The sequence below is a fragment of the Pelagibius sp. genome (assembly GCF_965249265.1).
GTDB lineage: Bacteria > Pseudomonadota > Alphaproteobacteria > Kiloniellales > Kiloniellaceae > Pelagibius.
Map to the genome: position 1 here is coordinate 1,123,991 of NZ_OZ252224.1, position 55,046 is coordinate 1,179,036.

A 55,046-nucleotide genomic window follows, 5' to 3' on the forward strand; every position below is an offset into this window, starting at 1 on the left:
GGCTTCATCGGCAAGGCGGTGGCGCCGAAGGCCAGCGGCATTCCTTATGTGAAGGAGCGCTAGGGTGGCGGACAAAGCGGACCCGCAAGCGCTTGTCGAAGCGGCCATCGCGGCCATGGACAAGGCTTATGCGCCCTACTCGAATTTCCCTGTTGGGGCTGCGTTGCGTGGTTCGGGCGGCGGGCTCTATGTTGGCTGCAACGTTGAAAATGCCGCCTATCCCCAGGGCTGGTGTGCCGAGACCTCGGCCATCGCGGCCATGGTGATGGATGGTGAGCAACGCATTGCCGAGATTGCGGTGGCCGGGCGGGGCGAAGCCCTGGTCACGCCTTGCGGCGGTTGCCGTCAACGGTTGCGGGAGTTTGCCCGCGACGATCTCGTGGTACACATCTGTGGACCTGAGGGGCTGCGCAAGACCGTCACTTTGGGCGAACTGTTGCCCTGGTCGTTCGGCCCGGAGAACCTCACCTAGAGCGGATTCCAGGGCTGCGTTTGTTTGGAAAAGGGGCTGTCCATGTTTGAGGAAGCGGTCGCCACCGCCGCAAGCATCCGCGCGCGCGCGCAAGCCGTGCCGCAGGTTGCGCTGGTGCTGGGCTCCGGGCTCGGGGCCGTGGCCAAGGCCCTGGACGACCCCCAGGTCATTCCCTATGCCGATCTGCCCGGATTCCCGCGCCCTTCGGTCGCCGGCCACGGCGGGAATCTGGTTTTGGGCGAAATCGCCGGGTTGCCGCTGGCCGTGCTCCAGGGGCGGGCGCACTACTATGAGCATGGCCGGGCCGATGGGATGAACCTGGCGCTGGCAACGTTGAAGGAACTGGGCTGCCAGCAGCTCATCCTCACGAATGCGGCAGGCTCCCTGCGCCAAGAGGCCGGGCCCGGCAGCCTGATGTTGATCGCCGACCACATTAACTTCGCCGGTGTTTCGCCGCTCTTCGGCCTTGACGGCAATGCGCGCTTTGTCGATCTGGTCGATGCCTACGATCCCGACGAGCGAAGGCGTATCAAAGCCGTCGCCGAACGGCTGGGCGTTCCTCTATCCGAAGGTGTATACGTTTGGTTCTGCGGGCCTCACTTCGAGACTCCGGCGGAGATAAAGGCGGCGCAGATCCTGGGCGGTGATGCCGTCGGGATGTCGACGGTACCGGAGGCCATCGTGGCGCGCATGCTCGGTCTGAAGGTCACGGCGATCTCGATGATCACCAACCTGGCGGCGGGGCTGTCGGATCAGGTGATTTCTCATGATCAGACCATGCAGGCGGCAAGCGGTGCTGCTGCCGACATGACCCGTCTTTTGACGGCCTACCTTGAGGAGCTTGGCAATGGCTGAAGACCATTCAGACATGAAGGCCGTGGCGGCGAGGGCCCTGGGCCTGCTCGATCTGACCAGCCTGAACGACGACGATGATGAGGCGGCGGTGGATGCCCTTTGTGAAAGGGCGCGCGGCCCGCATGGACCGGTGGCCGCGGTCTGCGTCTGGCCGCGCTTTGTTGCCCAGGCCGCCAAGCGCCTGCATGGCAGCGGTATCAAGGTGGCGGCGGTGGCCAACTTCCCGGCCGGCGGCGATGACCTGGCCCTGGCGCTCAGCGACACCAGGGAAATCATCGCCGCGGGCGGCGACGAGGTGGACCTGGTGATGCCCTACCGGCGCTGGCTCAAGGGGGACCGCGACTTTGCCAAAGAGATGATTGCATCCTGCAAGCGCGCCTGCGGTGACAAAGCCCGGCTGAAGGTCATCCTGGAGACCGGCAGCCTCGGGGACTCTGCGAAGATTTATGACGCAAGCTGCGATGCCATCGCCGCCGGAGCCGACATGATCAAGACCTCGACCGGCAAGACCGCTGTCTCAGCCACCTTGGAAGCGGCGGAGGCCATGCTCTGCGCAATCAAGGATACCGGCCGCGACGTCGGCTTCAAGGCGGCGGGCGGCATCCGCGATACGGCGGCGGCGGGCGACTATCTCGCCCTGGCCGACCGCATCATGGGCGCCGACTGGGCCGATCCCTGGCGTTTCCGCTTCGGTGCCTCGGGGGTTCTGAACGATCTCCTGGCGGTGCTCGGCGACGGCAGCCGGCCGGCGGCGACGGAAAGCTACTGATGGACTTTCTGCCGCAGGAGATCATTCGCCGCAAACGCGATGGGGAAGAACTCTCCAATGCGGAGATCAGTCATTTCGTAACCGGTATCGCCGACAAGAGCATCAGCGAGGGGCAGGTGGCGGCCTTCGCCATGGCGGCCTTCCTGCGCGGCATGACACGGGAAGAGGCGGTGGCGCTGACCCGGTCGATGACCAACTCCGGCCAGCGCCTGAACTGGGACGATCTGGACCTGCCCGGCCCTTGCCTGGACAAGCACTCCACCGGTGGGGTCGGTGATAAGGTCAGTCTCATCCTCGGGCCGCTGCTGGCCGCCTGCGGCGCCTTCGTGCCGATGATCTCGGGCCGCGGTCTGGGCCATACCGGCGGTACTCTGGACAAGCTGGATTCCATTCCCGGCTATAATACCGCTCCGGATATCGGCGGTTTCCGCCATGCGGTGAAGTCGGCCGGCTGCGCCATCATCGGCCAGACCGCCGATCTGGCACCGGCGGACCGGCGGCTCTATGCGGTACGCGACGTAACGGCGACGGTGGAATCCCTGCCTTTGATCACGGCGTCGATCCTGTCCAAGAAGCTGGCGGCCGGGCTGCAGGGCCTGGTTATGGACGTGAAGACCGGCAGCGGCGCTTTTGCGGCATCGCAGGAAGAGGCGCGCGAACTGGCGGAAAGCCTCGTCTCGGTTGCCTGCGGCGCCGGCTTGCCGACCACCGCGCTGATTACCGACATGAACCAACCTTTGGGCGCCGCCGCCGGGAACGCCCTGGAAGTTGCCGAGTCGGTAGCGATGCTCACCAGCGGCAAGGGCGATGGCCGGCTCCGTTCCCTGGTGCTGGCGCTGGCGGTGGAGATGCTGCTGCTGGGCGGTCTGGCGGCGGATCGCTCGGTGGCGGAAGCCAAGGCCGAGGCGGCGCTTGCCTCCGGCCGGGCGGCCGAGTGTTTCGGCGCCATGGTGGCCGCCCTGGGCGGGCCGGCGGACTTTCTTGAGAAAGCCGATACCTACCTGCCCAAGGCGCCGGTGCAGCAGACGGTGACCGCCGATGCGTCCGGACGGCTCGTTGGTTGCGAGACCCGGGATGTCGGCCTGGCGGTGATTGGCCTGGGCGGCGGGCGCAAGCGGGTTGAGCAGGAAATCGATTATGCGGTCGGTTTCAGCGACATAGCGCCGCTGGGCACGGCTCTGGAACCCGGCGATCCGCTGGCCGTGGTCCATGCCGCCAGCGCCGAGGATGCGAAGATTGCCGCCAGACACTTGCGGCGGGCCTTCATCTTCGGTCAGACTAAGATCGATATGGAAACTGACGCCGCCGCCGCGCCGATCGTTCTGCAGCGCATCGCCGCGGAAGACGTCTAAAGGGCCGGATTTGTAAGGGGCGGAACTTGACACTGTTCGACACAGCCGCGGCACCGGACCGCTTTGCGGGTCAAGAAGAGGCCCGGCGCTTCGCGGCGCCGCCCGACGGCCGGCTCACTGCCGATATGACCCGGGCCTTCGCAAAAGACGGCTTTCTGGTTCTCGAAGACTGTGTTTCACACGCCGACTGCGATGCGCTGGTCGCGCGGGCCGAGGCTCTGGTCGAGGATTTCGATCCCAAGGACGTTGCTTCGATCTTTTCGACCCGCGGGCAGGTTCACGGCAGGGACCAGTATTTTCAGGATTCCGGCGACAAGATCCGTTTCTTCTTCGAGGAAGAGGCTTTCGACGGCGAGGGCAAACTGCGCCAAGCCAAAGGCCTCTCGATCAACAAGATCGGACACGCCCAGCACGACCTGGATCCGGTCTTCTTCGATTTCTCGCACCGCCCGGCGCTGGGTGCGGTGGCGGCAGGTCTGGGCCTGAAAGACCCGCTGTTGCTGCAGTCCATGTATATCTTCAAGCAGCCGCGCATCGGTGGCGAGGTCGGCTGGCATCAGGACTCCACTTTTTTGAGGACCGACCCGCTCAGCGTTGTCGGCTTCTGGTTCGCGCTGGAAGACGCCACCCTGGAGAACGGCTGCCTCTGGGCTCTGCCGGGCGCTCATCTTGGCCCGCTGAGACAGAGCTGGCGGCGCGACGGCGCGGCCCTGGTGATGGATCAGTTGGACGACACACCCTGGCCGGAGGAACTGGCGGTGCCGCTGGAGGTACGCAAGGGCAGTCTGGTACTGCTGCACGGCAAGCTGCCCCACGGCAGCCTGCCCAACCGTTCCCCGCACTCGCGCCATGCCTATACCCTGCATGTGATCGACGGGGCTTGCGAATATCCGGCTGACAACTGGCTGCAGCGCATGGCTGCCCTTCCGCTGCGCGGATTCAATGCCGCCCGCATTCAGGAACCGGTTTAGGAATCACGGCGCCCTGCGTCGCACAGCATTTGCCGCCTGACACTCTTGGTTTGGAGATGATGATGTCTCGATTTCGCATTGCCGGACTTTGCACAACGATGTTTCTGCTGGCCCTTCTTGCCGCGCCGGCGGCCTGGGCGGAAGCGGTCAAGCTGACCCTGCTGCATGTGAACGACCTCGACCGCATCGAGGAGTCGAAGGGCAAGGGCGGTGTCGCCCGGGTTATGGCTATGGTGAAGCAGGAACGCGCCGCCGCTGACAACGTGGTCTTCATCCACGGTGGCGATGGTATTTCCCCCTCGCTGCTGTCGAGCTTCGATAAAGGCGCCCACATGATCGATCTCTATAACGAGGGCGAGTTGGACCTGATGGTGCTGGGCAACCACGAGTTCGACTTCGGCCCCGCGGTCGCGCGGGAGCGTGTCGCCGAGGCGCGCTTCACGGTTCTGGGCAGTAACACCCGCGACAGTGACGGAGAACCGCTGGATGGAACCAGCGCGACCTGGATGACCGAGGCTGGCCCCTACAAGGTCGGCTTCTTCGGCCTGACGACGCCCGAGACCGCCGATATCTCCAGTCCCGGCACGGTGACCTTCGAGCCGCTGCTGCAATCGGCCCGGGCGCTCTCGGAAGAGCTGCGCGAGGCAGGCGCCGACTTGGTCGTTGCGGTCGCCCACACCGGCGTCGAAGAGGATCTGATGCTGATGCGGGCCGACAGCGGCATCGACGTCCTGCTTTCCGGCCATGATCACCTTCTGGTTACCTACTACGACGGCCAGCGGGTCTTCGTCGAAGCCGGCGCCCAGGGCGAAAACCTGATGGTGGTTGAGATCACCATGGAAACCGTAGAGAGCCGCGGCAGCCAGCGCTTCGTCTGGGAGCCCGCCTTTCGTATTGTCGACAGCCGCAGCGTCGAGCCGGATGCCGCCATGGCCGCCAAGGTGCAGGTCTATCTCGACCAATTGAGCCGGGAACTCGACGTGCCCATCGGCAAGCTGCTGACCGGCATGGACAGCCGCCGTGCCTCGGTGCGCGGTGGGGAGACCGCGATCGGCAACCTTATTGCCGATGCCATGCGCCAGGGGGTGGAGGCCGATGTGGCGCTCACCAATGGCGGCGGTATCCGCGGCGATAAGACCTATGACGCCGGCATCACCCTGACCCGCCGCGATATTCAGACCGAGCTGCCTTTCGGCAACAAGACGGTGAAGCTGTCGCTGACCGGCGATCAACTGCGCCAGGCCCTGGAGCACGGTTTCAGCAAGGTGGAAGAGGGGGCCGGACGCTTTCCCAGCATCTCCGGCATGACCGTGACCTGGAGCCGTTCGGCCCCGGCCGGTCAACGGGTCCGCTCCGTCACCGTCGGCGGCAAACTGCTGGACCCGGAGGCGACCTACACCCTGGCGACAAACGACTTCGTGGCCCGCGGCGGTGATGGCTATGCGGTCTTCAAGGAGACGGTGCAGATGATCGACGCCACGTCGGCGCGCTTCATGGCTGCCATGGTGATGGAATTCGTCGCCGCGGCCGGCGAGGTGGCCCCGAAAACCGACGGCCGGGTCACCGCCGTGGATTGACTATGACGATACGGCCTCAGTTCAGGTGCCTCTTCTGTTTTCAACTACTCGTTTGACTTGTCTGCATAAAGGCCTGCATCCTCAGAAAATCAATCATCGATTGCACGCATCTCTCTGGATCTTTTGAGAATTGGAGATGGGGTGTGCAGATTGCTACGAGACTGAGTGATGCGCGACAAGTTCTCCGGATTCTATCGGCCGACCCAACAAGAGTTTGACGAGCTTTGGAGCGAAGCACTTTTTGTTCTGGATGCAAATGTACTTTTGAATCTCTATCGGTATCCTCGGCGGGCTCGTGATGAACTCGTTGAGGTATTAAAGCAGATCTCTGATCGCTTATGGGTGCCTCACCAAGCGGCATTAGAGTTTCAAAGAAATCGACCGAGCGTGCTAGCTGACCAGAAAGGTCGGTTTGGTGAAGTTCGAAAGGCGATCGATGATGCTCTCTCGACGCTGGAGAACAATCTTGGAAAACTCCAACTTGGCAAAAGGCACGCCGTTATCGATACAGACCCGATGGTGCAGCAGGTTAGGTCTTGCGTCGAGGGGTTTAGGTCTGAGTTGGACGAACTTGAAGCCCAGCAAAATGAAGCCCATGAAGACGATGCACTTAGAACGCAAATTGATGGCTTGTTGGGGCAATGCGTTGGCGACCCACCTGCCAATCAAGATGTGATTGACGTCATATCTCGGGAAGGAAAGGGCCGTTATGATCGTATGATCCCGCCTGGGTACATGGATGGTCAAAAAGGTGATGGTTCAGAAGACTTCTATTCCTACGGCGGCATCGTATACCCAGCGCAATATGGTGATCTCATTTTATGGAAGGAACTGCTTGTAAAAGCTAAGGAGAGAGGCATCGGATCAGTTGTCTTTGTGACTGATGATGAAAAGGAAGACTGGTGGTGGATCATCAAGTCCCAAGGGAAAAAGAAACTTGGTCCACGGCCGGAATTGGTGGATGAAATTCGTCGTGTTGCTGATCTCAAATACTTCTATATGTATAATTCTGAACAGTTTCTGAAATATTCAAAAGATTATTTAAAGTCTGCGGTCAGCGAAGAGTCAATTGTGCAAGTTAGAGAGGTTGCGAAGGCATCTTCACTTGGAAAAAAGGGTGTAACTGAGTCACAGCTTTTGAACGAAAAGAACGTGCTCGGCGTGATAACAAGATGGATTTCTAGCACTTTTCCAAATGTCACAATGATCCAGCAGACTCGAGGTTATCCAGACCTGATAGTTGAAAGGTCCTCAGTTCCGACGATTCTTGGAGTTGAGATCAAGGTTGTTCGGGACCATCGATCGATCAAGATTATGATTTACAATGAGGTGGATCGGATCGCTCAGTTCCTAGAGGGCCCGACACCTAGAGACTTTCTATGGGTTTTTGTGCTCGGTCCAGACGTGCCCTTTACCCGGATGTCAGAACTGATTGTCTACGCGGGAAATTTCCTACCTGAACGGGCGACTATTGTTGTCGGTCGGATTGTGCGCACTGATGAAGGCGATAATGAGTTTGTTGAGTACCGTAGAGCTCCGGACACGCGGCTGTACCAATGATCGATACCCTTGCCTTCGATGCCGACGATACGCTGTGGCACAACGAACATCTGTTTCAGGATACCCAGGAAAAGCTCGCGGCGATCGTCGGCCGCTACCGGCCCGGCGAAGACCTGGCGGAGGCCCTCTATGACGTGGAGATGCGCAACCTTGCGCTCTTCGGCTACGGCATCAAGGGCTTCACGCTTTCCATGGTGGAGGCCGCCGTCGACCTGACGGGGTCCCGCATCACCGCGGCGGAGATCCACGAAATCGTCGGTCTCGGCAAGGCGATGATGACGGCGCCGGTGGAGATGCTGGACGGGGTCGAGGAGGTGCTGAGCCATGTCGCCGGCCGCTACCGCACCATCCTCATCACCAAGGGCGATATGGTCGATCAGACCAGCAAGATCGAACGCTCCGGCCTCGCCGGGCATTTCGATCAGGTCGAAATCGTGTCGCGGAAGGATACCGCAACTTATCGCCGGGTCTTCGAGCGCCACGCCATTGAGCCGTCGCGGGCGCTGATGATCGGCAATTCGATGCCGTCGGACATCCTGCCGGTGCTGGAACTGGGCGGCCATGCGGCCCACGTGCCCTATGCCATCCTCTGGGCCCATGAGGCCCACGATGCAGACCCGGTGAGTGAGCGATTCTACCGCCTGGAAAGTCTGAAAGACCTGAAGCCGCTACTGGGCCGCCTCCATAACGGGCATTCATAATCATTTCAGCTATTTTTATTAAGTTTTGACCCTCGCTGCCGGGACATGCTCTCTTTCGTCCCGCAACTACTTGTTCGGGAACGGATTTATGCTCGCTGTCATCGGCGCCATGGATGAGGAAGTCGCCCTGCTGAGGGCGGAAATGAAGGTTGTGGGCGCGGAAACCCACGCCGGCATCCTCGTCACCAAGGGCGAATTCAAGGGCACCGAGATCGTCTTGGCCCAATGTGGTATCGGCAAGGTGAACGCGGCGATCTGCACCCAGATGCTGATCAACCTCTACAATCCGGATGCCTTGGTGTTCAGCGGTGTGGCCGGCGGCCTGCTGCCAAATATGCAGGTCGGTGACCTGATCATTGCCAGCCACCTTATCCAGTTCGACATCGATCTCACGGCTTTCGGCCGCCGACACGGCGAGCTGCCGGATTCAAACCGCATGATCCAGTCGGCCCCTGACCTGATCGAGAAGACCGCCGATGCCTTCGACGATGCCTTTCCCGGTGGCGACGGCCCCAGTCTGATGATCGGCACCGTCGTTTCCGGCGACCGTTTTGTCGAGGATTCGAAAACCCTGCGCTGGCTGCAGCGTGAATTCGGTGCCTTGGCGACGGAGATGGAGGGCGCGGCAGTCGGCTACACCTGCCAGCTCAACGAGGTGCCCTTCGTGGTCACCCGCGGCCTTTCCGATACCGCCAACGAGTCGGCGCCGGACGATTTCAAATCCAATCTACACACCGTCTGCCAGCATTCCTTCCGCCTCATGGAACGCCTGATCCCGGCCTTGGCGTAAGGCTTCAGGCGTTGACGAGCGGCGCACTCGAGAGCCAGTAGCTGTCGCCCGCGAACCAGACCTCCTTAGCCTCGGTTGGCGCCTTACCAGGATGCAGGGCACGAACGGGGATCTCTTTTCCGTTCAAGGCCGTCAAGGCTTCCTGTAATCGGATTTCCTCGTCGGGCCGCCGGGCGCCTTCGCAATGAAAGAATCCACAGGGGCCCAGCGAAGCTGCTTCAAAGCCCTTGGCCGTTTTCTCGATCTTCAGAAGGAATCCCCAGCCGTCGGCGGTGGTCAGGGGCACCATCATCTTGCCGCCGGGCGATAGCCGCTCGATCCAGGCGCTTGGCGGATGCGTCGCACCGGCAAAGGCGATGATCGCATCGGCGGCCGGCTTGGGATCGCAGTCAACGCCGTTGCCCTGGGTTACGGCGGCTTGTGGCCAGTTGACCAGGGTTTCCTGCGCGCGCTTACAGAGTGCCGTGTCCAGCTCAACCGCGTCCACCCGGCCTCTGACGCCGACAACCTCGGCCAGGATCGCGGTGTAGTATCCGGTCCCGGCGCCGATCTGCAGGACCGACTGTCCAGCGCTGAGATCGAGCTGATCGAAGATGTAGGCCCAGAGTGACGGCTGTCCGTTGTTGAGGTCCCGTTCTTCGTCAATGACGACGAGCAGATCGTGGTAGAGCGCCGAGGGATCGGCTGAGGGCGTCGTGTAAGGCATACCCAAGCGGCGGCGCGGATGAACCCGCCAGGGCCCGCTGCCGCAGAACAGCTCGCGCCGCACCTGCGCAAAGGCCTCGACCACCAATTCGTTGCGAAGGATCGGCGCAGCGACACGCAGGTCCTCGGCGAACCAACGCCGCGCGGCATCCAAAGAGCGAGCCATTGATCTGTCCCTAAGCGATTGTCCAAGCTCCAGAGCTCAAATCTAGCATCCCACCGGCAGGTTTGAGTATGCCAACCGCGGTAGCGTTCTTGAGGCAACGCCTTTGGTGAAGCCTGCTGTTCGGCTAAGCTGCCATCATTGATCAAAGGAGATGGGATTATGCGGCATAAAGGCGGCTGCCATTGCGGGGCGCTGGAGATCGAGTTCGAAAGCGATGTGGAGCCGGCGGCGATGGAGGTACGGGCCTGTGCCTGTACGTTCTGCCGCAAGCATCAGTCCCGGGCGGTTTCGGACCCTGATGGTGCGGTCCGCCTGACGGTCCGCGACGATACGGTGGTCCAGCGCTACCGCTTCGGGCTGTCAACGGCGGACTACTATCTCTGCGGGCGCTGCGGCGTCTATGTCTCGGCGGTGATCGAGGAGGCGGGGCGGCACTACGCCATCGTGATCATCAACGCTTTGGAAGAAGCCGAGCGGTTTTCCCGGACGCCCATGCCGGTGACCTACGACGCGGAAGACGAGGCGGCGCGGCGTGCCCGCCGCCGCGCCAAATGGACACCGACCGAAATCATTCTAGCCTAGCGCGCGCGGCGCATTTCCGGGTGCAGGCTGCGATCCAGGATATGGGCGCTGCGGCCGATGACATCGGCGCTGCGGCCGACGATCAGGGGGTCCGGTTCGCGCGCCACGGCCAGGTCCTTCAGTGGGTAGTTCAGCGTCGAGAGAAAATGCCGCAGGCAGTTCAGTCTTGCGCGCTTCTTGTCGTCTGATTTGATCACCGTCCAGGGCGCGTCGGCCGTGTCGGTGTAAAAGAACATCGCTTCCTTGGCCTCGGTATAGTCATCCCACTTGTCCAGGGAAGCCTTGTCGATGGGCGACAGTTTCCACTGCTTCAGCGGCTCGTGTTCGCGCGACTTGAAGCGGCGGCGCTGCTCTTCCTGCGTGACCGAGAACCAGTATTTGTAGAGGCGGATCCCGCTGCGTACCAGCATGCGCTCCATATCCGGGCACTGGCGCATGAACTCCAGGTAATCGTTGGCAGAGCAGAAATCCATCACCCGCTCGACGCCGGCCCGGTTGTACCAGGAGCGGTCGAAGAGCACGATCTCCCCGGCGCTGGGCAGGTGGGCGATGTAGCGCTGGAAGTACCACTGCGTTCTTTCGCGCTCGCTTGGTTTCTCAAGCGCGATGACCCTGGCACCGCGCGGGTTGAGATGTTCGGTAAACCGCTTGATGGTTCCGCCCTTGCCGGCGGCATCGCGTCCCTCGAAGATCATCACGATCCGCTCGCCGGTCTGCTTGACCCACTCCTGCACCTTCAGCAGTTCGATCTGCAGTTGCTCCTTCTCGGCTTCGTAGTCCTTGCGGCTGATCTTCTCCGCATAGGGATACTCGCCCGATTCAAAGGCCTGGCGGATTGTTTCCGGGTCGCAAGACATCTGCGCGGGCGCGCCGCCGCTGCTGTCACCTGCCGCGCCGTTACTGCTGGTGGGCACTGCCTCCTCTACCGTCTCCCGCAGCGCCTCCTGCGGCTTTGGCGCGGCTGCCGTGCCGATATTCCTTGTTTTCGGCGATGATCCGGTTTGGTTTTCAACCATAGTGCGACCCCCCTGACAATTCGGCTTTCCAGCCGAATTGCGGCTTGTTTTGTGTCTATGACGTTTTGATCAGATCGCAGTTTCTCACAACCGCCGCCGCTGTGGTTTGATGGAGATCAATTTCGGGCATCGGCGCGGCCTTCAAAGGCCCGGCGCCGTCTCGCTGTCGGCCTGTTCCCTACAAAGGCGTGGGCACCGAGCGGCTCCCTGCCGGCAGGCTTTATCTGGGCGATCGCGCTTGACGCTCCTGTTCATCCAGGTTATGGAACGGTCGTTCAGAAATGGAGGCAAGCGTGGCGCGGCCGCGGGAGTTTGAAGAAGAGGCGGTGGTCGAGGCGGCCCTGACGGTGTTCTGGCGCCAGGGCTATCAGGCGACCAGTATTCAGGACCTCGTGGAAGCCACGGGTGTCAACCGCGGCTCCCTCTACGACACCTTCGGCGACAAGCACGGGCTTTTCCTGGAAGCGGTTGATTACTACCGCCGCCGCTATACCGCACGCCGCCTGGCACGGTTGGAGGCGCCCGGGCCCCTGCGCCAGAAGCTTGCGGGTTTCTTCGAAGAGGTTATCGAGTTTTCGGTGGGTGAGGGCCGGCTGCTCGGCTGCCTGATGACGAACTGCGCCATCGAGTTGGCCCCCCATGACCGGGATGCCGCCGTCGCCGTGGCGGCGAGCATGGGGGCGATGGAAAAGGCCTTTTACCGGCTGCTGACCGCGGCGCAGCAGGACGGCGAGCTTTCGGCGGAGAAATCTCCGCGCGATTTGGCACGCTTCCTGACCGCGACCTCGAACGGTCTGCGTGTCATGGCGAAGGTTTCGCCGCAACGCCCGGCCCTGAAGAGTGTCGTGCGGGTCGCCCTGCAGGCTCTGGACTAAGCGCCTGAGTTTTTTTGATCAATATTTGAATGCACGTTCCAGAAAATCTTGAGTTCACAATCAACCTGAGGAGTTCCCCCGATGCTGAAGCCGCGTGAAGCCGCTCCGCAAATGTCATTCCCCACCATCGACGGCGGTACCTGGACCCTGTCGGAACGCAGCCCGAAGAACCTCACCCTGGTGGTTGCCTATCGCGGGCTTCACTGCCCGGTCTGCCGCGGCTACCTGAAAGAGCTGAACGATCTGGCGGGTGAATTCGCCGAGCGCGGTGTCGAGGTCGTTGCCGTCAGCACCGACGGTGAGGAGCGCGCCCGCACGGCCAAGGCCGAGTGGGAGCTTCCGAATCTCACCCTCGGCTATGGGATCAGCATCGAAGACGCCCGCAAAATGGGCCTCTACATCTCCACCAGCCGCGGCAAGACCTCGATCGGCATCGAGGAGCCGGAGAAGTTCAACGAGCCGGGCCTTTACCTGGTGAAGCCGGACGGCACGCTCTATTCGGCCTTTATCCAGACCACGCCCTTCGCCCGCCCGAAGCTGGATGAAATCCTGAAGGCGGTGGACTTCGTCAACGCCAACAACTACCCGGCCCGCGGCGAGGCCTGAAACAAACCCCCTCACCCTCCCGCTGACGCGGGCCGCTCCCTCTCCCCTCGTGGGAGAGGGTCGGGGTGAGGGGGCAGCCGCCAACTACCGAGCGGCGTAATAGTCGATCAGGGCGCGAGCTTCCGCCAAGAGGGCGGTTCCGTCCTTGCCCTTTTTGGCCATCTCGGCGATCCAGGCCTCGGCTACGGGGGCGGTGGCGGCCTGCCAGCGCGCAAGTTCCTCTCCCTCGATCCGGAAGAAGCTGTCGCCCAGCTTGGCGGCGGCTTCCCGCCCCGGTGCCTCTGCTTCGTCCCAGAGGCGGCCGATCTGTTTGGCCAGGGGAATGCCGGAATTGTTGTCGATCACCTGGCGCAGGTCGGCGGGCAGGGATTCGTACTTGGCCTTGTTCATGGCGAAGAGGAAGACGGCGGTATAGAGGCCGCGGTCGCCGCCGATCTCGGTATGGCTCTGGGTCAGCTCGTGGACCTTCAGCGGCCGCGTCACCTCGTAAGGCAGGATGGCGCCTTCGACCACACCCTTGGAAAGAGCCTCCGGCACCGCGGGAACCGGCATGCCGACCGGCGTCGCCCCCAGGTTTTTCAGGGCGATGTTGGTCATGCGTGTCGGCGCCCGCACCTTCAGGCCCTTCAGGTCATCCAGGTTGCGCACTTCCTTGCCGCGCATGTGAAAACTGCCCGGGGCGTGCACATGGAACATCAGCGGGTGGATGTCCTTGAATTCCTCGCGCGCGTGCTTCTCGTAAAAGGCATGAGCCGCCTGGCTGGTCGCCTCTGCCGAGGCGGCGACAAAGGGCAGTTCGAAGACCTCAACCGTCGGGAAACGTCCGGCGGTGTAGCCCGGCAGGGTCCAGACGATATCCGCCACCCCGTCGCGGACCTGATCGAAGAGCTGCGGCGGTTTTCCGCCGAGCTGCATGGCCGGATAGATCTCGATCTTAATGCGGCCCGTGGACTCCGCCTCGACCTTTTCCGCCCAGGGCACGATGAAATCCTTATGGGTGGTGGACGGCGGCGGCAGAAAGTGATGGATCCGCAGGGTGAATTCCTGGGCTGCAGCGGGTCCGGCGGCAGCCATGCCGGCCCAAAGGACCAGCGGCAGCGCCAGACGGCGCAGAAGACGGTTCATGTTCCGCATCGAGAGACCTCCCTGATTGCCTCCTCAGCCCGACTGGGCGGTGCGCATTCCGGCGCAAGGCGTTGTCCTTATCGGGGTGATACTATGGCCACATCCCGGGAAAGACATACAATGGGCCGTCCGCGGATCAAAAGATATTCGCTTCGCCGGCCTGCAGGCGGTCGGCAGGCAGATCAGCTAAGACAGGCCAGAGTTGAGGGAGCCGGGATGAAACTGCACAACTACTTTCGAAGCTCGACCTCCTACCGCGTCCGCATCGCCCTGGCCCTCAAGGGGCTCACCTATGACTATCTGCCGATCCATCTGCGCAAGGGCGAGCAGCGCAGCGCGGCCTATCTCTCCCTGAACCCGCAGGGCGCCGTGCCGAGCCTGGAGACGGAAGAGGGTGCGTTGATCCCCCAGTCCATGGCGATCCTCGAATATCTGGACGAGACCTATCCCGAGCCGCCGCTGCTGCCCGACACACCGCTCGCGCGCGCCCGGGTGCGCAGTCTTGCCTATGCGATCGCCTGTGACATTCACCCCCTGAACAATCTCAGGGTCCTGAACTATCTGGTCGGGCCCCTCGGCCACGATCAGGCGGTGCAGGGAGAGTGGTTTCGCCACTGGGGCGCAGTGGAGTTTGCAGCGCTGGAAAAGCGGCTTGCCGGGGAATCGGAGACCGGCCGCTTCTGTCACGGCGACAGCCCCGGGCTGGCGGACATCTGCCTCGTGCCCCAGGTGGTCAACGGGCGGCGGTTCGACTGCGACATGGCGCCCTATCCGACCATCCGGCGTATCCATGAAGCCTGTATGGCTATCCCTTCATTCGCGGAAGCGGCACCTGAACATCAACCGGACGCTGAGAGTCCGTGAAAATCGGTGCGAGTGAGAAGCGTTTGCGCATAAATTCCTAGTTGCTCTACGGGAGGCTGCTGTAAAGTCTCGCCTACCATTGGGCAATACGGATTCTTGGAGAGATCAGCCGATGAAGGGCGACAAAGGTGTTATCCAGCACCTCAACAAAATTCTGAAGAACGAACTGACAGCCATCAACCAGTACTTCCTGCATTCGCGCATGCTGAAGGACTGGGGGCTGACCCGTTTGGCGGAGCATGAGTACGAAGAATCCATCGACGAGATGAAGCATGCCGACAAGCTGATCGAGAGAATCCTTTTTCTGGAGGGCCTGCCGAACCTTCAGGACCTGGGCAAGCTTATGATCGGCGAGAACGTCAAAGAGATCCTGGAGTGCGACCTCAAGCTGGAGATGGTGGCCATTCCGGATCTGCGCGACGCCATCGCCCACTGCGAATCAGCGAACGACTATGTCTCCAGGGAGCTTTTCGTCGACATTCTCGAATCCGAGGAAGAGCACGTCGATTGGTTGGAAACCAATTTGGGCCTGATCGACAAGATGGGGCTGGAAAACTTCGTTCAGCATCACAGCGGCCACAGCAGCAGTTCCTAGCAGCAGCCAGAGTACCATCGGCTGTTACTGCTTGGCAGGGCGCTAATCAGCGCCCTGTTTGACTTTGGCTTGATCGATTTTGTGAACGTTGTTCCGCGGCGGATTGTCGCGGTCGGCGTTAAAGCCATTTTCCCTGGCTTCTTCCCTCCGTGCCCGTCGGCGGTCGTAAAGCCACTCCACAACGGCGGCCATTTGTCCATCCGGCAGGCTGCCCCAGAAGTGCATCGCCGAGGCCGCTATTCGGCCGCGACGGCGGCGGCGCCGTGGATTTCGTCCAGAATCTCCTGGGCGCAGGGCAGGCAGGTGCCGCAGCAAGGACCGTTGCCCAGCGTCAGGTAAGCCTCCTGCGCGCAGCGCACGCCGGATTGCGCCACTTCCCGAATATCGCCGTCGCGATAGCCATTGCACACACAAACGTACATTAGCTCCTCCAGGGAGGAATTATCATGCGAATGATAATGATTGTCAATTGCGATCCCGGGTGTAAAATCCCTTTGTAGACGGCGGTCTTAGGGCGGTTTTCGGCCTTTTGGGGCAGGATTCTGGGGTTAGGGGCCGTTCTTCGGAATAAATTCACATCTAAATGAGATGGCAATTCAACGAGGGGAAGACATCAGATGAGACTGATTGCAACGTTGGCGGCGACGACCGGATTGGTCCTGCTGCCGGCCATGGCGGCGGCCGACGATGCGGCCAAGCGGGCCGTACTGGAGACCTACGCAGACATCGCTCATGCGGGTTATGAGGACTCGCTGATCACGGCGAAGACCCTTCAGGCCGCGATCGATGCCCTGGTGGCCGACCCCAGCGAGGCGCGGCTGGCAACGGCGCGTGAGGCCTGGATTGCCGCCCGCGTGCCCTATCAGCAGACCGAGGTCTACCGCTTCGGCAATGCCGTGGTCGACGACTGGGAAGGCAAGGTGAATGCCTGGCCGCTGGACGAGGGTCTCATCGACTATGTCGACGGCGGCAGCTATGGCCGGGAATCTGACGAGAACCCGATCTATACCGCCAACGTGATCGCCAACAAGAGCCTGGCTTTGAATGGCGAGACGGTCGATGCCTCGACCATCACCAAGACTCTGCTGTCCGACGTTCTGCACGAGGCCGAGGAAGTCGAGGCCAATGTCGCCACCGGCTATCACGCCATCGAGTTCCTGCTCTGGGGCCAGGATCTGAACGGCAGCGGTCCGGGCGCCGGCCAGCGACCGGCCAGTGACTTCAGCACTGCGTCCTGCACCAACGGCAACTGCGACCGCCGTGCCGCTTATTTGACGACGGCGACCGATCTTCTGATTGACGACCTGGAAGAAATGGTTGCGCTCTGGGCCGATAGTGGCGCAGCGCGTAAAGGGCTTTTGACCGGCAACGCCAACGCCGGAATCTCAACCATCGTGACCGGCATGGGATCGCTGTCTTATGGCGAACTCGCCGGGGAGCGGATCAAGCTCGGCCTCATGCTGCATGATCCGGAGGAAGAGCACGATTGCTTCAGCGACAACACCCACAATTCCCACTACTACAATCAACGTGGAATCATGAACGTCTACCTCGGCAGCTATCGTCGGGTCGACGGTTCCATGGTCACCGGGCCGAGCCTTTCCAGCCTCGTTGAGGCTCAGGATGCCGCCGTGGATGCGGAATTGAAGGAAAAGCTGGCGGCCAGTTATGCCGCCATGCAGGCCATGGTGACGCGGGCCGAGAACGTCGAGGCCTACGACCAGATGATCGGCGAAGGCAACGCTGCCGGTAACGCCGTCATCGAAGCCGTGGTGGAAGGCTTGACGACTCAGACAAGGTCAATCGAGCGTGCTGTCGTGGCTCTCGACCTCGGGCAGATCGACTTTGAAGGTTCCGACAGTCTCGACAATCCGTCCGCGGTCTTTCAGTAAGGCCGGGTAGTCTCTATGGTACGCCGCCTCCCTACAGGTCTGGGCTTGGGAGGCCTGGGAGGCGGCGCCTAGAGACGAAGCAGGTAGGCTGGTCTTTCAATGAAGAAGAGTATCCGGGCCTTGCTGGCCCTTGCGGTTGTGTGTGTGATGACGGCCCTGGGGCCGGCACCTTCGATTGCCGGTCCGACGCCGGAAGAAGCGGCGCGGATCGCGGCGGTCATCCGCCCGACCGCCGATTTCACACGGGCCGAACCCTTTGAGGCGCTGCCCGGCGGGGCGGCGACATCAAAGAAGAAGACCCTCGATTCCAATGCCTTTTCCCAGAGCTCGGGCAACATGTCCATTGAGCGGGAACTGGACTTCAAGCTCGGCAATGCGCTGTTTCGCCGCTTGTGGGTTTCTTCGCCGGCTTCCACCAAGTCGGCAGATGGCCTCGGGCCGCTGTTCAATGCCCGTTCCTGCCAGCGTTGCCACCTGAAGGATGGCCGCGGGCATGCCCCGGCGGCGAACTGGCCGGATGATTCCGCCGTTTCCATGTTTTTGCGGCTGAGCATTCCGCCTCAGTCGGCGGCGGAGCGCGCGGACCTGGACGCACATCGCCTGAACGTCATCCCCGAGCCGACCTATGGCGGCCAGCTTCAGGATCTGGCGATCCAGGGCCATGAAGCCGAAGGCAAGATGCACATCCGCTATGAGGAGATACCGGTCACGCTGGCTGATGGCACGATGGTCAGCCTGCGCAAGCCGACCTACAGCATCACCCATCTCGGCTACGGGCCCTTGCATCCCGATGTGATGGTCTCGCCGCGTGTGGCACCGCAGATGATCGGCCTCGGTCTGCTGGAAGCCATCGAGGAGAGCGATATCCTGGCCTGGGCCGATCCCGAGGATGCCGACGGTGACGGCATTTCCGGGCGGGCCAACCGGGTCTGGGATAAGGCGGCCGGCGCCCCGGTCCTGGGCCGTTTCGGGTTAAAGGCGGGGGAGCCGAACCTCTTGCAGCAGTCGACCCATGCCATCAACGGCGATATCGGCCTCTCTGCACCCCTGGCCCCGTCGCCTGCCGGTGACTGCACGCCGGCGCAGCGGCGCTGCATCGAAGCGCCGGACGGCAACACGGCACAGCATGACGGCCTGGAAGCCTCGGCGGAGATGATGCGGCTGATCACCTTCTACACCCGCAATCTCGCGGTCCCGCCGCGCCGCGATCTGGAAGATCCGGCGGTATTGAAGGGCAAGCAGATATTCTATGAAGCTGGATGTATCGCCTGCCATCGGCCAAAGTATGTGACACGCCGTGACAGCCTGGGTGCGGAGCAGTCTTTTCAGCTCATCTGGCCCTACAGCGATCTCTTGCTCCACGACATGGGCGAGGGCCTCGCCGATCACAGGCCGGAGGGAAGGGCGAACGGACGGGAATGGCGGACGGCGCCGCTCTGGGGAATCGGTTTGACGGAGACGGTCAACGGGCACAGTCAGTTCCTGCACGACGGGCGCGCCCGCAACCTGTTGGAGGCCATCCTCTGGCATGGCGGAGAGGCCGAGGCGGCGAAGAACAGGGTGATGACACTCACCACGGAAGATAGGGAAGCCCTCTTGGCTTTCCTGAGATCGCTCTAGCGTGCTGTCTGGGAGGCCGCGATGACACAACGGCGACAATTCTTGGGTTTCTGTGGAGGGCTGGGCCTCGGCCTGACTTTGAGGCCTCTGCCGGCCTTCGCGGCGGCGCCTGATCAGGACGACTTCGCCGAGCTGAACAACGCACTTCTCGATCAATGCCTGCTGCCGCGCTATGAGGCGCTTGCCGTTGCCGGTGAGAGCCTCGAAGGGGCATTGCGCCGCGACTGTGCCGATGGCGGTCTCGGCGGAGCTGAGGAGAGCAAGAAAGCCTTTCACGCCATGATGGACGCATGGATGGCTGCACAACACCTGCGTTTTGGGCCGAGCGAGCTTTTCCTGCGCGCGGACCGCATGCAGTTCTGGCCGGACAAACGTGGCGTTACCGGGCGGCGGTTGTCCCAGCTTCTGGCGAACCCCGACCCGGCCGCGTTGGAGCCGCAGCGCTTCGCCCAGGGCTCCGTCGCCATCCAGGGGCTGCCGGCGCTCGAGCGACTGCTGTTCGATATGCCTGAAGCGGCGGAACAGCCCTTCGCCTGCGATCTGGCCGTCAGGATCGGCGAGAATCTGAAGGAGATTTCTGCCGACCTGTTGGCTGATTGGCGTGACGGCCCTTCGGCTTATGCCGCTGTGCTGCGCAACGCGCGCCAGGGCAACGCGGAATTCCTGGATGCCAAAGAGGCCTCTTTGCAACTTGCCAAGTCGCTGCGCTCGGCTTTGCTGATTGTCGTCGACTTCAAGCTTCAGCGTGTCCTTGGCGAAGCGGTGAGAAACGCCAAGCCCAAGCGCGCCGAATCCTGGCGCAGTGGGCGTTCGCTGCGCAACATTGAGATCAATCTTGAGGCGGCGCAGGCGCTTTATCAGAACGGCGGCCAGGGTGGGTTCTCCGCCCTGCTGCGCCGCCAGCCGGACGGCCCGACGCTCCATGTCGAGATCGAAGCTGTTTTCCGCCGTACCAGAAAGAAGCTTGCAAACCTGCCGGCATCGATGACGGAGGCCCTGGAGGAAGAGGGCGGCTGGCAGCGCCTCTCTACTGTTCGCGATGACGTCAGTCAGCTTCTCGCTCTCATTTCCGGGCCTTTCTCGCAAATGCTGGACCTGCCTCTAGGCTTCAACAGCTTCGATGGCGATTAGCCGCCGCAGCCTGCTGACCGCCGGCCTGGGTTTGCCGCTGGTGGGCCATGCCGGGATGGCGTTTGCGGTGTCCGGGCGGGGGCCGCTTGCCGTGGGTGCCAGCGCCGAGACCGGCGGGCGCTTCGCGGTTCGGATGATCACGGGGCAGGGGGCGGATGGCGACATCGTCGATCTGCCGGGCCGGGGCCATGGCGCGGCCTGGCGCCGCGGTGCTGGAGAAATCCCTGGGGAGGACCCCGGGGAAGTGGTCATCCTGGCCCGTCGTCCCGGCCGTTTCGCCGTCGTCATCGATGTTGCGGAGGGGCGCGTCAAACAACGCTTCGAAGCTCCCCAGGCCCGGCACTTCTACGGCCACGGTGTGTTCAGCCGCGATGGCCGCCGGCTGTTTGCCACCGAGAACGACTTTGACGGCGGGCGTGGTGTCATCGGCGTCTATGATGCCGAGAAGGGGTATCGCCGTTTGGGGGAACTGCCCTCTCACGGCATCGGCCCGCACGAACTGGCGCTGCTCTCGGACGGGCGGCGGCTGGTGGTCGCCAATGGCGGTATCCGGACGCATCCCGACAGCGGCCGCCGGAAGCTGAACCTGGCGACAATGGCGCCGAACCTGGCTTATGTGAACAGTGACAGCGGTGCCCTGCTTCAGCGCTTTTCCCTGCCGGAAGACCTTCACCTTCTGTCAATACGGCACCTCGCGGTTTCCAGAGACGATGCGGTCTGTCTTGCCTTGCAGAACGAGGGGCCGCGAAACCGCCTGGTGCCCCTGGTCGGCTTTCAGCGCGATGGGACGGAGATTGCCCTGGCCGAGACGCCGGCGGCGGTGCTCAAGAGCATGCGCCACTATTGCGGCAGTGCCGCGCTGGATGAAAGCGGCCGCTATCTGGCCGTCTCGGCGCCGCGCGGCGGACGGATTACCTTCTGGTCGGCGAAGGAACGCCGTTACCTGGCGGAAATCTCTGTTGCCGATGGCTGCGGCCTGGCGCCGGCCGGCGGTGTGGGCCGCTTTTTCATCTCCTCCGGACAGGGCCGGCTGTTTATCTATGACCTGACGCGCGGCCGGGAAACTGCGCTGTATGGCGGTGCGCCCGGCCTCGCCTGGGACAATCACCTGCTGGCGCTCTGAGGGTTTGCCATTGTGTCCCCGGGCGGACGGGGCGGGACGGATTGGGCGAGACGGATTGGGCGGGGCGGGCTGGGCGAAGCGGCCGCGCTCATGCTATAGCTCCCATCATGATTCTGACGATTGATAACCTGCTCTCCCCAGAGCAACTGTCGCAGCTGAACGACCTGCTCAGAGAGGTTGATTTTCTCGACGGCCGCAAGACGGCGGGCTGGCACGCCAAGCTCGTAAAGGCCAACGAACAGTCTGATTCCAAAGATCCGAAGACCACCCAGGCGCGGCAGTTGTTGGTTGCTGCGCTTGGCGCCAACGCCACCTTCAACCTTGCCGTCATGCCGCACTCGCTGCGCCCGATACTGTTCAGCCGCTACCGTGAAGGCATGGCTTATGGTGCGCATATCGACGATGCGATCATGGGACGGACGGCGTTGGCGCGCAGTGATGTCTCCCTGACGGTCTTTCTCAACCCGCCCGAAGACTACGACGGCGGCGAATTGATCATGGAGCTTGGCGGCGAGTCACTGAGCTACAAGTTGGCCGCCGGTTCGGCGGTGATCTATCCTTCCACCACACTGCACCGGGTCGCGGAGGTAACCCGCGGTCAGCGCGAGGTCGCCGTGACCTGGGCGCAGAGCATTGTCCGCAGCGCCGAGCAGCGCGAAATTCTCTTCGATATCGAAAAGGTGCGCAGGACAATCTTCAAAGAGAAGGGCAAGTGCCGGGAGTTCGACCTGTTGAGCAAGTCCCACGCCAACCTGATGCGGCTCTGGTCGGACGTTTGACGGCAAAGGGCTGGTGCCGACGCGGGTGTATCAGGTCTCGCTGGCTTCCCAGAGATTGATACAGGGGCCGGAGTAAAGCACGGGACCGCTGGGTGACGTCGCGGCCTGGCCGGCGGCTTCCAGGGTGACGATGAGGGACTCGGAGGACTTCACCGCCTCCCATCCGGCTTCGTCGAGTGGCTGGCCGACCGGGTCGCCCCCGGTAAGCTGCAACAGGGGCCGGATGGTGCCGCTGTCACGCTCGACGGTCCAGATCTGGTAGGCTTTGTTTTCGCTCTCACCAAGGCTGCCGAGGGTCTTTACCGAGAGGCGCCAAGGTCCCCTGTAAGCGGTGACCACCAGGGTCGGGTTCTCCGCCTCGTCCTCCAGCACCGCCACATAGCTCGGCAGCACCTCGGTCGGCGCTACCGAGGCGACTTGGGGGGCAGATCCGGGCTGCGAGAGAATAAAGCCTGCATAGCCGCCGACGAGCACCGTCAGAACGGCGGCGATGGTGCCGAAGGGCCGCCAAAAGGCAAGGCTGTTCCAGAAACCTGCACGGCCCGCGTCAGCGGAGGCTGCGTTTTGCGGATCGATGCGCTGCTTGATCGCCCGCAAAAGGCGGGGCGGCGGAGTCCTCGCCGGTGTTTGTTCGGCCAGGGGTGTCAGACGATCCTCCCAGGCTTCAACCCGGCGGCGCAGATCCGGGCGCGACCGCATCAACGTCTCGAAGCGCTGCCTTGCCGGGCCTTGCAGGGCCCCGACGACGTAGTCGCTGGCCAGCGCCTCCTGCACCTTGGGATCGTCGTACCTCATCGGTCCAGACACTCCCTGACCTTGATCACGCCCCGGCGAATCCAGGTTTTTACGGTTCCCACCGGGCGATCGATCCGCGCCGCCACTTCGCTGGGCGTATAACCCTGGTGATAGGACAGCAGAATGCACTCGCGCTGTTCCTCGGTAAGGCCCGAAAGGCAGCCCAAGAGGCGTTGTAGGTCCTGGCTGGTTTCAGCCTGTGCTGCCGGATTTTCGCTGCTCATACGCCCGTCCTTCTCAGGACTCCATTCCTCTTCGGCGGCGCGATAGTCAGCTTTCCTCAACAGATCAAGCGATTGGTTTCGCACGACGTTAATCATCCAGGTCATTGGCCGCCCCCGGCCCGGATTATAGCTGTCGGCATAGCGCCAGATCTTCACGTAGGCGTCCTGCAGAGCCTCCTCTGCCCAGGCCTCCCGTCTTAGTATACGAAAGGCAATGCCAAAGAGTTTCGCTGAAGTTGCTTCATACAACTCGGAAAACGCCGATTGGTCGCCCAAACTGCAGCGGGCGAGAAGGAGACCGAGCCGTTCCGAAGAATCCTGGGTCGCCATGGGCTTCATGGATCCGCTTTCTTTAACTGGTTCAACTTGGCCCTTCGTTTTTCCGCATCTCTGCGCTCGGCGTCTCACCGACTCCGAACGCAACCCGGCGCAAACATGCAGCAGTCGTTCGCCCCTGGCAATCCGGGATGCCGGCGGTCAGATCTTTGATACGGGGAAACGGCTTGGCCGATGCTTACCTGTGACGCGGCGACGTCGGGCGGGACAATAGCCCGGTGCGGGCGGGGTTAGCCATCGAAAATCCTGCAAAGATGGGTTGCGCCAGTCAGCGCGCGGGGCGATTTGCCCCCAATCTGCGCGGGCGGGGGATCTGGTTCCGCTGGGGCGCCGGCAAGTGCAGCCGAGGAATTGCCGGCACAGTTTCGAATTGCCCAAGCAATGCCGTACACGCAGAGCGGCCAAATCCGGATGTTGATCGCGCGTAAATAGAGATTCTCCGTTGTTTTTCGCCAGATTATCCAATTTCTGACCCTAAAGGGCGTCTCAATTTCCGACGAACTCCGTCAAGGATGCTGTTCTGTGTAGGTTTTTGGCACTATAGTTCGGCGCCGCAACCAAGAAGGTTCCACTGGATCGGGAAAAACAGGCAGTCGGGTCCGTCTTGGAAAGGGCCGCTCGCCGATCAAAAAAAGCCGGGAATGTCTTCATCTACCGTTCATGAGAAGCCAACGTCAGGGTTGAGTAAGACGCGCCGTCGCGCCGCCGACCGCCGCCGCGGGCTGCTGTTGCCCATCCTCTTGCTGGTGATCCTGGCTCTGGCCGGAGTCTGTGCGCTGCTGTACTGGAGCGCCGATGCCCTGAACAAGCGCCAGGCGGAAGCGCAGGCCTCCCTTGTCTCTTCGATTCTTGATGCCAAGCGCGCTGAACTGCGCAGCCTGGTCGTCGACTATGCTTGGTGGGACGAGGTCATCATAACGCTGGGTGTTGGCCTCGATGAGCGCTGGGCGAAGGAGGAACTCGGCGATTACCTATTGGAAGCCTTCGGGGTCAACTGCATTTGGGTGCTGGGGCCGGACAACGAGACCAGAGTGGCCTTCATCGATGGTGAGGCTTCGGGCGGCGATATATTCGACCGGCTTCCGCGTAGCGTGGAACGTCTGCTTGAAGCAGCGCGGCAGGGCAGAACAATCGATCAGGTTCCCGCCGCCGGACTGATTTCCATCGACGGCGAGCTTGAGATGGTCGCTGCCAGCATCGTCTCGCCTTTCGATTCGATCGCGCCGCCGCCGGCGCCCGGAGAGGCACCGGTGGTGGTTTTCGTAAGGCCGCTGCGTGAGGACTTTTTTGACTCACCGAGCCTCGGCAGCCTGATAGAGATGCCGAGGTTCTCGGTAAACCCGCCGGCCTCCGGATTTCTCGGGCTGCAGATCACCGGCGTCGACGACAGTGCTCTGGGCCACATCGTCTGGGCTGACGGTCGGCCCGGCGACGACCTGCTTTGGGGCGGAGCGCCACTCCTTGTCGCGGCTCTTTTGGTGCTGGTTCTGCTGTTGGCCCTTACCGTGCGCCGGGTCGAAGCGGTTGTCCTTCGCGAAGGACGGCTGTCTGTCTCGCTCGACCACGAGCGTCAACGGCGCCAGGACAAGTCCCGTTTCGTCTCGATGGTGTCCCACGAGCTGCGCACCCCGCTTCAGGCGATCGGTTCAGCAGCTGACATGCTGGACCGCTATGGCGACCAAATGACCCTGAAAGAGCGTCAGGAGGAGACCCGGACGATCCGGCGCGGCGTGGCCGCTCTGGCACGGCTGGTGGATGACGTGCTGGTCGTTGGTCGCGTCGAAGCGCCAACGCACAGCGGCGAGGGAAAAACGGTTGATCTGGCGGCGCTATGCTCGGCGATATGGCGTGAGGTGTCATTGGCTCTGAAAGCGACACAGGAACTGCGTCTTGTGGACAAGATCGGAAGCCCGGTCGAGGGCGGGGCAGAGGTGATGCTCCATGCCGTTTTGTCCAATCTGCTGCAGAATGCCGCCAAGTATTCGCCTGACGGGACGGAGATCGAGGTCGAACTGGAGGAGGAGGCCTCGGGCTACAAGGTATCTGTCCGCGATCACGGCGTCGGAGTTCCGGCAGACATGCGCGAAGCGGTTTTTGAACCCTATTGGCGCGCCGAGGCAACCTCAGGCGTGGAGGGCGCCGGCCTCGGACTGCCGGTGGCCCGGGCCGCCGCACGCTCCATGGGCGGTGACATCACCATCGAGAGTGATGACCTGGACAAGGGCAGCCGATTCGTTTTGCGCTGGTCGCATGATTAGAGCGGGCCTTACTCAGGCGGGAGCCGTGCTGCGGTTTCGGTAGGGCCCCAAAGCCGCTCTGGATCTGATATCGCTCTAAAGCTGCCGGGAAGTACAGCTTCATCGGACTGATGGATCGCCAAGGGCGGCCTGATGAATTCAAATATGTTCCGGTGTGCATTGTTTTGTGTTCGGCTATCCGTTGAAGCGATTCCGGGTGCACCGCTTGTTTCATAATCCGAACATGCGATGTTCGCGACGCATCGTTTAGGCATTTGTTCCAGCATACTTCGCGGCAGGATTGAATCCGGCGAGTCGTCGAAGGCCTTACAGCACAAGCTGCCGGCCATCAAAGGCCTCAGCTTTGAACCGGATGGGGGGCTTGCTGACCAGGCCCATGACCCGCATGAGACGGCGGATACAGCGGATTTTCTCTCTAAGGTTGCGTAAATCGTTGATTATGACGCAGAAGTATAAAATCGAATTGTTACTTAGCAAAATCAAATGGATGATCGAAGGTTGTCTATTGTTAATATATAAACGCGCTTTGGAACAATTTTTTACCATCATTGCGCGAGATTTTCCTTTGTTCTTTCCCTATAGCATCGAATATAATCAAGGCGGGGTCATGGAATCATTGCATAGTAAGGTGAAGTGATGCTTGCTCATCAGACCGTGGGGAAGGCTAGACAGGCGCATCCCGTCGACGTTCACGTCGGCGGGCGTGTGAGGCTTCGTCGGGTTTTCCTGGGTTATTCTCAGGAGAAACTCGCGAATGCGCTGGGGCTGACCTTTCAACAAATCCAAAAGTACGAACGGGGTGCCAACCGCATTTCCGCCAGCAAGCTCTATGAGCTGTCGCGGATACTGAGTGTGCCCGTTACATATTTCTTCGAAGGTGTGGAATCAGAAGGTGAAAATGTCGCCACGGGCCAGGATGCCGGTGCCGCAGGCGGCAGCAACATTCATTCTTCAGACCCCGACTTCACAAACCAGCGTGAAACGCTGCAGCTGATCAGTTCCTACTACAGGATTCCTGACTCCAAGGTGCGCGCCGAGGTATTGTCTCTGTTGAAGACGCTCGGCCGTTCGGCGGACAGCTGACGGAAAACGACGGATCTCAAGGAGGGCATGAAAGACCTGGTGAAAACGGCTGGGATTGCCATGTCGAAGTTGCGGGCCTTTAACAACCGCAAAGCCTTTTCTTTTGCCCTGCTTGAATTCTGCTGTATCGATGGCTTACCGGGGCCCGGCCGTGAGGTCGGGGCGTTGGCGCCGGCGCTTGTCGTTGTCAGAGACCGGCGGCGATGACGGCTGGCATCGCCGATCATATGGATGCACTCAGCCGTGCCCAAAGCATCGCTGAGATCGGCGCCAGTCTTCAGAACACCCTGAACCTTCTGGGCTTCGATACCTATTCATACGTCCACGTGCGGCCCCCTTTGGGTAAACGCATTCGCTCTTTCGTCCCTCAGGCGGCGCAGGACGGGCAGGTCGTGCACGAGTTCCTGGCCACCTTTCCCGATGACTGGGTCGAGCACTATCTTCTGCAGGGTTTCAGCGATTTCGATCCCACCTTTCAGAAGGCGATGGGCACAATTCTGCCTTTCGATTGGCGCGAGGTTTCCGCTCAGAACGATCTGAGCAGCGGCCAGCGCCGGGTTTTCGATGAAGCGCGGGACTTCGGCCTGACGACCGGGGCCACGATCCCGATTCACGGGCCGGAAAGTGGCCTTTCCACCCTGAACGTCTCCTCGAGCGGCAGCCAGCAGCAGTTCGAAGAGAGCTATCAGGTTGCCCGGCAGGATCTCCTTTGGGTCGCGGTCCAGACCCATGAGGCCTTCCTGCGTCTCTCCGAGGACGCCCCGGAGGAAGCCCGGGTCCGCCTGACCGATCGGGAGCGCGATTGCCTGCTCTGGACCGCCCGGGGCAAAACCGCCTGGGAAGTCGGCCAGATTCTCAAAATCTCGGAAGAGACGGTGCTGTTTCACCTCAAAAACGGCACCCGCAAGCTGGGTGTCTTCTCCAAGCATCACGCCGTCGTCAAAGCGGTCATGCAAGGCCACATAATCCCCTAAAAATTTGATTTAATTCGATTTTAAAGCCGCCGCCGGTAAGCAGAGCGGCTCTGCTGGTCTGTGTCCCGTCCGGCGTTGCGGCCGCGCGCCCCCCCATTTCTGGGGGGATGCTCCCCTCACATCTTTGCGATCCAATTACCCCCGGATCAGACAAGCGGGGGAAGTGGCGATGATCGATGTTGTTACACCTGATCTCTATGCAGCCTATGCGGGAGAACTAAGGCAGATGTTTCAACAAAGATTTCGCGTCTTCAAACAAAGGCTCGGGTGGTCTGTTCCGGTCGAAAACGGCGAGGAGCGTGACAGCTTTGATGACCTCTACCCGATCTATCTTCTCGCCAAGGACGAAGACGACACCTTGCTGGGAAGTTGGCGTTTCCTGCCGACCACCGGCCCCTACATGCTGCGTGACGTCTTTCCGCAGCTGCTCCAGGGTGCCAACGCCCCCTACCATCCCCTGGTCTGGGAAGGCAGCCGTTTCGCGGTCGAGGCGCGCGGGATGCGCGTCGGCGCCAGCAGCGAACTGCTCTGTGCCGTGACAGAGACCTGCCTGGCCATGGGAATCCGCGAACTCATCACCGTCTACGACGCCCGCATGGCGCGGCTGCTACCGCGTCTTGGCTGCCCGCCGAAGCGCCAGACACGGGCGGTCAGCCTCGGCAAGGATGTTGCCTATGCCGGCTGGTTCGACATGAACCACGCGACCCTGGCCAACCTGCGTTCGGTTGCCGGCATCAAAGGATCGATCATCCGCAACGCCTTCTTCCTGGACCAGCAGGCCGTCGCCTGAGTTCAAATCAAACGAACCAGTCATTCCTCAAGGAGCATGTCATGACCAAACCGACCGAACTGAAGCTTTGTGATCCGCTGCAAGATGCAGAAGCGATCAAGCGCTGCCTGGAATATCTGCGCATCGAGGCGAAACGCACCGGGCTCTCCTTTGCCGCTCATCTGATCGGCGTAGCCGCGGAAGCAGTCTCCGACTCCATCGCTTTGACGGAAAAGTCGGTCGCTCAGGTTGAGCGAAACGATGCGGCCCGTGTGAGGCCGGTTTCCGGCGTCTCGATGTCACGCCGCCACTAGAAACCGGCACCCCTTGCCGGGGCTTAGAGTCTAGCAGCGCGGAGAAACGTTTCACGGCGCCCGGCAGTCGGGTCGCCGAACAGACGAGGGTGGGAAAATGAGCTTGGTGTTTGACCAGATTGCGGGACCTCTTCACGGAACCCAGGACGCGGCGCCCGCGAAGCTGAAAGGTCTACCGCTGGTCGGATTACTGCCGGAGCTGCGGCGGGATCCTCTGCGTTTCTTCACCCGGGTCGCCCGCGATCACGGTGGCGCGGTCGAACTGCACTTCGGACCTGACCGTGTCTTGATGCTGAACGATCCGGCGATGGTGCGTCACGTTCTCCAGGACAATCGCCTGAATTACGAGAAGAGCAAGTTCTACGACATGATGCGCCCGGTGCTGGGCGAGGGCATCTTCCTCGCCGAGGGCGACGAGTGGCTGAGCCAGCGCAAGACTGCGACGCGCAGCTTTCAGGGATGCCAGCTTCGCCGCATGACCCGGGACATGCAAGACGCCGTTGACGACATGTTGGGGCGTTGGCAGGTCAATGTCGCGCAGCAAAAGCCGCTCGACATGGTGCCGGAGATGATGCGACTCACCCTCGACATACTCCTGCGCACGCTTTTCAGCGTCCGCCTGGAGGGCGAGCACGAGGCGGTGTTTTCGGCCATGACCCGGGTGTTGCGCGATGCCGAGCGCCGTATCTGGTCGCCTTTCGGGCTGCCGCGCTGGCTGCCGACGGCGAACAACCGGGCGGTCCGCCGTGCCCTTCGGACCCTGGATGACTTTGTCTACGGGCTCATTGAACGGCGGCGTAGCGAAGCCGCCGCCCGGTCGGATGATGAGGACGCGGGCGACCTTCTCGATCTGTTGATGGCCAATCAGAACGGCCGTTCGGACAAGCAACTACGCGACCAGATTCTCTCGATGATCCTGGCCGGGCACGAAACCACGGCCAATGCCCTTGCCTGGTGCTGGTACATGCTGTCACTGCATCCGGAATCGCTGCGTCGGGTGCGCGGCGAAGCCCAGACGGTCTTGGGGGGGCGGGGCGCAGACTTTGCCGATCTTGCCGGCTTGACTTACACGCGTTGTGTTTTTGACGAGGTTTTGAGGCTCTACCCGCCGCTCTGGACTTTCTCGCGTGTCGCCGTGGCCGATGATCAAATCGGCGACCTGAAGGTCGAGGCCGGTACCAACGTGATGTTGAACATGTTCGCCGTGCATCGCCGTCCGGCCTTGTGGGAAAATCCGGAAGGCTTCGATCCATCGCGCTTTGATCCGGAGACCGGCGATCCGCGCCGCCGCTTCGCGTACTTCCCGTTCAGCGACGGGCCGCGCACCTGTTTGGGCGAGCGCTTTGCCGTGCTCGAGTCCATGATCGCCATCTCTGCGGTGGTCCAGCGCTTCGACCTTCAGCTTGTCCCGGGGCAGGATGTGAAGCCGGAGCCGATGATTACGCTGCGCCCCAGTGGCCTGATGATGCAGCCTGTGGCCGTCGCGAAAGCCTGAGGCCATGCCGGCACCCATAGTCATCACCCTGGTCTATCTGATCGGTCTGGGGATCGTCTATCCGGCCTTGCCGTTTCAGGCCCTGGATCTGGGCGCCAGTCCTCTGCAGGTTTCTTTGATTCTGGTCACCGACACGGCCGTGGTGCTGGTCCTTTCGACCTTTATGGGACGCCTCAGCGACAAGATAGGGCGCCGCAGTGTGACCTGTCTGGCCCTGGCGACTGCCCCCGTGGCCTATCTGATGATGGCCTATGCCGATTCCCTGGCCTGGCTCTTTGCCGCCCGGGCGCTTGCCGGGGTCAGCAACGCGGCGATACCGGTCATCCAGGCGTTGATGGCCGACTGCACCTGCGACAAGAGCCGCGTCCGTGGCATGGCAAATGTGAACTCGGCCTTCGCAATTGCCTTTATCATCGGTCCGATACTGGGGCGCGAATGGCTTTTGGGACCCGGCGGCGACGATTACCGCAGCGGCGCCCTGGGCGGTGCGGCCTTTGCCGTCATGGCTCTGGTGTTGGCGGTCTTTCTGCTGCGCGAGATCAGGCTGCCGACGGTTGGGGAACGGCTTCCAACGCCCGGTAAGGGGCGGGGCTTGGGCGCATTAATCCTGTCGCCACTCTGCCTTGGTCCCATCGCCGTCATGGCGGTCCTGGCCTTTGCCTATGCCGCCATGGAGACGACGCTCGGCCTGTGGTCGTCGCGGATGCTTTCCTGGCGCGCCTCCGATGTCGCGCTCGGTTTCATGTTTGCCGGTATGGCGGCGCTCTTCAGTCTTTGGGTGCTGATCCCGTTCTTGTGCAGACGGCTGGGGGAAGAACCGGTCGCGGCGGGCGCCGCGCTGGCGATGGGCCTGGGCATGTCGCTCTTTGTACTCTGGCCCAGCGATGGTGTCATAGCCGTCGCCCTGATGCTCTTGGGCGGCGGCATCGCCACCAGCCTCTCCTGCCTTCAGGCGTTGCTGTCCAAAGCGGCCCCCGCCTCGATCCAGGGCACGGCCCTCGGCCTTAATCATGCGATCCTGAGCGTGGCAAGGATCCTCGGCCCGGTTTGGGGCGGCTTTGCCCTGGGCAGCCTCGGCAGCGGCTGGCCCTATGTCTCCGGCGCAGCCTTGGCATTGCTCGCCTTGCTGCTCATGGCCTGGATTTACCGACCCCGCCCGGCGCCCTCCGAGGGCTGAAGTCTTCCCGAAATCTGACGGAGATTGGTGATGTTGAATGTCGCTTTCTATCTGGATGCCACCGCCGTACGCACGCCGACGGCAACGGCCGTGGTTTATGAAGGCCGGCGTTTCAGCTATGCCGAGATTCTTCATCAGGCCAACCAGGTGGCCAACGGCCTTCGGGCGCAAGGTTTCGGGCCCGGCAGCCGTATTGCCCTGGCCTGCAGCAATCGGCCGGGCTTTCTGGCCGCCTATTACGGCATCCTGAAAATCGGTGGCGTCGTCGTCGCTTTGAGCACGACGCTGCGGGAGCGCGACATTCTCTTTCAGTTGAACGATTCCGCCGCCGAGGCGCTGCTGACTTTCGAAGGTCGCGGCGACAATGCCTTTGCGGAGCAGGCGCTGCCGGCGGCGGAGAAGGCGGACCTTTGCCGGAAGGTTTGGATGGTCCCTAGCGATCTGGGTATGACCGCCGGTCTTTCCGGCTGGCCGGCGCTTGGCGATTTGATGACAGGGCAGTCCGGTTCCTTCCGGACCTACGGCTACGGCGCCGATGAAACGGCGGTGCTGCTTTATACCTCGGGCTCCACGGGCCGTCCCAAGGGGGTGGAACTGACGCAAGGCAATCTGACCGCCATGGTGGTGATCAACCAGCCGCTGGCGGCGCGTGAAGCCACGGCTGTGCGTCTGATTTCGACGCCGCTGTTTCACATCATGGGTCAGGTCTGCGGCCTGAACCTGGCGGTGCTCAACGGCGAGGTCATGGTCCTGGTAGAGGGTTTCGACCCCGCCTTGATCTGGCATCTGATCACCGAAGAAGCCGTGACCTACTTCGTCCACATGCCGATCTACTATCAGTATCTGATGGAGCGGGCGGACGGGGTCGATACCAGGGCCGTCCGCCGTTCCCTGCAGCTCTGTGCGACCGGCGGCGCCCCTTTGCAGGCGGGCCTGACAGATGCTTTCAAAGATCGTTTCGGTTTGGGCCTGACACCGGGCTACGGCCTGACCGAGGTTTCATCGATCGTGGCCTGGGGTGGGTGCGGCGGCACGCCGCGGCCGACGACCGCCGGGCGCATCGTGCCGGGCGTCGAAGTGAAGTTGCTGGACGACAAGGGTAAGGAGGCCGCCTGTGGCGACCAGGGCGAAATCCTGGTGCGCAGCCCCGGTGTCATGAAGCGCTACCTGAACATGCCGGCGGAAACGCGGCGCCGTCTGCAGGGCGGCTGGCTGCGCAGCGGCGATATCGGCCGCTTTGACGAGTTTGGTCGTCTTGATGTTCTGGGCCGCGTTGACGACAAGATCCTGCGCGGCGAGGAACACATTTATCCCGCCGAAGTGGAGGCGGTTCTTAAAGGCCATCCCGCCGTCAGCGAGGCGGCTGTCATTGCCGTTCCCGATGATTATCTGGGTCAGGAAGCAAAGACCTTTGTGGTTCTGAAAGCCGGGCGGTCCGTGGCGGAGCGGGAGTTGCTCGGCTGGCTGTCGCGGACGCTGCCCGACGGCAAGTGTCCCGGGCTCATCCAGTTTCAGAGCGCGTTGCCCCAGACCTCGACCGGCAAGATCGCCCGGCATCTGCTGAGCTAGGTTTGCACAATGGCCTGCGGCTGGAATGCGGTGCTAACGAATTCTATACGAAAAGCTGGCTAGCCTGCCGACGCCAGAGCGGTCCATCAAACTCGGACCTGCTCTAAGGGAATCAGTCGCGAGGACCGATGTGAACCGCAGGATGACGGTGAAAGGGAAAGAGCGCCGCCGGGATCGCCGGCGCCACCTGAATCTTTCAGGCAGGATTCAGGGACAGGATGTCTTTGTCGTCGACATTTCGATCACCGGGTTCGGCGCGGTCGCCGACGCCACAAACGCGGCAAAACTTCATCTGCCCGAAGGCCACCACACGCGACTGGAGATCTTGCTCGACGACGGGCGGCACCTTGAGATGGATGTCGAAATCAAGCGCGCCGTAACGAATGACGGCCTTTTCGGTGGCCGCTTCATCAGCCTTCCCGACAAGTACTTCCGCATCATCGAGGCTTTGATGCTGGGGCGCGAGCACCGCACTTGACTGCGTATCTCTTTTAGGAAACCAGTTGGCTGCTGGCGATGGAACCCGCCGCCTGTGTCAGTCGCTCTGCGCAACCTGGGTCGGCGCCGGCTCCGGCTTGCGCGAATAAAAGATGTGGCGGCCGATCTTGGGTCCCCGCAGGAACGCCTTGCGCCAGAACGGCTTCACGTAGTCGGCATGATACCACAGCGCGCCGCCGGAATTGTCCTTGGCACGGCCCCAGTAAACCTGGCTGGCGAGGTGCATGCTCTCGCTCCAGGACTGCTCGTCCGTCACCAAGTCTTCCTTGCCGTCGCAGTACCAGGAGAATTGGCACTTGTGCAGCACCTCGTCGGTGCCGTCGCGGACGACGCCGCAGACCGATTCGGGGAAGTAGCGGGAGGCGACGCGGTTCATCACCACGTGGGCAACGGCGAGCTTGCCGGCATCCGGCTCGCTGCGTGCTTCGAAGTAGATGTTCTGGGCCAAGCAGGTCAGCTCTTCGCGCAGCTTGCCCGGATTGGGCGTGAAAGCGCTGGCGATCTGTTCTTCCAGATCAAGCTGGTTGATGCCGACCTGGCGGATATAGAAGTGATCGGGATCGATGTCCTTCACGTCGACGGGGATGAAGCTTTGAGCCGTCACCCGCGTCCAGGTGCTGTCCACCCGGTCGTCGGTCGCGACGTGGGCCAGGGCACCGGCGGCGATCACACAAGCCAGGGGGGCGGAGAGGGCAGACACGAACGCGCTGGTCGAGAGCTCTCGACCGCCCAGTCCCATCTTCGCCCTGGCCGTCACCAAGCCGCGGCGCGCACGCGCGAGCCAACGCTTCTGGTGAGGCCGCCTGAGGGCCAGTTTGTCCGCAATCCGGTTCATCAATCGTCCTAAACCCTGTGAACTCTTCGCAGCTGCTGCGCCCTTATCGGGGCTGGTGTGGACACTGCCGTGTCGCTGTTCTGTCGGGTCTTCTAAAGCCCTGGTTCAGCGTTAACACTCCAGCTCAGGCTTTAGCTGCTGGTAAAGGTTTACACAATCTTAATAGTGCATATCAAGAATTTTCGTTGAAAGTTTTAGATAAATTCGCACTAATTTCGCGGCAAATTAACTATTAATCCCGCATATCTTCAAAAAGAACTTGGCTTATTCGGGAAACAAAATTGCTTTTGATGGATGAATATTTGTGGATAACTGATTTTCGCGAATAAGTTACTTAACACATGCAGTTGAAAGTCGAGATATTTCCAAGAATTAACCAGGCGATTACCTCATTTTTCGCCATCGCAAAAAAGGATTCAGTCGATTGTCTACTGGGGTGGGAAGCGTTGAGTCTTTCCCCTGAGGGGCCTCTCGGCGAATCAATACTGAAGGCATCGCGGCGCGATGACCAAGGGTCATGGACGGCCGGCCAAAAAGCCAAGCTGTGTCATCGGAGGGGCAGAGCCCTCCCATCCCTGATTTGGTTAACGGTTATGGTTAAGTCAAGGGGGTGCAAAGCCGCTTAATCAGGCCGCACCGGCTGGTGCTACCAAGGCGCCTGGTGGATGCCGCACTCGGTCTTTTCCCGGCCTTGCCAGCGTCCGCTGCGAGCTCCTTCTCCGTCGCCCCCCTTGAAAGTGCAGGGCGCACAGCCGATTGAGGCGTATCCCGCGGCCTCCAGGGGGTGCGGTGGCAGGCGTCGCTCGGCGAAGGTGGTGCTGATCTGTTGCGGGTCCCAGGCGGCCAGAGGGTTCACCTTGATGCGACCGCCGGAGGCCTCGAAAACCTGGATTTGGCCGCGCAGGCCGCCCTGGAAGCGTTTGCGGCCATTGACCCAGGCGCTGAAACCGCTCAGCGCCCGTTCCAGCGGCAGCACCTTGCGCAGCCGACAGCAGAGATCGGGGTTGCGTTTCCAGAGAGTGCCGTCGGCATCGGCCCAGGCCAGATCCTCCGCTGCGGGCGCTACCGAGCGCACATCGGTCAGCCCGAGGTGCGCGATGAGGTTGTCACGGTAAGCCAGGGTTTCCGGGAAGTGCTTGCCGGTTTCCAGGAAGACGACCGGTATCGCGCGGTCGACCTGGGCGACGAGATCCAAAAGCACGGCGGATTCGGTTCCGAAAGACGACACCACGGCGATGCGGCCGGGAAAGATGTCATTCACCGCGGCGGCGAGAATGTCCCGGCTGTTATAGCTTCCGTAGCGCAAGGCCAGCAGGCGCGCACGCTCGCGTTGCCGGAGGGCCAAGTCCTGATTGTGAGCCTGATTGGCTGCCGGGCGGACCACCAAATCCGATCTGCTCTTCCTTGAGGCCAGCATCGGCAGGGTCCCCACTCCAGTGAACGAGCTATTCTGCGGCTACGGCGCGCGAGCGGCCGAAGGCGCCGCCCAGCACGCCGCTGGGTCTGCGTCCGTCTCCGGTCGGCTGGTACCAGACGCTCATCTCGGCAATCGCCTCGCGCCAGGCTTCGGCGCTGTCTTCGCCGGCGACTTCAAAGCTGTCGAAGCCGCAACGCAGCATGAAGAACAACTGATCGCGCAGCACGTTGCCCACGGCTCTCAGCTCACCCTGAAAGCCGTGGCGCTCCCGCAACAGTCGGGCATAGGAATAGGCGCGGCCGTCGGAGAACTTGGGGAAGTCCAGAGCAATCAGGTCGAAGTGTTCGAGGTCGGCGACGATCTCCGCCGGCGGCTGGTCGCTGCGCAGGCGCAGGCCCAGGCGGCCGTTGCGCTTCAGCAGGGCATCGCGGTCGCTTTGCCACTGTTCCAGACTGACGATCAGATCGACATCCAGGGCTGCGCCGCCGTCATCGTCGTTGGCGCTCTCCGGCAGGTTCGACCAGGTGTCTTCGATGATTTGACCGTTCTTAAGCAGCGGCATAGAGCTTCTCCTTGAAGGGGGCGATGCCGATGCGGGCATAGGTGTCATTGAACTTTTCGTCTTCCTGACGCCGGTCGAGATAGGTCGCGACGATGCTGTCGATGGCATCGACCACGTCGTCATAGGAGAAAGCCGGGCCGACGATCTTGCCGACGGCGGCGTTTTCATCGGCACTGCCGCCCAGGGTGATCTGATAGAACTCCTCACCCTTCTTATCCACGCCCAGAATGCCGATGTGGCCGACGTGATGATGGCCACAGGCGTTGATGCAGCCGGAGATCTTGATCTTCAGGTCGCCGATCTCGTGCTGGCGGTTGAGATCGCTGAAGCGCTGGGAGATGCGCTGGGCAACGGGGATTGAGCGGGCATTGGCCAGATTGCAATAGTCCAGGCCCGGGCAGGCGATCATGTCGGTCAGCAGGCCGATGTTCGGCGTCGCCAGTTCATGCTTGACCAGCTTGTCCCAAACGGCCGGCAGGTCGCTCAGCTTCACATGCGGCAGCACCAGGTTCTGTTCGTGGCTGATGAGGATCTCATCGAAGCTGTAGATCTCGGCCAGTTCTGCCACCACTTCCATCTGCTCTGCCGTGGCGTCGCCGGGGGCGCCGCCTTCCGGCTTCAATGAAATGCTGGCGATGGCATAGCCGTCGGCCTTGTGGGCGGAGACGTTGCTGCGCACCCAGCGGGCGAAGTCGCGGTCTTCGAAACGGCGGGCTTCGAAGGCCGGGTTGACGGCCGGCAGGGTCTCGAAAGCCGGCGGCGCGAAATAGGTTTCGATTCGCTCGATTTCCTCGGCCGGCAGGGTGAGGGCGCCGTTCTTCAAGGCGTCCCATTCCTCTTCGACCAGACGGGTGAAGACCTCGGCGCCGGTCTGCTGCACCAGGATCTTGATGCGTGCCTTGTAAAGGTTGTCGCGGCGGCCGAGCTGGTTGTAGACCCGCAGGATGGCTTCCAGGTAACTCAGCAGATGGGCCTTGGGCAGGAACTTGCGAATTGTCACGCCGATCACCGGGGTGCGTCCCTGACCGCCGCCGACGATCACCTCGAAGCCGACTTCACCGGCCTCGTTGCGTCGGATCTGCAGGCCGATGTCGTGGAAGCGCACGGCGGCGCGGTCGTTGGGCGCGCCTGTCACCGCGATCTTGAACTTGCGCGGCAGGAAGGAAAACTCCGGATGCAGGCTGGACCACTGGCGGATGATCTCGGCATAGATGCGCGGATCTTCTATCTCATCGGCGCTGGCGCCGGCGAAGTGATCCGCGGTCACGTTGCGGATGCAGTTGCCGCTGGTCTGGATGGCGTGCATCTCGACCTCGGCCAGTTCGGCAAGAAGGTCGGGCACCTCGGCGAGCTTTGGCCAGTTGTACTGGATGTTCTGGCGCGTGGTGAAATGCCCATAGCCGCGGTCGTAGTCCCGGGCGATTCTGGCCAGGCGGCGCATCTGCTTTGACGACAGGGTGCCGTAGGGCACCGCGACCCGCAGCATATAGGCGTGGAGCTGCAGATAGAGGCCGTTCATCAGGCGCAGCGGCTTGAACTCGTCCTCGCTCAGCTCAGCGGCAAGGCGGCGTTCCACCTGCCCGCGGAATTGCGCGACACGCTGCTGCACAAAGGCGTGGTCGAATTCGTCGTAACGATACATGGCTTGTTCCTCTTCGCCGCCGCCAGCTTCAGGCGACCAGCGGGACGTTGCGGTAATCGGCGCGCACGGTCGGGCCTGCGGCGCGAATGTTTTCGCGGGTGGAAAGGGGCTGCAGGATGCCGTCGACCTCGATCAGCTCGATCAGATAGGGCGCCACGACCTTGCGGGCGGCGACGTCGGCCTCCGCACGCTGCAGCAGGTCCTGCTGGACGGTTTCATCTTCGCTAGCGCAGGCCTGGTTCAGCCAGTTGGACCAGAGGCCGCTCTCGGTCAGATAGACCACATCGCCTTCGCGCAGCCGGTTGGCGGTAACGGCTTTAAGGGGCATCTTCGTTCTCTCCTCTAAACCGCGACGGCCTGGGGCAGAACCGCCAGCTCGCGAGTCAGCGCCGCGCCTTCCGTGGCCAGCGCCCTTGCCGCGACCTCGCCGATGATGATCAGGGCAGGGCCGGCGATTCCCTCGCGCTGCAAGCGGTCGTTTAGTTCGTGCAGGCGCCCGGTGACGACCCGCTGGTCGCTGCGGGTTCCGTTCTCGATGACGGCGACCGGCGTGCTGGCCGCGAGGCCGTGTTCGATCAGCCGCTGCGCCACGATTTCCGCGGTCGAGACGCCCATATAGACGGCCAGGGTCTGCTTGCCGCTGGCCAGGCTCGCCCAGTCGAGATCGGGCTCGCCGTCGCGGGCATGACCGGTCAGGAAAGTGACCGCCAGGGCGGTGCCGCGGAGGGTGAGGGGAATGCCTGCCGCTGCGGCACAGCCGGCGGCGGCTGTTACACCGGGCACCACCTCAACGGCGACGCCGCGGCTCTCCAGATAATCCATCTCCTCGCCGCCGCGTCCGAAGATGAAGGGATCGCCGCCCTTCAGGCGGACCACCCGCTTGCCGGCCAGCGCATGCTCGGCCATCAGCGCGTTGATCTCGTCCTGGCTCTTGCTGTGGTTTGCCTTTGCCTTGCCGACATAGATGCGCTCGGCATCGCGGCGGGCATAGTCGATGATCTCGGGACCGACCAGTTTGTCGTAGAGAATGACATCGGCTTCCTGCAGGCGGCGCATGGCCTTGAAGGTCAGCAAATCCGGATCGCCGGGCCCTGCGCCGACGATGGCGACGGAACCGGGTTCGCGGTCCTGGGCGGCGCGGCCATTGATCAGGCCGAGCATCGCCTCGCGGGCGGCGGTTTCCCGGCCGGCCAGAACCTCGTCGGCCACCGGTCCGCTGAAGAAACGCTCCCAGAAGCGGCGCCGCGCGGCGCCCTCGGTAATGGTCGCGCCGACAGCGGAGCGGAAGGACCCGGCAAAACGGGTGAGGTCGCCCAGGCGTGCCGGCAGCAGCGCTTCGATCTTGGCGCGCAACTGGCGCGTCAGGATCGGCGCGTCGCCACCGCTTGAAATACCGATCACCAGCGGGTTGCGGTCAATGATCGCGGGGGTGATGAAACTGCAGAGATCGGGGCGGTCGACCACGTTGATGGCGACCCCGGCGGCCTGAGCCGCCGCCGCGACGTCTTCATCGACCTCGGCCTTGCCGCTGGCGGCAATCGCCAGGGCGCGGCCCTGCACGTCGGCGGCCATGAAGGGGCGGCACATCCACTCAACCCGGCGGTCGTCGGCCAACTCGGCCATTTCCGCGCTCAGCCTGGGGGCCACCAGAGTGACCCTGGCGTCGGCTTTCAGAAGCAGGCGCAGCTTGCGCAGGGCGAGTTCTCCACCGCCGACCAGCAGGCTGGTTCGGCTGGAGAGGTCAAGGAATGCCGGGAAGTATCGCATGATCCGCTTTCTTGCTGTTCCCTGCCGCGATCCGAGGGTATTTCAGAGGCGGCTGAATTCGTATGTTTGTCAATGGCTTGCTGACCCTCTCCGATCAGCTCTGCGGTTTCCGGAGCTGCCCGGAAATCCATTTCACAATAAAAGTAGGGTGATAGAATTCAATTGTCCAAGAGAAAATGTATAAATATCAATATATACACTAAAAATAGTGTTTAATAAGATTTGATCCGCTTCCGGGATGACAGGAAGCCTGCGGCTGCGTATCAATGCGGCAATGATCTTTCGGCGGCTATCTTTTGGGGGAGTTTCCTATGCTGCGCGGTCCGCTGATCGGCCCTTTGGCCGGTGTTTTCCTGCTTCTCGGACTGGCGGCCTGCTCGACGGCACCGTTTCCGGTGGATGGTTCCGATGTGGCGGCTGCTGAAGCGGAGTCGCAGAAAGCCAATCTCTTGCCGAGATTGCAGCCCTATGCATTCGGTCTTTGTTACAACCCGGCCTTTGACGAGGATCAGCAAATAGCTGAAGAGGCGGCCTATGAATGCGACGGTGGCCGGCTGGAGCGAAAGGACGAGGACTTCTTCTGGAACGGCTGCTCGATCAGCCAGCCTCACCGCGTGAGCTTCGTCTGCTTTCCGCCGGACAAGGCCAAGCGCCGCCCCTCAGCCGAACCTCAACCGCAGTAGGCGAGATTTCCAGGCGCCCCCTAGGGTCAGTCTCTCAGTTTGTGATCGCGTAGCGCGGCGAGACATTCGGCAAGCTGCGCATCGCGGCTTTGCTCTCCCTCCAGGCGAAGCACCGGACAGGGCAGCTTCTCCAACCAACGCTCGTGTTTCTCGCGGCTGCGTCCAATCGGCGGGCCGCTTTCATAGAGCGAGGCCCATTCCATGAAGGCGTTATGGATCTCGTGCTGTTCGCCGCCGGGGGCAAGGCGGTCGCCGCCGAAGCGCGCAAGCTCCCGCGCCTTCAGTCGGGCGAGGCGTACCGGGGTCGGAACCGAGAGAAAGATGACCAGATCGAACTGCGGCGTGAGCGATGAGCCCCAGCCGCCCACTGAGCCCGAGAGAACCCAGTTCGCCGCCTGGACGAGGGCTTTGTTCATCAGGCGCAATCGTTCCGCCGCCGGCCGTGCCTCAGAGAACGGCGGCTCGCTCGGCAGCCAGTAGAAGTCGTCGGTGTCCAGATGGGTGATCTGCAACTGCCTTGCAAGCGCCTTGCCCAGGGTCGTCGTTCCTGACCCGGAAGCACCGGTTATGTGCAGCCGCAGCACGTCTTAGGCTCCTGACCCGGACCATTCGTCAAGGACCGCAGGGTCGTTTTCCCGGGCGCCGTGTTGTTGGCGCAAAGCATCGACGGAGCCCTCGTCGAGAAGTTGCCCAAGGGCCCAGACCGCCATGGCGCGAACCAGAGGCGAGGGGTCGCTAAGCTTGACCTCGATAGCCGGAACTGCGGCAGCATCGCCGGCGTTGCCTAGGGCGATCAGAACGTTGCGGACGAAGCGGTCGCGCCCGATGCGCTTGATGGGGGAGCCGGCGAAGACCTTACGAAAGCTGCTGTCGTCGAGTTCGAGCAGGTCGGTCAGGCGCGGCGCCGTCAGCTCCGCGCGCGGCAGGAAGGCGGCTTCGGTTGTCGGTTGTGCGAACTTGTTCCAGGGGCAGACGGCCAGACAGTCATCGCAGCCATAGATGCGGTTGCCCATGGGCTTGCGGAACTCCCGGGCGATGTGGCCTTTGTGTTCGATGGTGAGATAGGAAATGCAGCGCGTCGCATCCAGCCGATAGGGTGCGGGAAAGGCGTCGGTCGGGCAGACATCCAGACAGTTGCGGCAGCTTCCGCAGTGATCCTCTTCGCTTTCGTCAGGCTCCAGCGTCAGCGTCGTATAGACTTCGCCCAGGAACAGCCAGGAGCCGAGATCGCGCGATACCAGATTGCTGTGTTTGCCCTGCCAGCCGAGGCCCCCGGCCTGGGCCAGGTGCTTTTCCATCACCGGCGCGGTATCGACGAAGACCTTTACCTCGGCTTCCAGATCCTGATGAATCCAGCGCGCCAGGGCTTTCAGGCGTTTTTTCATCAGGTCGTGGTAGTCGGCATTGCGGGCGTAGACAGAGATCGCCGCGCGGCTCGGCTGCTCCAAAAGGGCCAGAGGGTCTTCCCGCGGTCCGTAGTTCTGGCCCAGCACGATGACGCTGCGCGCCTCCGGCCAGAGCACCTTGGGGTCGCCGCGCCGGTCGGCATTGCGGGCGAGCCAGTCCATCTCGCCGTGGTAGCCGGCTTCGAGAAAGGCCATCAGCGCTTCGCGGGCTGCCGGCAGAACCTCAGGCCGGGCAAAGCCCACCGCGTCGAAGCCGAGCGAGAGGGCCTTGGCGCGAATGGCGGCCTTCGCCGTCTGGTCCCCTGATGTGATCACGCGCGGCTAGAGGGGCGCGATGTCCCCTCCCGTCTGCTGTTGGGCAAAGTCTGCAACGAAGTGATCAAGCCGTCGATCCTCGATCGCCTGGCGCAAGCCAGCCATGAGTTCCTGATAGTAGTGGAGATTGTGCCGGGTCAGCAGGATCGGGCCAAGCATCTCCTTGGCTTTGAAGAGGTGGTGCAGATAGGCGCGGCTATAATCGGCGCAGGTGGGGCAGGGGCAGTCCGGGTCCAGCGGCCGCGGATCGTCCTGGTGGCGGGCATTGCGGATGTTGACGCTGCCGCGCCGCGTAAAGGCCTGTCCGGTCCGCCCGGATCGCGTCGGCAGTACGCAGTCGAACATGTCGATGCCGCGCTGCACGGCGCCCACGATATCGGCGGGCTTGCCGACCCCCATCAGGTAGCGCGGCTGCGCCTGGGGCAGATGGGGCACTGTGGCGTCGAGGACGTCGAACATTGCCGCCTGCCCCTCGCCGACGGCGAGACCGCCGACCGCATAGCCGTCGAAACCGATCTCGATCAGAGCTTCGGCGGAGGCGCGGCGCAGATTCGGATAAATGCCTCCCTGCACGATGCCGAAGAGGCCGTAGCCCGGCCGTCGTGTGAACGCGCTTCGGCATCGCGCCGCCCAGCGCATGGAGCGCTCCATCGAATCCTTCGCTTCGGTCTCGGTCGCCGGAAAGGGGGTGCATTCATCCAGCACCATGGTGATGTTGGAATCCAGCAGTTCCTGGATTTCCACGGCGCGTTCCGGTGTCAGGTTGTGGCGCTCGCCGTCGAGGTGGGAGCGGAAGGTGACGCCCTCTTCGGTGATCTTGCGCAGCTCCTGCAGCGACATCACCTGGTAACCGCCGGAGTCGGTCAGGATCGGGCCCGGCCAGTTCATGAAGCGGTGCAGGCCGCCGAGCCGCGCGACACGCTCCGCCCCCGGACGCAGCATCAGGTGATAGGTATTGCCGAGGATGATCTCGGCGCCGCTGGCCCGGACCTGTTCGCTGGTCAGGCCTTTCACCGTGCCCGCGGTGCCCACGGTCATAAAGGCCGGTGTCTTCACCGGGCCATGGGCGGTGGCGATGAGGCCGCGCCGCGCCGCGCCGTCTTCTGCAAGCAGCGTGAAATCCAGGCCGGTTTTGGCGGTCGCCGCAGCCTCGTTCATTGCGCCGACTCCGGTTCCAGCAGGCAGGCATCGCCGTAGGAATAGAAACGATACTGTTCCGCAACGGCGTGGGCATAGGCCGCCTCCATACGGGCTTTTCCGGCGAAGGCACAGACCAGCATGAAGAGTGTCGAGCGGGGCAGGTGAAAATTCGTCATCAGCAGATCGACGGCCTTGAAGCGGTATCCCGGCAGAATGAAGAGGTTGGTCTCCCCGACAAAGGGCGTCATGTGCCCCGTTTCATCGGCCACGCTTTCCAGCAGCCGCATGGCGGTGGTGCCGACCGCGATAATGCGCCGGCCGGCAGCGCGGGCGGCATTGATCTTGGCCGCCGCCTCGGCGGGCATCTCTCCGGCCTCGCTGTGCATCTGGTGGCCGCTGACGTCTTCTGTCTTCACCGGCAGGAAGGTGCCGGCGCCGACATGCAGGGTGACCGTCACCCTTTCGATCCCCGCCGCATCAAGCTTTGCCAGCAGCGCTTCGGTAAAATGCAGACCGGCGGTGGGCGCCGCCACGGCACCGCTCTGACGGGCGAAGACGGTCTGATAGTCATCGCGGTCACGGGGGTCGCCCTTGCGATCCCGGTTGATGTAAGGGGGCAGCGGCATCACGCCGTGCCGGTCGAGCGCGGCCAGCAGGTCCCCGCCGCCGGCCGCGAAAGCCAGGGTGACTTCGCCGCCTTCACCCTTGTCTTCGACCGTGGCGGAGAAGCCTTCGGCAAAGTCGATACGGTCGCCCGCGTGCAGCTTGCGGGCCGGCCGGGCGAAGGCTTTCCACCTCAATCCGTTGACCACCTTGTGCAGAGTCACCTCGATGCCGGTTGTTCCACGCTTGCCGGTCAGACGCGCGGGAATCACCTTGGTGTCATTGGTGACCAGCAGATCGCCGGGCTGAAGCAGCGCCGGCAAATCGGCGATCCGCCGGTCTGCCAAGCCTTGGCCGACATGCAGCAGCCGTGCCGCTTCACGGGGCTCCATCGGGCGCTGGGCGATCAACTCGCGCGGCAGATCAAAATCGAAATCGTCGGTGCGCATGGCAGGCTCGGCCTTGGGTGATCAGGAGTGGGCGATCAGTAGGGGACGGTCGGCGGATGTCCTATCACCCGCCCGGGCCGAGGCCAAGGGTGGCGACCGATCCATCCGTTGCCCGCCGGTCATGACGCAGGCCGATGGAGATACGGGGCTCCGAAAAACGGTCGACGAAGTGGAAAGGGCGGTCGTTCAGGCCGAAAAGTCCGGGCCCCCGCATCAGGACGAGCCAACCCGGCGGGGCGGGTACGGTTCTGGCATCGGCCCCGCTGCGGTCCCGGCAGACGGCAAATCGGCAGGTCCCGCTGAGGGTGATCACCGAAATCAGGCCGCGATAGGCTAGGTGGTCGCGGTGCGGCGTGATGCCGCCGGATCCCTTGGGGTAGCGCTGGACGATCAGGTCGTTGATGCAGAACCGCTCAGGCAATGGATGAGGAGACAGCAACGCCAGGGCGGCCTGAAGATCGCTCTGAAGGTGCCCGGCGCAGGCGGCCAGCGGGCCGTCCCAGGAGACTGCGCAGCTTACTTCACAGTCCTGCATTACGCGTTTTTCACCTTCGCCGATGACCGGCGTCGCGGGGCGATAGGCAAAGGTCCCGGTTTCCTCGATCAGCTCCCGAAGGGTGTTTTGGCTGAGTAGCGGCAGGGAGACTGCGTCTTCCTCCGCCAGGCGGGCGATGGCCTCCGCCAAGGCGGCAGGGCCGCTTTCAAAGCCGGGCCGTTCGGGGGGCGGGACCATTGGTTTTGCTCTGCCGTCTTTGTCGCGTTTCTTGGCTGACCGGGCCTTTTACGGCGCCGGGGCCGGCTTGTCGGGACTGGTCGCCGCTTTCCCGGCGGCGGTCTCAAGCGGCGGCCGAAGATAGAGGCTGTCGGCCACAGTCGGCAGCAATGGCGGTGCGGCGGGGCCGCCGTTGGGCCCGAAGGGCAGGGGGACCGGGTTGTGTGCGATAGCCTCACCCTTGCCTTCGGCGAAGTCTGCGGCGCGAAAGGTCAGCAGGCCCTTGCTGTTGATCACGTAAACCAGTTCATCCGACGGCTGTGCGGCCGCGGTGGGGGCGGCGGTGCCCGGTATTGCCAGCGTCGTCGCCGCGCCGGTGGATCCGAAGGTGCGGGCATAGATGTCGCTGTGGGGGGAGGCTGCGCCGCTGGCATAGGGCGAGCCCTCGGCGGAGGCGGCATAGGTCGGCGAGGAGTAGCCCTGGGCCTGTGCTGATGCGGTCGCCGGCAGAAAGATCTGGCCGGCAAGCCCCAGGAAGCCGAACAAAGCTGCCCGGCAAAGGTATTGTGCTGGAAACACCCGTTCGGACCCCCAATCAGCCGCTGCGGTTGCGCCACACCACAGCTTTAGCGGGTTCCGGTGTGCGCCGTCCAGCAGTGAATACCTGCGGGGTCTTGTCAGTTGTCCGCCTCTCCCGGCAGGCGTTGGCCTTGACGCCAGTCCCAGGGAGTAACGAAGCTGCCCTTCCAAAGCCCATGCTGGCGCTCTTCCGCCTGCTGTTGCAAAGTTGCAAAGGGACTCCCGGCGTTGGCTGGAGGGATCAAGGCCCAGCCGGTATAGATCATGCCTTCGGAGAGGTCATAACCGCCGGCGCTGCAGCGGGCCTTTTGGTCGGAGAGCCTTCGACAGACCACGTCCACGCCGGCGGTCAAGTCCATCAAAGCCGCCTGGGCAAGACTGCCGCAAGGGTAGTCCCGTTCCTTTCTGCGGCAGCGCTGATCAAGTTCGGGCGCATCGATCCCGGGCAGATCGAAAACTCTTCCGGCCACTTCCAGACTGTCGCCGTCGATGATCCGCGCCGGACCGCGCAGGTCAGCGGCCTGGTCGGCCATAGCCTGGAACGAAAGCGATGTCAGGACAAAGGTCGCCGCAAGGCCTGCTTTGCCAAAGGCCGTTGCGGAAGAGGGGGCGCTAGCACTCTGCCCCGAGATCTCTTTCACCGACCATTTTGACCAAGGCATAGATCTGCCGCCGGACGCTGGCGTCCTCTATCCTGCTGAAGGCACGAACCATGCGCAGCGTATCACGCTGGCTCAGCAGCTCGGGAACACGATCCGGTGACTCGCCCGCGCCTTCGCCCTCGGGCGTCACGGAACGGCCGGTCTGCGCCAGGTCCTGAAAGAAGTACTGCACCGGAACCTGCAGCACCTGGGAAAGCCGGAACAGGCGGCTGGCAACGATGCGGTTGGTGCCGCGTTCGTACTTTTGGATCTGCTGGAAAGTAATGCCAAGGGATTGGGCTACGGTGTTTTGGCTCAGCCCCATGGCCAAGCGTCGCAGCCGCAGGCGGGAGCCTATTGAGACATCGACGGGGTCGGGTTTGGATTCAGTAATGCTATTGATCTCAGACACGCTAGATTTTCTCTCATAATTATCGGCCCCGCGGCGATGGGTGGTTAAGCGGCAATCCGCCGAAAGATGAAGGCGCAGACTTACTGCGCTTTGTTTCCCGCGATCAAGTGAACGAATTGTTCAGGACAGCCTATGCATTTATTCAGGCTGGGATCTTTGCCGTATTAGCTAAAAATCCCGTCGCAAAAGCGCGCCGGCTTTTGACGAGGGTGCTCAATTGACGCGGTTTTTCTGGCAAAAGGACCAAGGTTCTAGCAGGAAGCGTGCTGCGGCTACTTGCGCTTAACTTGGTTAACGAAAAAGGGCTACTCAGAGTGAGCCGCTGCCCTCTGAGAGGATAAAGGACTTCTGTCTTGTTGGATTCAGGCTCCAGTGCCCGGCTCGCTGCCGGGCCGCCCCGCCTGTCAGGTGCTGGACCTGCCCAGAGCGGCCCCTTCGGTCGCCACATCGGCACCGCCGGATCTCTCGCTGGCTGCGTCCTGCTGAACGGCCGGTCTGGACTCCGGAGCGTTGACGAAGAGGTCGCTTAAAGCCGCAAGCATCTTACCGACCTCCGGGCTTGAGACCGAATAAAGCACTGTCTGCGCATTGCGGCGGGTTTTGACGAGATTGTCGCGGCGCAGTTTCGCCAGATGCTGGGACAGAGCGGATTGACTGAGCCCCACAAGCCGGCAAAGTTCTGTAACCGAGTGCTCGCGCTCCGACAGATGGCAGAGGATCACGAGACGTCGTTCATTGCCCATCGCTTTGAGCAAGCGGCTCGCACGACCGGCGGTCAGGAGAAGAGGTCCGTATGGCATATTAGAGAAAATTGTTCGACGAAATCATGGGTCAAGGCTTCGGATGAACTTTTTTTGCCCCTTGTTTACCAACAATTCAGTGTGAAATTAATGAGCAGCGAAACCCCCAACACTTTCCTTGATGCCAGCGGCCTGCGCTGTCCTCTACCGGTGCTTCGGGCCCGCAAGGCAATGAAGACGGTGGCGCCCGGCGCGGTCCTGGAAGTGGTCGCGACGGACCCCTCCGCGGTGGCGGATTTTCAATCTTTTTGTCAGACCACCGGGGATCAGCTGCTGTCCTGGGATGAGGCCGAGGGCCGCTTTACCTTTCTGATCCGCAAAGCCGGGTGATCCCTCCCGGGCCCGCGCCGGAGGACTACTCGGCCGGCGCCGGCGGGCTGGGGCGATCAAGGCTGTCGGCGGGTTTGGCTGCCGGCTGACGGCCCTCCAGCGTTCCCACCAGCATGGCCAGCATCGGCGGAATGATGAGCAGCGTCAGCACGGCGGAAAGCGAAAGTCCGCCGACAACCACCGAGCCGAGGCCGCGGTAAAGCTCCGATCCGGCTCCGGGGAAGAGGACCAGGGGCAGCATTCCGACCACCGACGTCAGGGTCGACATGAAAATCGGCCGGATGCGGTTGCGGGTCGCCTCGATAATGGCATCGCCGACGGCCAAGCCCTCGTCGCGCAGGTGATAGAGCGTCTGGTGCACCAGAAGAATGGCGTTGTTCACCACAATGCCGATCAGAATCACAAAGCCCAGCAGGGTCAGCATGTCGAGCGGCTGATAGCTGTAGATGTTCAGGATCGCCAGGCCGGCAACGCCGCCCGCCGCGGCCAGCGGCACTGAAAGCAGGATGATCAGCGGATAGAAGAAGCTCTCGAACAGCACCGCCATGACCAGATAGACGATGGCGAGGGCCAGCAGCAGGTCGATGACCATGGCGTCCCAGGTCTGGGACAGTTTGTCGGCGGTGCCGGAGATGCCGAAGCGCACGCCGGGCGGCAGGCCTTCGGCTTCCATGGGCTCCATCACTTCGCTGCGCAGCGTGTCCAGCGCCGCTTCCAGGGGAATACCGGGTGCGGGGCGAATGCCGAGAGTCACCGTGCGCACCCTTTCACGGTGACGGATTTCGGTCGGCCCGGCGGTCAGCACCACATCCGCCAGGGTGGCGGCGGGGATGATGTCGCCGTTGGGCGTCACGACCGGCAGGCTGGCAATGCCCTGGGTTTCGGAGACATTGTACCTCGGGCCTTTCAGCATCAGGTCGACCCGATCTGAGCCCACGGTCACTTCCGCTACCCGCAAGCCGTCATTGAAGGTGTCGATCGCCTCGCCGAGCTGCCGGGCGGTGATCTGGTTGTCGGCAAGGCGCAGGCGGTCCGGGAACAGACGGATCTCCGGCGCGCCGAGTTCCAGGCCGGGGTTGGGGCGCAGTTGGTTGCCTTGTTCGCGCGGCATGATCTGCACGACCCTTCCGACCGCCTGCTGCGCGACGCCGAGAATCTCTTCCAGGTCCGGTCCTGAGATATCGAGGTCGATCTTGCGCCCGGAGCCGATGCCGCGTCCGAAGATCGAGGGTTGGTTGATGAAGCCGAAAGTGCCCGGCTCGCGGAAAACCGGACCCTCGAGCAGCGGGATCAACTCGCCCACCCGGCGCGGGTCTTCCGCAACGGCGCCCAGAAAAGTGGTCGAACGGGTGGCGACGAAGAAGAAGCGCTCCATGACCGGCGGGTCTTCGGTTGCCTCCTCGGCTCCCTCTTCCTGATCCGCCGAACCCCGCCAGAATTCTCGCAGGCTCTGTTGCAACGCCTGAAACTTCTCCTCCAGGCCCCCGCCGGAAGCCTCCGGCGTGGCGGCAGCTTGCGTCTCCGTCTCCCCTTTCCCTTCGCCGGCCCAGTAGTGCCGGATGGAGCTCTCGATCTCTTTGGCGATTCCGGTGGTGGTGTCCAGGTTGTATCCCGGCGGCGGGATGATGATGCCGAAGACGAGATTGCGGTTGCCTTCCGGCAGGTACTCCAGCTTGGGCAGGAACTGCCAGGCGCCGAGGGAGGCCAGGCTCGTCACCGAGACCACGACGATCAGGGCGGCCACGCGGCTGCCGACCACCAAGCGAACGAAACCCATCACCATGGCGACGAAGAAACCGGCCAAACCGTCGATGAGCGGCAGGCGAACCCGGGTGATGCTGCCGGCGTTTTCCTTGCTGCCGCCCAGCAGGCGGCTGGAAAGTGCGGGCAGCACCGTAATCGAAACCAGCAAGGACAGCATCACCGATACCGAGATGGCGACGGCGATGTCGCGGAAAAGCTGCCCGACCTCCAACTGCATCACCAGGATCGGAATGAACACCATGACGGTGGTCAGGGCCGAAACCAGCACCGCGCCCCAAACCTGCTTGGCGCCGAGATAAGCGGCTTCGCGCACCGGGCGGCCTTGTTCGCGCAGCCGGAAGATGTTCTCCAGAACCACGATGGCGGCGTCGACGACCATGCCGACGGCAAAGGCGATCCCGGCCAGGGAGATGACGTTGATCGACCGGCCCATGGCCGCCATGGCGACAAAGGCGCCGATCACCGAAACCGGAATGGCGATCGAAACCACCAGGGTGGCGCCGAAAGACCTCAGAAACAGCAACAGGATGACGGCCGCCAGGGTACCGCCGATCCAGATGTTCTGCTGCACCAGGTCGATGGCCGAGTTGATGTAGATGGTCTCGTCGTAGGCCTGTTCGAGTCTGAGGCCGGCCTCCGGGATCGCACCGGCCTGCAATTCGGCCACCGCCGCCTTGATACCCTCCATGGTCTCGATGACGTTGGCGCCGGTCTCGCGCAACGCATTCATGGCCAGGGCGTTCTGCCCCAGTTGGCGGATCGAGGCACCGGCCTCTTTGTAACCGAAGGAGACCTCGGCGATGTCGCCGACGCGCACCCGTGCCAGGCGGCCGCTGTCGACGTTGCTGTCACTGCGCACGACCACGTCGCGGATCGCCTCGACGGTGTTCAGTTCCCCCTCGGTGCGCACCACGTAGCGGCGCTTGCCCTCATCGACGTCGCCGGCCGAGAGGGAGGCATTGGCGCGGCGCAGGGCGTCGACCACTTCGCTGACGGTCATGCGATAGCGGGCCAGCACCTTCGGATCGACCGTAACCTGAATTTCCCGCTCCGTGCCGCCGAAGACATTGACCCGGCTGACACCCTGAACGCGCTCAATGCGCTCCCGCAGGATGTCCTCGGCAAAGTCGCCGTATTCGTGGATCGGCCGCTCGTTGCCCGGCTCCCGGGTAATGATGAACCAGGCGATGGGGCTGTCTTCGGCGCCGGCGGTGTCGAAGCTTGGTTCGTCGGCCTCGTCGGGATAGCCGTTGACCCGGTCGAGCCGGTTGGAGACCAGCAGCAGGGCGCGGTCCATGTTGGTGCCGACGGCGAATTCCAGGGTGATCCGGGCGCGGCCCTGTTCGGAACGCGAGGTGATGCTTTCCAGGCTTTCGATGCCTTTCAGCTCCTCCTCCTGGCGGTTGGTGATTTCGCGTTCCACCTCCGCCGGCGCGGCGCCGCCCCAATGGGTGGTCACCGTGATCACCGGGCGGTTTACGTCAGGCGCAAGCTGGATGGGAATGGTCTGCAGGGCGACCAGACCGAACATCACCACCATCAAGACCGCTGCAATGACCGCGATGGGCCGTTCGATCGCGAGCTTGATGATGTTCATCAGGTTTCTCCGTCGATGCGCACCGAGGCGCCGGGCCGCAGCCGCTCATTCCCGCGCACCACGGTTTTCTCGCCCTCGATGAGGCCCTTCAGAACCTCATAGCGATTGCCCACGGGCTCTCCCAAAACGATGGGCCGGGACTGCGCCTGCCCCTCTGAAACAACAAACACCATGGCCCCGTCGGAGCGCTGGATGATGGCGTCCTTATGCACCGAGACGATCTGACGCGGTGCGCCGATCGGTACCATCACCGTCACCGACTGTTCGTTGGCCAGCGGTGTGGTGACATCACTCAAGCGGGGAATGAAACGGACGGCGCGGGTTCTGGTCAGCGGGTTTTCGTCGGGGATCACGGCACGGACCGTCGCGCCGATCAGGGTGCCGTCGTCCAGCACTACCTCCACCGCTGCGCCACTGGTCAGGCCCAGCAGGCGGTTCGAGGGGACGTCGGCCTCCACCTCCAGGGTCTGGTCCGCAATCATGCGGACCAGCGCATCGCCGTCGCTGGCGTAAGACCCGGCCTCGCTCAGACGCTGCGAGATCACGCCGTCATAGGGCGCCAGCACCTTGGTATCCCCCAGGTTGATGTCCGCCAGGCGCAGGCTGGCGCGGGCGCTGGCCACGGAGGCTTCGGCTTCCCGGGCCGCAGCCTCGGCGATCGCCACCTCCTGGCGGGCATCGTCGAAACGGGCCTGGCTGAAGGCGGCGGAGCTTTGCAACCGTTCCAGCCGCTGCAGTTCCTGGCGCGCCAGTGCCACCTCGGCCTGCTTTGTGCTCACCTCCGCCTGGGCGATAGTCAGCTCGGCGGCCGCCATGTCCCTTTCCGCGCTTATGGAAGTGTCGTCGAGCACCGCAATGATGTCGCCTGCGGCGACGCGGTCGCCGACCTCGACACGGAATTCCTGGATCGGCCCGCTGATATGGGCGGCCACGGAGCCCGCCTGGCGCGCCACCAGCCGGCCCACCACCGGCACGGTTTGGTTCAAGGGCTCGCTGCGCACCGCGTCCACCCGCACCGGTGAAGCTTCCTGTTGCGCAAAGGCCAGTTGCGGCGCCATTGCTGCCGCCATGCCGGTTGCCGCCCAGAGACAAGTCACCGCCAACCAGCGGCGTGCCGCATTTACGCACATGATCTGCGTGACCTCCACTGACCCGTTTTGGGCTGACGTTCCCGCAGTCTGAGCCGCGTTTCGACAAAAAATCAAAGAGATCATAGATTTGGCGTCTGGCCCTAAGGGAGTCAATGGGCCATCATCATCACTGGTTGAACTTAAGCCTATTGCAGCCCCTTTGTCCTGTGAGATTTCGCTGAGTACCTGGTAACTTCCGCGCGACCGCGAGGCGCGTGCGACGAAAACCATGCCGAAAAACACCGAAAACCCGCCCGGCGGCAAATCCTGACTATATTTGCTGCCCGCCCGCCCTATGATATCCGGATTCCCAGCAATCAGAGCCATCGATGACCACACTGTTCTATAGCCACCCGGCTTGTGAGGCCCACGATACCGGTCCTCTTCACCCGGAAAATCCTGGGCGCCTCAAGGCGATCATGAAAAAGCTGGATAGCCCGGAGTTCGCCCCGCTGATCCGGCGCGAAGCCCCTTATGCCGAGCATCAGCAGATTGCCCGGGTCCATCCGGAGAGCTTCGTGCAGGCCCTTCTGGCGGCCGTGCCGGCCAGTGGCGAGCGCATGATCGATGCCGATACCGTGCTCTCCCCAGGGTCGGGCGAGGCAGCGCTCCGAGCGGCCGGCGCGGTGGTCTCGGCGGTCGACGCGGTCATGGCCGGAGAGGCCGACAATGCCTTTTGTGCGGTGCGGCCCCCGGGCCACCATGCCGAACCGGCCCAGGCGATGGGGTTTTGCCTCTTCAACAATGTCGCCGTGGGCGCGCTCCAGGCCCGTGCCGTGCACGGCTGCAAGCGCGTCGCCGTGGTCGATTTCGACGTACACCACGGCAATGGGACCCAGGCGATGTTCTGGGACGATCCGGACTTGCTCTATGCCTCGACCCATCAGGCCCCTTTCTATCCGGGAACCGGCGCCAGTGATGAACAGGGAGTCGACGGCAATATCGTGAACGTGCCGCTGCCTGCGGGGGCCGGTTCGGCCGCTTTTCGGGAGGCCATGCGCGGCGTTGTCATCCCCGCGCTGAATGACTTTCAGCCTGATTTCCTTATGATCTCAGCGGGCTTCGACGCTCACGCGGAGGATCCCCTGGCCGGGCTGAACCTGGTGGAAGAGGATTATGCCTGGGCGACCCAGCAGCTTATGGAGGTCGCCCGCAGCGCCTGTGGCGGCCGTCTGGTTTCCGTGCTGGAAGGTGGATACGATCATCAGGCGCTGGCGCGCTCGGTCGCGGCCCATGTGCGCACCCTGATGCGCTTTTGACCTGTCGCTGCCGGTGCGGTAGAGGAAACGGCTTGTCGGCGCCACCCGTCGCCTGAAGGCGGGCCGCGCGACACAGAAGAGACAAGAGAGATAAATGGCAAAGAACACGATCCCCGACGATATCCAGAAGATGAGCTTCGAAGAGGCCCTGGATGCGTTGAAGGTCATCGTCGGAAAGCTGGAGCAGGGGCAGGGGGCATTGGATACCGCCATCGACGACTACGAGCGCGGGGCCGCCCTGAAGCGCCACTGCGACGCAAAGCTGCGCGAGGCGCAGGCCAAGATCGAAAAGATCAGCCTCTCAGCCGACGGCAGTGCCCAAACCGCGCCCCTCGACGTCGACTGAGAAGAAGCCTTTCATGAAACTTCAAGATGCTCTGTCGAGCCAGGGCGAGACCATGTCGCGGTTGCTCGACCGGCTGTTGCCGCCGGTCGAAGGGCCGCGCGGCCGGGTCTTGGAAGCGATGCGCTACGCGGCGCTGTCGGGCGGCAAGCGGCTGCGGCCGTTCCTGGTGCGGGAGTCGGCGCGGCTCTTCGACGTCCCCGAGGAGCGGGCGCTGCGCACCGGCGCGGCCATTGAGATGATCCACTGCTACAGCCTGATTCACGACGATCTGCCGGCAATGGACGACAGCGAACTGCGGCGCGGCCGGCCGACTGTCCATGTCGCTTTCGACGAGGCGACGGCGATCCTGGCCGGGGACGGCCTGCTGACCGAGGCCTTTACGGTGCTGGCCGACACCCAGACCCATGACGCGGCGGCCGTGCGGATTGAGCTGGTGCGCCATCTTGCCGCTGCAGCCGGTGCTGCGGGAATGGTGGGTGGACAGATGATCGACATGTCGCCGGCGCGCGCGGAACTGGACCTTGCCGGAATATCTCATCTGCAAAGCCTGAAGACCGGAGCCTTGATCCTGTTTTCCTGCGAGGCCGGGGCAATCCTGGCGCAGGCTTCCGACGAGGCCCGGCAGGCGCTTATCGGCTATGCCCAGGATCTCGGCCTTGCTTTCCAGATCGCCGACGATCTGCTGGATGCGGAGAGCACGCCGGAGGCGCTCGGCAAGCCGACAGGGCAGGACGAGAGCCTTGGGAAGGCCACATTCGTCGGACAGCTTGGCGTCGCAGGGGCGCGTGAGAAGGCCGTGGCGCTGGCAGCATCAGCCGCGCAACGGCTTGATCTTTTTGGTCAAAAGGCAGACCTTCTAAAGGAAGCGGCCGCCTTTGTCGTCTCGCGGCGATCATAGGCGCCGCAGGTCAGGCGGAGTGTCCGGTCCAAAAGGGCAAGGCCCGCAAAGCAGCGTGAATAACAGGAGTGGTTAGAGGCGTGGCACAAATCGGTCATAACAGGCATCAGACGCCGCTGCTCGACAGCGTCAAGGAACCGG

At 62.7% G+C, this 55,046-nt stretch carries 59 protein-coding genes (2 of these 59 running past the window's edge); 35 read left to right on the forward strand and 24 right to left on the reverse strand.

Annotated elements, in window-relative coordinates:
* From ACP146_RS05445 to ACP146_RS05490, 10 genes are all read left to right on the forward strand, one after another.
* Positions 1-63: the end of an ABC transporter permease gene (locus ACP146_RS05445; protein ID WP_422365752.1), read on the forward strand. The gene continues 912 nt to the left of window position 1, outside the view; the window shows 63 of its 975 coding nt (coding positions 913-975); its start codon lies beyond the left edge, outside the window; the stop codon is at positions 61-63.
* Position 64: 1 nt separating this feature from the next.
* A complete protein-coding gene (locus ACP146_RS05450; RefSeq protein WP_422365753.1) occupies positions 65-472 on the forward strand; it encodes a cytidine deaminase in 408 nt (135 codons plus the stop codon).
* A gap of 42 nt (positions 473-514) precedes the next feature.
* On the forward strand, positions 515-1,327 hold the full coding sequence (locus tag ACP146_RS05455; RefSeq protein ID WP_422365754.1) for a purine-nucleoside phosphorylase: 813 nt from the start codon (positions 515-517) through the stop codon (positions 1,325-1,327).
* Complete coding sequence (deoC, locus tag ACP146_RS05460; protein ID WP_422365755.1) at positions 1,320-2,096, forward strand: deoxyribose-phosphate aldolase; 777 nt, start codon at positions 1,320-1,322, stop codon at positions 2,094-2,096. The genes ACP146_RS05455 and deoC overlap by 8 nt, the downstream gene beginning before the upstream one ends.
* Positions 2,096-3,448 carry a thymidine phosphorylase gene (gene deoA / locus ACP146_RS05465; protein WP_422365756.1) on the forward strand — a complete coding sequence of 451 codons (1,353 nt, stop codon included), beginning with the start codon at positions 2,096-2,098 and terminating at the stop codon, positions 3,446-3,448. Before deoC ends, deoA begins: the two co-directional genes overlap by 1 nt.
* A gap of 26 nt (positions 3,449-3,474) precedes the next feature.
* Positions 3,475-4,419 (forward strand): phytanoyl-CoA dioxygenase family protein, encoded by a 945-nt coding sequence (locus ACP146_RS05470; protein WP_422365757.1) that lies wholly within the window; start codon positions 3,475-3,477, stop codon positions 4,417-4,419.
* A 62-nt stretch (positions 4,420-4,481) separates the two neighbouring features.
* The gene (locus tag ACP146_RS05475; RefSeq protein ID WP_422365758.1) at positions 4,482-5,996 is read left to right on the forward strand and encodes a bifunctional metallophosphatase/5'-nucleotidase; all 1,515 of its coding nucleotides are present in this window, start codon (positions 4,482-4,484) and stop codon (positions 5,994-5,996) included.
* Between the two features lie 168 nt (positions 5,997-6,164).
* A complete protein-coding gene (locus tag ACP146_RS05480; protein WP_422365759.1) occupies positions 6,165-7,556 on the forward strand; it encodes a PIN-like domain-containing protein in 1,392 nt (463 codons plus the stop codon).
* The gene (locus ACP146_RS05485) at positions 7,553-8,257 is read left to right on the forward strand and encodes an HAD family hydrolase (RefSeq protein WP_422365760.1); all 705 of its coding nucleotides are present in this window, start codon (positions 7,553-7,555) and stop codon (positions 8,255-8,257) included. Before ACP146_RS05480 ends, ACP146_RS05485 begins: the two co-directional genes overlap by 4 nt.
* 88 nt (positions 8,258-8,345) lie before the next feature.
* Positions 8,346-9,047 carry a 5'-methylthioadenosine/adenosylhomocysteine nucleosidase gene (locus tag ACP146_RS05490; protein ID WP_422365761.1) on the forward strand — a complete coding sequence of 234 codons (702 nt, stop codon included), beginning with the start codon at positions 8,346-8,348 and terminating at the stop codon, positions 9,045-9,047.
* 4 nt (positions 9,048-9,051) lie between these two features.
* Here ACP146_RS05490 and ACP146_RS05495 read toward each other — a convergent pair whose 3' ends face one another.
* Complete coding sequence (locus ACP146_RS05495) at positions 9,052-9,918, reverse strand: protein-L-isoaspartate O-methyltransferase family protein (RefSeq protein ID WP_422365762.1); 867 nt, start codon at positions 9,916-9,918, stop codon at positions 9,052-9,054.
* A gap of 159 nt (positions 9,919-10,077) precedes the next feature.
* On the opposite strand from ACP146_RS05495, the gene ACP146_RS05500 reads away from it, so the two are divergent.
* Complete coding sequence (locus ACP146_RS05500; RefSeq protein ID WP_422365763.1) at positions 10,078-10,500, forward strand: GFA family protein; 423 nt, start codon at positions 10,078-10,080, stop codon at positions 10,498-10,500.
* Here ACP146_RS05500 and ppk2 read toward each other — a convergent pair.
* Positions 10,497-11,516 (reverse strand): polyphosphate kinase 2, encoded by a 1,020-nt coding sequence (gene ppk2, locus ACP146_RS05505; RefSeq protein ID WP_422365764.1) that lies wholly within the window; start codon positions 11,514-11,516, stop codon positions 10,497-10,499. The two genes, ACP146_RS05500 and ppk2, sit on opposite strands and share 4 nt — an antisense overlap.
* A 293-nt stretch (positions 11,517-11,809) precedes the next feature.
* Here ppk2 and ACP146_RS05510 point away from each other — a divergent pair, with 293 nt between their 5' ends.
* Together ACP146_RS05510 and ACP146_RS05515 are read left to right on the forward strand one after the other, a co-directional pair.
* The gene (locus tag ACP146_RS05510) at positions 11,810-12,391 is read left to right on the forward strand and encodes a TetR/AcrR family transcriptional regulator (protein ID WP_422365765.1); all 582 of its coding nucleotides are present in this window, start codon (positions 11,810-11,812) and stop codon (positions 12,389-12,391) included.
* An 81-nt stretch (positions 12,392-12,472) separates the two neighbouring features.
* A complete protein-coding gene (locus tag ACP146_RS05515) occupies positions 12,473-12,997 on the forward strand; it encodes a peroxiredoxin-like family protein (RefSeq protein WP_422365766.1) in 525 nt (174 codons plus the stop codon).
* An 84-nt stretch (positions 12,998-13,081) separates the two neighbouring features.
* On the opposite strand, the gene ACP146_RS05520 is transcribed toward ACP146_RS05515, so the two are convergent.
* A complete protein-coding gene (locus ACP146_RS05520; RefSeq protein ID WP_422365767.1) occupies positions 13,082-14,131 on the reverse strand; it encodes a TRAP transporter substrate-binding protein in 1,050 nt (349 codons plus the stop codon).
* 207 nt (positions 14,132-14,338) lie between these two features.
* On the opposite strand from ACP146_RS05520, the gene maiA reads away from it, so the two are divergent.
* A complete protein-coding gene (maiA, locus tag ACP146_RS05525) occupies positions 14,339-14,986 on the forward strand; it encodes a maleylacetoacetate isomerase (RefSeq protein ID WP_422365768.1) in 648 nt (215 codons plus the stop codon).
* Positions 14,987-15,098: 112 nt separating this feature from the next.
* Positions 15,099-15,581 (forward strand): bacterioferritin, encoded by a 483-nt coding sequence (gene bfr / locus ACP146_RS05530; protein WP_422365769.1) that lies wholly within the window; start codon positions 15,099-15,101, stop codon positions 15,579-15,581.
* 42 nt (positions 15,582-15,623) lie between these two features.
* Here the strand turns inward: bfr and ACP146_RS05535 are convergent, their stop codons facing one another.
* On the reverse strand, positions 15,624-15,773 hold the full coding sequence (locus ACP146_RS05535; RefSeq protein WP_422365770.1) for a hypothetical protein: 150 nt from the start codon (positions 15,771-15,773) through the stop codon (positions 15,624-15,626).
* 44 nt (positions 15,774-15,817) lie between these two features.
* Positions 15,818-16,003, reverse strand: coding sequence for a (2Fe-2S)-binding protein (locus ACP146_RS05540; protein ID WP_422365771.1), 186 nt, complete (start codon positions 16,001-16,003; stop codon positions 15,818-15,820).
* Between the two features lie 195 nt (positions 16,004-16,198).
* Between ACP146_RS05540 and ACP146_RS05545 the strand changes: the two genes are divergently transcribed.
* From ACP146_RS05545 to ACP146_RS05565, 5 genes are all read left to right on the forward strand, one after another.
* Entirely contained in the window at positions 16,199-17,473 is a 1,275-nt protein-coding gene (locus ACP146_RS05545) for an imelysin family protein (RefSeq protein WP_422365772.1), read from the forward strand.
* 99 nt (positions 17,474-17,572) lie between these two features.
* Positions 17,573-19,093, forward strand: coding sequence for a di-heme oxidoredictase family protein (locus ACP146_RS05550; RefSeq protein WP_422365773.1), 1,521 nt, complete (start codon positions 17,573-17,575; stop codon positions 19,091-19,093).
* A 21-nt stretch (positions 19,094-19,114) separates the two neighbouring features.
* Positions 19,115-20,224 (forward strand): imelysin family protein, encoded by a 1,110-nt coding sequence (locus ACP146_RS05555; RefSeq protein WP_422365774.1) that lies wholly within the window; start codon positions 19,115-19,117, stop codon positions 20,222-20,224.
* Entirely contained in the window at positions 20,214-21,347 is a 1,134-nt protein-coding gene (locus ACP146_RS05560; RefSeq protein WP_422365775.1) for a DUF1513 domain-containing protein, read from the forward strand. The genes ACP146_RS05555 and ACP146_RS05560 overlap by 11 nt, the downstream gene beginning before the upstream one ends.
* Positions 21,348-21,454: 107 nt before the next feature.
* Positions 21,455-22,126 carry a Fe2+-dependent dioxygenase gene (locus tag ACP146_RS05565; RefSeq protein ID WP_422365776.1) on the forward strand — a complete coding sequence of 224 codons (672 nt, stop codon included), beginning with the start codon at positions 21,455-21,457 and terminating at the stop codon, positions 22,124-22,126.
* A 30-nt stretch (positions 22,127-22,156) separates the two neighbouring features.
* On the opposite strand, the gene ACP146_RS05570 is transcribed toward ACP146_RS05565, so the two are convergent.
* Positions 22,157-22,921: an anti-sigma factor gene (locus ACP146_RS05570; RefSeq protein WP_422365777.1), complete on the reverse strand. Its 765-nt coding sequence runs from the start codon at positions 22,919-22,921 to the stop codon at positions 22,157-22,159.
* Positions 22,918-23,484 (reverse strand): sigma-70 family RNA polymerase sigma factor, encoded by a 567-nt coding sequence (locus ACP146_RS05575; protein WP_422365778.1) that lies wholly within the window; start codon positions 23,482-23,484, stop codon positions 22,918-22,920. The genes ACP146_RS05570 and ACP146_RS05575 overlap by 4 nt, the downstream gene beginning before the upstream one ends.
* 677 nt (positions 23,485-24,161) lie before the next feature.
* On the opposite strand from ACP146_RS05575, the gene ACP146_RS05580 reads away from it, so the two are divergent.
* From ACP146_RS05580 to ACP146_RS05620, 9 genes are all read left to right on the forward strand, one after another.
* Positions 24,162-25,739 (forward strand): ATP-binding protein, encoded by a 1,578-nt coding sequence (locus tag ACP146_RS05580; RefSeq protein WP_422365779.1) that lies wholly within the window; start codon positions 24,162-24,164, stop codon positions 25,737-25,739.
* A gap of 636 nt (positions 25,740-26,375) precedes the next feature.
* Positions 26,376-26,822: a helix-turn-helix domain-containing protein gene (locus ACP146_RS05585; protein WP_422365780.1), complete on the forward strand. Its 447-nt coding sequence runs from the start codon at positions 26,376-26,378 to the stop codon at positions 26,820-26,822.
* A 203-nt stretch (positions 26,823-27,025) separates the two neighbouring features.
* Positions 27,026-27,796 carry a helix-turn-helix transcriptional regulator gene (locus ACP146_RS05590; protein WP_422365781.1) on the forward strand — a complete coding sequence of 257 codons (771 nt, stop codon included), beginning with the start codon at positions 27,026-27,028 and terminating at the stop codon, positions 27,794-27,796.
* A gap of 169 nt (positions 27,797-27,965) precedes the next feature.
* Positions 27,966-28,586 (forward strand): acyl-homoserine-lactone synthase, encoded by a 621-nt coding sequence (locus ACP146_RS05595; RefSeq protein WP_422365782.1) that lies wholly within the window; start codon positions 27,966-27,968, stop codon positions 28,584-28,586.
* Between the two features lie 41 nt (positions 28,587-28,627).
* Positions 28,628-28,879 carry a hypothetical protein gene (locus ACP146_RS05600; RefSeq protein ID WP_422365783.1) on the forward strand — a complete coding sequence of 84 codons (252 nt, stop codon included), beginning with the start codon at positions 28,628-28,630 and terminating at the stop codon, positions 28,877-28,879.
* 97 nt (positions 28,880-28,976) lie between these two features.
* Positions 28,977-30,374, forward strand: a complete 1,398-nt coding sequence (locus ACP146_RS05605) for a cytochrome P450 (protein ID WP_422365784.1) — start codon at positions 28,977-28,979, stop codon at positions 30,372-30,374.
* 4 nt (positions 30,375-30,378) lie between these two features.
* Positions 30,379-31,551, forward strand: a complete 1,173-nt coding sequence (locus ACP146_RS05610) for an MFS transporter (RefSeq protein WP_422365785.1) — start codon at positions 30,379-30,381, stop codon at positions 31,549-31,551.
* Between the two features lie 30 nt (positions 31,552-31,581).
* Positions 31,582-33,120 (forward strand): class I adenylate-forming enzyme family protein, encoded by a 1,539-nt coding sequence (locus ACP146_RS05615; RefSeq protein WP_422365786.1) that lies wholly within the window; start codon positions 31,582-31,584, stop codon positions 33,118-33,120.
* A gap of 142 nt (positions 33,121-33,262) precedes the next feature.
* Entirely contained in the window at positions 33,263-33,598 is a 336-nt protein-coding gene (locus ACP146_RS05620; RefSeq protein WP_422365787.1) for a PilZ domain-containing protein, read from the forward strand.
* 57 nt (positions 33,599-33,655) lie between these two features.
* Here ACP146_RS05620 and ACP146_RS05625 read toward each other — a convergent pair whose 3' ends face one another.
* From ACP146_RS05625 to cysG, 6 genes are all read right to left on the reverse strand, one after another.
* A complete protein-coding gene (locus tag ACP146_RS05625) occupies positions 33,656-34,453 on the reverse strand; it encodes a cell wall hydrolase (RefSeq protein WP_422365788.1) in 798 nt (265 codons plus the stop codon).
* 646 nt (positions 34,454-35,099) lie between these two features.
* Positions 35,100-35,837 (reverse strand): phosphoadenylyl-sulfate reductase, encoded by a 738-nt coding sequence (locus tag ACP146_RS05630; RefSeq protein WP_422365789.1) that lies wholly within the window; start codon positions 35,835-35,837, stop codon positions 35,100-35,102.
* A gap of 61 nt (positions 35,838-35,898) precedes the next feature.
* Complete coding sequence (locus ACP146_RS05635) at positions 35,899-36,432, reverse strand: DUF934 domain-containing protein (protein WP_422365790.1); 534 nt, start codon at positions 36,430-36,432, stop codon at positions 35,899-35,901.
* Complete coding sequence (locus ACP146_RS05640) at positions 36,419-38,074, reverse strand: nitrite/sulfite reductase (protein WP_422365791.1); 1,656 nt, start codon at positions 38,072-38,074, stop codon at positions 36,419-36,421. Before ACP146_RS05640 ends, ACP146_RS05635 begins: the two co-directional genes overlap by 14 nt.
* 28 nt (positions 38,075-38,102) lie before the next feature.
* Positions 38,103-38,402: a DUF2849 domain-containing protein gene (locus tag ACP146_RS05645; protein ID WP_422365792.1), complete on the reverse strand. Its 300-nt coding sequence runs from the start codon at positions 38,400-38,402 to the stop codon at positions 38,103-38,105.
* 14 nt (positions 38,403-38,416) lie between these two features.
* Positions 38,417-39,841, reverse strand: a complete 1,425-nt coding sequence (gene cysG, locus ACP146_RS05650) for a siroheme synthase CysG (RefSeq protein ID WP_422365793.1) — start codon at positions 39,839-39,841, stop codon at positions 38,417-38,419.
* Positions 39,842-40,152: 311 nt separating this feature from the next.
* Between cysG and ACP146_RS05655 the strand changes: the two genes are divergently transcribed.
* Positions 40,153-40,524 (forward strand): hypothetical protein, encoded by a 372-nt coding sequence (locus ACP146_RS05655; protein ID WP_422365794.1) that lies wholly within the window; start codon positions 40,153-40,155, stop codon positions 40,522-40,524.
* A gap of 26 nt (positions 40,525-40,550) precedes the next feature.
* Here ACP146_RS05655 and ACP146_RS05660 read toward each other — a convergent pair whose 3' ends face one another.
* From ACP146_RS05660 to ACP146_RS05700, 9 genes are all read right to left on the reverse strand, one after another.
* Positions 40,551-41,108, reverse strand: coding sequence for an AAA family ATPase (locus ACP146_RS05660; protein WP_422365795.1), 558 nt, complete (start codon positions 41,106-41,108; stop codon positions 40,551-40,553).
* A gap of 3 nt (positions 41,109-41,111) precedes the next feature.
* On the reverse strand, positions 41,112-42,242 hold the full coding sequence (gene queG / locus ACP146_RS05665; protein WP_422369621.1) for a tRNA epoxyqueuosine(34) reductase QueG: 1,131 nt from the start codon (positions 42,240-42,242) through the stop codon (positions 41,112-41,114).
* 9 nt (positions 42,243-42,251) lie between these two features.
* Entirely contained in the window at positions 42,252-43,403 is a 1,152-nt protein-coding gene (gene tgt, locus ACP146_RS05670) for a tRNA guanosine(34) transglycosylase Tgt (RefSeq protein WP_422365796.1), read from the reverse strand.
* Positions 43,400-44,437 (reverse strand): tRNA preQ1(34) S-adenosylmethionine ribosyltransferase-isomerase QueA, encoded by a 1,038-nt coding sequence (queA, locus tag ACP146_RS05675; protein WP_422365797.1) that lies wholly within the window; start codon positions 44,435-44,437, stop codon positions 43,400-43,402. The genes tgt and queA overlap by 4 nt, the downstream gene beginning before the upstream one ends.
* A 64-nt stretch (positions 44,438-44,501) precedes the next feature.
* Positions 44,502-45,170, reverse strand: a complete 669-nt coding sequence (locus ACP146_RS05680) for a hypothetical protein (RefSeq protein ID WP_422365798.1) — start codon at positions 45,168-45,170, stop codon at positions 44,502-44,504.
* Positions 45,171-45,218: 48 nt separating this feature from the next.
* Positions 45,219-45,728: a hypothetical protein gene (locus ACP146_RS05685; RefSeq protein WP_422365799.1), complete on the reverse strand. Its 510-nt coding sequence runs from the start codon at positions 45,726-45,728 to the stop codon at positions 45,219-45,221.
* A 98-nt stretch (positions 45,729-45,826) separates the two neighbouring features.
* Complete coding sequence (locus ACP146_RS05690) at positions 45,827-46,390, reverse strand: thermonuclease family protein (RefSeq protein WP_422365800.1); 564 nt, start codon at positions 46,388-46,390, stop codon at positions 45,827-45,829.
* Positions 46,341-46,781, reverse strand: a complete 441-nt coding sequence (locus ACP146_RS05695; RefSeq protein WP_422365801.1) for a helix-turn-helix domain-containing protein — start codon at positions 46,779-46,781, stop codon at positions 46,341-46,343. Before ACP146_RS05695 ends, ACP146_RS05690 begins: the two co-directional genes overlap by 50 nt.
* A gap of 404 nt (positions 46,782-47,185) precedes the next feature.
* Positions 47,186-47,581, reverse strand: a complete 396-nt coding sequence (locus tag ACP146_RS05700; RefSeq protein ID WP_422365802.1) for an ArsR/SmtB family transcription factor — start codon at positions 47,579-47,581, stop codon at positions 47,186-47,188.
* On the opposite strand from ACP146_RS05700, the gene ACP146_RS05705 reads away from it, so the two are divergent.
* Entirely contained in the window at positions 47,489-47,911 is a 423-nt protein-coding gene (locus tag ACP146_RS05705; protein ID WP_422365803.1) for a sulfurtransferase TusA family protein, read from the forward strand. The genes ACP146_RS05700 and ACP146_RS05705 overlap by 93 nt on opposite strands.
* 25 nt (positions 47,912-47,936) lie before the next feature.
* Here the strand turns inward: ACP146_RS05705 and ACP146_RS05710 are convergent, their stop codons facing one another.
* Positions 47,937-51,272 (reverse strand): efflux RND transporter permease subunit, encoded by a 3,336-nt coding sequence (locus ACP146_RS05710; RefSeq protein ID WP_422365804.1) that lies wholly within the window; start codon positions 51,270-51,272, stop codon positions 47,937-47,939.
* On the reverse strand, positions 51,272-52,402 hold the full coding sequence (locus ACP146_RS05715) for an efflux RND transporter periplasmic adaptor subunit (RefSeq protein WP_422365805.1): 1,131 nt from the start codon (positions 52,400-52,402) through the stop codon (positions 51,272-51,274). Before ACP146_RS05715 ends, ACP146_RS05710 begins: the two co-directional genes overlap by 1 nt.
* Before the next feature lie 329 nt (positions 52,403-52,731).
* Here ACP146_RS05715 and ACP146_RS05720 point away from each other — a divergent pair, with 329 nt between their 5' ends.
* The 4 genes from ACP146_RS05720 to dxs form a co-directional block, all read left to right on the forward strand.
* Positions 52,732-53,661: a histone deacetylase family protein gene (locus ACP146_RS05720; protein WP_422365806.1), complete on the forward strand. Its 930-nt coding sequence runs from the start codon at positions 52,732-52,734 to the stop codon at positions 53,659-53,661.
* A gap of 94 nt (positions 53,662-53,755) precedes the next feature.
* Positions 53,756-54,007: an exodeoxyribonuclease VII small subunit gene (locus tag ACP146_RS05725; RefSeq protein ID WP_422365807.1), complete on the forward strand. Its 252-nt coding sequence runs from the start codon at positions 53,756-53,758 to the stop codon at positions 54,005-54,007.
* A 13-nt stretch (positions 54,008-54,020) separates the two neighbouring features.
* Positions 54,021-54,905, forward strand: coding sequence for a polyprenyl synthetase family protein (locus tag ACP146_RS05730; RefSeq protein WP_422365808.1), 885 nt, complete (start codon positions 54,021-54,023; stop codon positions 54,903-54,905).
* An 80-nt stretch (positions 54,906-54,985) separates the two neighbouring features.
* Positions 54,986-55,046 carry the beginning of a 1-deoxy-D-xylulose-5-phosphate synthase gene (gene dxs / locus ACP146_RS05735; protein WP_422365809.1) on the forward strand. The gene runs 1,874 nt beyond the window's last position, so only the first 61 of its 1,935 coding nucleotides appear in the window; its start codon is at positions 54,986-54,988; the stop codon falls past the right edge of the window.

Excerpts from the sequence above, each read along its gene's own strand:
- ACP146_RS05710 (WP_422365804.1), bottom strand. The coding sequence starts at position 51,272 with ATGAACATCATCAAGCTCGCGATCGAACGGCCCATCGCGGTCATTGCA.
- ACP146_RS05625 (WP_422365788.1), bottom strand. The coding sequence starts at position 34,453 with ATGAACCGGATTGCGGACAAACTGGCCCTCAGGCGGCCTCACCAGAAG.
- ACP146_RS05585 (WP_422365780.1), top strand. The coding sequence starts at position 26,376 with ATGCTTGCTCATCAGACCGTGGGGAAGGCTAGACAGGCGCATCCCGTC.
- ACP146_RS05715 (WP_422365805.1), bottom strand. The coding sequence starts at position 52,402 with ATGTGCGTAAATGCGGCACGCCGCTGGTTGGCGGTGACTTGTCTCTGG.
- ACP146_RS05515 (WP_422365766.1), top strand. The coding sequence starts at position 12,473 with ATGCTGAAGCCGCGTGAAGCCGCTCCGCAAATGTCATTCCCCACCATC.
- ACP146_RS05545 (WP_422365772.1), top strand. The coding sequence starts at position 16,199 with ATGAGACTGATTGCAACGTTGGCGGCGACGACCGGATTGGTCCTGCTG.
- ACP146_RS05500 (WP_422365763.1), top strand. The coding sequence starts at position 10,078 with ATGCGGCATAAAGGCGGCTGCCATTGCGGGGCGCTGGAGATCGAGTTC.
- bfr (WP_422365769.1), top strand. The coding sequence starts at position 15,099 with ATGAAGGGCGACAAAGGTGTTATCCAGCACCTCAACAAAATTCTGAAG.
- ACP146_RS05600 (WP_422365783.1), top strand. The coding sequence starts at position 28,628 with ATGACCAAACCGACCGAACTGAAGCTTTGTGATCCGCTGCAAGATGCA.
- cysG (WP_422365793.1), bottom strand. The coding sequence starts at position 39,841 with ATGCGATACTTCCCGGCATTCCTTGACCTCTCCAGCCGAACCAGCCTG.
- ACP146_RS05730 (WP_422365808.1), top strand. The coding sequence starts at position 54,021 with ATGAAACTTCAAGATGCTCTGTCGAGCCAGGGCGAGACCATGTCGCGG.
- ACP146_RS05615 (WP_422365786.1), top strand. The coding sequence starts at position 31,582 with ATGTTGAATGTCGCTTTCTATCTGGATGCCACCGCCGTACGCACGCCG.
- ACP146_RS05535 (WP_422365770.1), bottom strand. The coding sequence starts at position 15,773 with ATGGCCGCCGTTGTGGAGTGGCTTTACGACCGCCGACGGGCACGGAGG.
- ACP146_RS05490 (WP_422365761.1), top strand. The coding sequence starts at position 8,346 with ATGCTCGCTGTCATCGGCGCCATGGATGAGGAAGTCGCCCTGCTGAGG.
- ACP146_RS05645 (WP_422365792.1), bottom strand. The coding sequence starts at position 38,402 with ATGCCCCTTAAAGCCGTTACCGCCAACCGGCTGCGCGAAGGCGATGTG.
- ACP146_RS05640 (WP_422365791.1), bottom strand. The coding sequence starts at position 38,074 with ATGTATCGTTACGACGAATTCGACCACGCCTTTGTGCAGCAGCGTGTC.
- ACP146_RS05690 (WP_422365800.1), bottom strand. The coding sequence starts at position 46,390 with ATGCCTTGGTCAAAATGGTCGGTGAAAGAGATCTCGGGGCAGAGTGCT.
- ACP146_RS05620 (WP_422365787.1), top strand. The coding sequence starts at position 33,263 with ATGACGGTGAAAGGGAAAGAGCGCCGCCGGGATCGCCGGCGCCACCTG.
- ACP146_RS05680 (WP_422365798.1), bottom strand. The coding sequence starts at position 45,170 with ATGGTCCCGCCCCCCGAACGGCCCGGCTTTGAAAGCGGCCCTGCCGCC.
- ACP146_RS05720 (WP_422365806.1), top strand. The coding sequence starts at position 52,732 with ATGACCACACTGTTCTATAGCCACCCGGCTTGTGAGGCCCACGATACC.
- deoA (WP_422365756.1), top strand. The coding sequence starts at position 2,096 with ATGGACTTTCTGCCGCAGGAGATCATTCGCCGCAAACGCGATGGGGAA.
- ACP146_RS05480 (WP_422365759.1), top strand. The coding sequence starts at position 6,165 with ATGCGCGACAAGTTCTCCGGATTCTATCGGCCGACCCAACAAGAGTTT.
- ppk2 (WP_422365764.1), bottom strand. The coding sequence starts at position 11,516 with ATGGTTGAAAACCAAACCGGATCATCGCCGAAAACAAGGAATATCGGC.
- ACP146_RS05725 (WP_422365807.1), top strand. The coding sequence starts at position 53,756 with ATGGCAAAGAACACGATCCCCGACGATATCCAGAAGATGAGCTTCGAA.
- ACP146_RS05565 (WP_422365776.1), top strand. The coding sequence starts at position 21,455 with ATGATTCTGACGATTGATAACCTGCTCTCCCCAGAGCAACTGTCGCAG.
- tgt (WP_422365796.1), bottom strand. The coding sequence starts at position 43,403 with ATGAACGAGGCTGCGGCGACCGCCAAAACCGGCCTGGATTTCACGCTG.
- ACP146_RS05575 (WP_422365778.1), bottom strand. The coding sequence starts at position 23,484 with ATGAAGCCCATGGCGACCCAGGATTCTTCGGAACGGCTCGGTCTCCTT.
- ACP146_RS05590 (WP_422365781.1), top strand. The coding sequence starts at position 27,026 with ATGACGGCTGGCATCGCCGATCATATGGATGCACTCAGCCGTGCCCAA.
- ACP146_RS05595 (WP_422365782.1), top strand. The coding sequence starts at position 27,966 with ATGATCGATGTTGTTACACCTGATCTCTATGCAGCCTATGCGGGAGAA.
- ACP146_RS05700 (WP_422365802.1), bottom strand. The coding sequence starts at position 47,581 with ATGCCATACGGACCTCTTCTCCTGACCGCCGGTCGTGCGAGCCGCTTG.
- ACP146_RS05550 (WP_422365773.1), top strand. The coding sequence starts at position 17,573 with ATGAAGAAGAGTATCCGGGCCTTGCTGGCCCTTGCGGTTGTGTGTGTG.
- queA (WP_422365797.1), bottom strand. The coding sequence starts at position 44,437 with ATGCGCACCGACGATTTCGATTTTGATCTGCCGCGCGAGTTGATCGCC.
- ACP146_RS05705 (WP_422365803.1), top strand. The coding sequence starts at position 47,489 with ATGGCAGAGGATCACGAGACGTCGTTCATTGCCCATCGCTTTGAGCAA.
- maiA (WP_422365768.1), top strand. The coding sequence starts at position 14,339 with ATGAAACTGCACAACTACTTTCGAAGCTCGACCTCCTACCGCGTCCGC.
- ACP146_RS05655 (WP_422365794.1), top strand. The coding sequence starts at position 40,153 with ATGCTGCGCGGTCCGCTGATCGGCCCTTTGGCCGGTGTTTTCCTGCTT.
- ACP146_RS05455 (WP_422365754.1), top strand. The coding sequence starts at position 515 with ATGTTTGAGGAAGCGGTCGCCACCGCCGCAAGCATCCGCGCGCGCGCG.
- ACP146_RS05540 (WP_422365771.1), bottom strand. The coding sequence starts at position 16,003 with ATGTACGTTTGTGTGTGCAATGGCTATCGCGACGGCGATATTCGGGAA.
- ACP146_RS05570 (WP_422365777.1), bottom strand. The coding sequence starts at position 22,921 with ATGAGGTACGACGATCCCAAGGTGCAGGAGGCGCTGGCCAGCGACTAC.
- ACP146_RS05475 (WP_422365758.1), top strand. The coding sequence starts at position 4,482 with ATGTCTCGATTTCGCATTGCCGGACTTTGCACAACGATGTTTCTGCTG.
- ACP146_RS05485 (WP_422365760.1), top strand. The coding sequence starts at position 7,553 with ATGATCGATACCCTTGCCTTCGATGCCGACGATACGCTGTGGCACAAC.
- ACP146_RS05520 (WP_422365767.1), bottom strand. The coding sequence starts at position 14,131 with ATGCGGAACATGAACCGTCTTCTGCGCCGTCTGGCGCTGCCGCTGGTC.
- ACP146_RS05555 (WP_422365774.1), top strand. The coding sequence starts at position 19,115 with ATGACACAACGGCGACAATTCTTGGGTTTCTGTGGAGGGCTGGGCCTC.
- ACP146_RS05495 (WP_422365762.1), bottom strand. The coding sequence starts at position 9,918 with ATGGCTCGCTCTTTGGATGCCGCGCGGCGTTGGTTCGCCGAGGACCTG.
- ACP146_RS05605 (WP_422365784.1), top strand. The coding sequence starts at position 28,977 with ATGAGCTTGGTGTTTGACCAGATTGCGGGACCTCTTCACGGAACCCAG.
- ACP146_RS05610 (WP_422365785.1), top strand. The coding sequence starts at position 30,379 with ATGCCGGCACCCATAGTCATCACCCTGGTCTATCTGATCGGTCTGGGG.
- ACP146_RS05635 (WP_422365790.1), bottom strand. The coding sequence starts at position 36,432 with ATGCCGCTGCTTAAGAACGGTCAAATCATCGAAGACACCTGGTCGAAC.
- ACP146_RS05560 (WP_422365775.1), top strand. The coding sequence starts at position 20,214 with ATGGCGATTAGCCGCCGCAGCCTGCTGACCGCCGGCCTGGGTTTGCCG.
- deoC (WP_422365755.1), top strand. The coding sequence starts at position 1,320 with ATGGCTGAAGACCATTCAGACATGAAGGCCGTGGCGGCGAGGGCCCTG.